Source organism: Bacteroides luti, from assembly GCF_900128905.1.
Classification (GTDB): Bacteria; Bacteroidota; Bacteroidia; order Bacteroidales; family Bacteroidaceae; genus Bacteroides; species Bacteroides luti.
The window spans coordinates 230,686-288,356 of sequence record NZ_FQTV01000003.1 but is presented as its reverse complement, the minus strand read 5'-3'; the positions used below and the strand labels follow the sequence as shown (position 1 = coordinate 288,356).

The following is a 57,671-nucleotide window of genomic DNA, read 5'->3' as shown; positions in this document are numbered from 1 at the left end:
AGCGAGCTGTTGCTGCTGTTAAATATGCTAAGAAGTATGTAGAAGATGTAGAATTCTATGCAGAAGATGCCGGTAGAACAGATAATGAATATCTTGCAAGAGTAATTGAAGCTGTTGTAAAAGCTGGTGCCACTGTGGTGAATATACCTGATACAACAGGTTATTGTTTGCCTTCTGAATATGAAGCTAAAATCAGATTCTTGAAAGAAAATGTAAACGGCATAGATAATGCAATAATTTCTACACACTGCCACAACGACCTTGGTATGGCTACTGCAAACACTATTGCAGGTATCATTGGTGGAGCTCGTCAGGTAGAGGTTACCATGAATGGAATTGGCGAACGTGCCGGTAATACTGCTTTGGAAGAAGTGGCTATGATTTTGAAAAGTCATCATGAGTTTAATATTCAGACTAATATTAATACTCAAAAGATATATCCTACATCACGTATGGTTTCAAGTTTGATGAATATGCCAATTCAACCGAATAAGGCGATTGTTGGCCGGAATGCTTTTGCTCATTCATCTGGAATTCATCAGGATGGTGTATTGAAGAACCTTCAGACTTATGAAATTATTAATCCGCATGATGTTGGTATTGACGATAGTTCAATTGTATTGACTGCTCGTAGTGGAAGAGCTGCATTGAAGCATCGTTTATCTTCTCTTGGTATAGATTTGGAAAAAGAAAAGCTTGATAAAGTTTATGATGAATTCCTTAAGCTGGCCGATCGCAAAAAAGATATTAATGATGATGATGTTCTTATGCTTGCTGGAGCAGAAAGAAGTACCAACAAACGTATAAAGGTTGATTACCTTCAGGTTACAAGTGGTGTTGGTGTTCGTTCTGTGGCAAGTTTAGGCTTGGATATTGCAGGTGAGAAATTTGAAGCTGCTGCAAGTGGTAACGGACCGGTTGATGCTGCAATTAAAGCTTTGAAGAATATAATTCACCGTAATATGACATTGAAAGAATTTACAATTCAGGCTATCAGCAAAGGTAGTGATGATGTTGGTAAAGTACACATGCAGGTTGAATATAACAAACACGTTTATTACGGTTTTGGTGCCAATACAGATATTGTTGCAGCATCTGTAGAAGCTTATATTGACTGTATTAATAAGTTTATAAAATAAGATTTTGTTTCAATAGGTAATATATATAATAATTAGACAATAGAGAATATGAAAACATTATTCGACAAGATTTGGGACGCGCACGTTGTAAGTACGGTAGAAGATGGTCCTACTCAATTATATATTGACAGACTTTACTGTCATGAGGTAACAAGTCCGCAGGCTTTCTCGGGAATGAGAGATCGTGGGTTAAAATGTTTCCGCCCGGAAAAGATTTTTTGCATGCCCGATCATAACATTCCTACATTAAATCAGGATAAAGAAATTGTTGATCCTATTTCACGCAATCAGGTTGCTGCGTTAGATAAGAACGCAAAAGATTTTGGCCTGAACTATTTTGGAATGGGACACAAGAAAAATGGTATTATCCATGTGGTAGGTCCGGAAAATGGTTTGACTCTTCCAGGTATGACTATTGTTTGTGGTGATTCTCACACCTCAACTCACGGAGCCATGGGTGCTATTGCATTCGGAATCGGTACATCGGAAGTTGAAATGGTAATGGCATCACAATGTGTTCTTCAGTCTCGTCCGAAAACAATGCGTATTACTGTAGATGGTAAATTAAACAAAGGAGTAACAGCTAAGGATATTGCTCTTTATATCATTGCAAAGATGACAACTGGTGGAGCTACCGGATATTTTGTGGAATATGCCGGAGAAGCAGTGAAAGATCTAACAATGGAAGGACGTCTTACACTTTGCAATCTTTCTATTGAAATGGGTGCTCGTGGTGGAATGATTGCTCCAGATGAAAAAACAATTGAATATATTAAAGGTAGAGAATATGCTCCTAAAGGTGAAGCTTGGGATAAAGCTGTTGAATACTGGAAAACATTGAAGAGTGACTCGGATGCAGTATTCGATAAGGAAATAACTTTCAAAGCTGAAGATATTGAACCAATGATTACTTACGGAACAAATCCTGGTATGGGATTGGGCATTACTTCAAATATTCCAACTATTGAAAGTGTTCCCGAAGCCGGAAGAATTTCTTATGCTAAATCTTTAGAATATATGGGTTTCAAAGCCGGTGATTCAATGCTTGGCAAGAAGATTGATTATGTATTCCTAGGTAGCTGTACTAACGGACGTATTGAAGATTTTCGTGAATTCGCCTCTTTCGTTAAAGGAAAGAAAAAAGCTGCAAACGTGGTAGCTTGGTTGGTTCCGGGTTCATGGGCAGTAGATCAGCAGATTCGTGAAGAAGGTCTTGATAAAATTTTAAACGAAGCAGGTTTCGAACTTCGTCAACCAGGCTGTTCTGCTTGCTTGGCAATGAACGAAGATAAAGTTCCGGCCGGTAAATATTCAGTATCTACATCAAACCGTAATTTTGAAGGACGTCAGGGACCAGGTGCCCGTACCCTTTTGGCTAGTCCACTTGTTGCGGCAGCTGCAGCAATTACCGGAGAAATAACTGATCCACGAGTATTAATGGCTTAAAAGTTGAATAACAATGAAAGAAAAATTTAATATAACTACCAGCACTTGTGTTCCACTTCCTCTTGAAAATGTGGACACTGACCAAATTATTCCTGCACGTTTCTTAAAAGCTACAACCAAAGAAGGTTTCGGAGATAATCTTTTCCGCGACTGGAGATATGATAAGCAAGGAAATCCGATAGAGACATTTGTTCTTAACAATCCAACTTATTCTGGAAAGATATTGGTTGCCGGAAAGAACTTTGGTTCGGGTTCAAGTCGCGAACATGCTGCATGGGCTATTGCAGGATATGGTTTCCGTATTGTTGTCAGCAGTTTCTTTGCAGATATCTTTAAGAATAATGCACTGAACAACTTTGTTCTTCCGGTTGTTGTTTCTGATGAATTTTTGGCAGAACTATTTGCTTCTATCGAGGAAGATGCAAAAACAGAAGTTGAAGTTGATCTGCCAAACCAGACAATAACAAATAAAGCTACAGGTAAAAGCGAACAATTCCAGATCAATGCATACAAAAAACATTGTTTGATGAACGGCTTGGATGATATTGATTACCTGCTAAGCAATAAAGATAAAATAGAAGCCTGGGAAAGCAAATGAGAATAGAGATATTAGACACAACGCTTCGTGATGGCGAGCAAACGAGTGGAGTTTCTTTTGTATCGCAAGAGAAACTCATGATAGCTCGTTTGTTGCTTGAAGAGCTGAAAGTGGATCGTATCGAGGTTGCTTCTGCACGAGTCTCGGAAGGAGAACTCGAATCGGTGAAGATGATTTCTGCCTGGGCTGCCCGCCGAGGACTTCTCGATCGAGTGGAAGTGCTGGGATTTGTAGATGGAACGGATTCTTTGAACTGGATACGCGAAGCTGGGTGCCGGGTAATCAATCTTCTTTGCAAAGGTTCACTGAAGCATTGCGAACTACAACTCCGAAAATCTCCCGAAGAGCATATAGCCGATATCACAACTGTGGTAAACAATGCTCAGAAGATGGGTTTTGATGTGAATGTTTATCTGGAAGACTGGAGCAATGGTATGCAACATTCTCCCGATTATGTAATTCAGTTAATGAATGCATTAATTAAATTACCTATCAAACGCTTCATGTTACCAGATACCCTGGGTATTCTCAATCCTTTGCAGACATTGGAATATATGCGCAAAATGGTAAAACGTTATCCTAATGTGCATTTTGATTTTCATGCGCATAATGATTATGATCTTGCTGTTGCCAATGTATTGGCTGCGGTTATTTCAGGAGCAAAGGGACTTCATACCACGATAAACGGATTGGGAGAAAGAGCCGGTAATGCACCACTCTCTAGTGTACAGGCCATCTTGAAGGATCACTTCAATGCCGAAACTTCCATTGTGGAAGATCGGTTGAATGATATAAGCAGGATAGTTGAATCTTACTCTGGCATTGCCATTCCAGCTAATAAACCGATCATTGGTGAGAACGTATTTACTCAGGTGGCCGGCGTACATGCGGATGGCGATTCAAAGAGTAATCTCTATTATAATGATCTTTTGCCCGAACGTTTTGGACGTGTTCGTGAATATGCTTTGGGAAAAACTTCAGGAAAGGCTAATATTCGTAAGAATCTGGAATCGTTGGGATTGGAACTCGATGAAGAATCCATGAAGAAAGTAATGGAACGGATTATTGAACTGGGAGACCGAAAGGAATTGGTTACGCAGGAAGATTTACCTTACATTATTTCTGATGTATTGAAACACAGCTCGGCAAACAGCAAAGTGAAGTTGCTCGACTATTTCCTTACTCTGACCAGCGGGCTTAAACCGGTAGCAACCTTGAAAATATCCGTAAATGGAAAGGAATATGAGGAAACATCATCGGGCGATGGTCAGTATGATGCATTTATGAGGGCTTTGCGTAAAGTTTATAAAAATACGTTGGGCAGAAAATTCCCAATGTTGATAAACTATGCCGTGAGTATTCCTCCGGGTGGACGTACAGATGCGTTTGTGCAAACCATAATTACCTGGAAAAATAATGATCGGGTGTTCCGTACAAAAGGACTGGATGCCGACCAGACTGAGGCTGCTATTAAAGCCACAGTGAAAATGCTGAATATTATAGAAGAAGAATATTAATAATAAACCATATAAAAAAATGAAATTAAATATTGCAGTCCTTCCCGGAGACGGAATTGGTCCCGAGGTTGTAGAACAAGCGTTGAACGCAACAATTGCCGTTTGCGAAAAGTTTAATCACGAATTAAATTACAAACATGCTTTGGTAGGAGCATGTGCCATTGATGAAACAGGTAATCCTTATCCTGATGCTACTCATGAGCTTTGTATGCAGAGCGATGCTGTATTGTTCGGAGCTATTGGCGCACCCAAATACGATAATGATCCAAGCGCAACCGTACGTCCTGAACAAGGTTTGCTTGCTATGCGTAAAAAATTGGGATTGTTTGCCAATATTCGTCCGGTAACTACTTTCCCTTCACTTGTTCATAAGTCACCACTTCGTGCAGACCTTATTGAAGGTGCCGATTTTATGTGCATCCGCGAATTAACTGGTGGACTTTATTTCGGTCGTCCTCAGGGAAGAAGCGAAGATGGTAACACTGCTTATGATACATGTGTTTACAGTCGTTACGAAATAGAACGTATTGTTCGTCTGGCTTTTGAATATGCAATGCAACGCCGTAAGAAACTTACTGTTGTTGACAAAGCTAATATTCTAGCAACTTCTCGTTTGTGGCGCGAAGTTGCCCGTGAAATCTCTAAAGATTTCCCTGAAGTAGAGACAGAATACTTGTTTGTAGACAATGCAGCAATGCGTATGATTCAGTGGCCAAAGAGCTTCGACGTAATGGTAACCGAGAATATGTTTGGAGATATCCTTACCGACGAAGGTTCTGTAATTACAGGTTCAATGGGATTACTTCCTTCTGCTTCAATTGGCGCTCACACTTCTGTGTTCGAGCCTATTCACGGTTCTTATCCACAGGCAGCAGGTAAGAATATTGCTAATCCGCTTGCTACAATTCTTTCGGCAGCAATGATGTTGGAATATGCATTTGGTTTGAAAGAAGAAGCTGAATTAATCACCAAAGCCGTTGCAGCTTCAATGGATGCAAATGTTGTAACTGAAGATATTGCTAGCGAAGGTGTAAAACCGTCATCAACTTCTGAAGTTGGACAGTGGATTGTAAATTATATCAAGGCTAATTAATAAAACTCCTTGAATAGATAATAAATCCTTGTACAAAAGATTGTTTTCTTTTGTACAGAACAATTAAATCTTTTGTACAGAAGAATGCATTCTTTTGTACAAGGATGCAAAAACATCTCGAGTAGAAATTAATAATCTCCCACAAAGAATCTGTAAAATTCTTGTGGGAGATTTATTTTTACACTACTTTTGTCGCGAATTTTCCCTGTGAATAAAACAAACGACAAATGAAATTTAAATTCTTATCTTTTTTCCTTGCTGTATGCATGGTTAATGTTTCTGCTCAAGAGAAATCTGAATCTTCAAATATGGCGGTGTCTCACTGTAAGATATCTTATAATGTAAGTGCGGATAACGAATCGCAAACCACCAATCTTCTGGACATTCTTCAAAAATACCCGATGATAGCTGTAGATGGCTTAGGACAAATGACATTAAATGGTGTACCTGATTTTGGATTGAGCATTGACGGTAAATTCTTCTCTATACAATCATCTTTAACTGCAGATATTCTTAAAAGCATTCCAGCCAAAACGGTAGATAAGGTTGAAATATTAACCAATCCTTCATCAGCTCTGATAGCGGAATGTTCGGGAGGGGTAATTAATATTGTAACAAAGAAGCAGACAATAAACGGAACAGATGTTTCCTTAGGTCTTAACGCTACAACCCTAGGCCTTTTAGGTGGCGATGCTTCCTTTAATACGAAGTATAAAGGGCTGACCTTGAATGGAACATATTCTTATGGCTTTGATAACTATAGCAAAAGTGCATTATCCACTGTAACATATAATGGATTACAAACTAATGAAACAAAAATCCATCCAGAAAAGCTGCATCGTGCAAATGTGAATGCTTTTTATCAGCTAACCAAAAGTGATGGGATGGGAGTAGCTTTTAATTTGTTTAGTAACCCAGTAACGTTTCCTCTTGAATCAGTCTTGACGTATCCCCAGTCTGATTTTTATAGAAAGGATAGTTCTACTGAAGATATAACTCCTTCTTATTATAATATATCGGCATACTATGCACATTTATTCTCCCCAAATGGAACAAAACTTTCATTAACTTATTCTTATAATAGCCAGCCTATAACAGATGATTATGTTAGTGAAGATGTAATGAATAGCAATGGTCAGGTAACTAACTTGTCTTCATATTACAATGAAAAGTATAATCAAAAAAGACAGGATGCTATACTAGATTTCGTTTTGCCTTTTGCCCTACATCATGAAATAAGTATTGGAGGAAAGTATAGTTGGCTAAAAAGAAATGATACTTATAACTCTTCAGCTAGATATGACCCGATCCAACCATCATATAGTTATAGGATGTTTAAAGTAAACTTTGAAAGGTGGTATACTTATCTTCAGTATCAGTTCCATAGTAAGAATTTTCAGCTTACTGCGGCAGTGAGCACAGAACAAGATCCGCCTTTATCATGGATAATCTATGATGATGATATCATAAATATCCTTCCTTCCTTGAATTTATCGTATGCCTTTAATAAGAATTCTATTATAAGAGCCGATTATCATTCTCACTTAGCTTCTTCTTTGTGGATGAGTAATTCAAGTCTTATATTTCCTATGTATGATCAAACAAATGTTTCTACATATAATGACGGCAGATCTCACTTCTTCCACTTAGGCTATAGTAAAATAACTTCAAAATTTAGTTTCTTACTGGATGCTAATTACATTTATGGAGGGGACAGAACCGGGAAAATAAAAGAAATTATTCTTTCATCAACAAATACTACTGAAACTCGCGTTGCTGTGTGTGATCCGTTATGCTTTCAAAAAACAATAGTATCGGCAACGGCTTCTTGTCAATTTTCAAAAGCAATGAAACTTCAGCTGGTTGCTACTGGTGGTTATTCCGATGAGGGTTACATGGATTTTAACAAGAAACTAACAAAAACGGGCTTTGATGGTAGCCTGGTGGCGAGTAGCTGGTTCAGCTTGCCTGATGGTTATTTGCTGAATGTAAATGGAGGGTATTATTCCCCACGGAAGTCGGTAGCACTAGATAGTTATAATAACTACTTTTACCGGGTACGGGCATCAAAGAATTTTTTGAAAGATAAACTAACAGTGGCAATCTTTGCCAATAATTTTATAGCTAAAAATAAGGAAGTAAAACAACATGATATTTATGAAGATGATATAAAACTAAAAACTACCGGAAGGGAATTCGGCCTGTCAATGGTCTATCATTTTTCTCTTCGGTAGAATTATATGCAATAATTGCTTTCACAAGATACTTGTTCGGTTTCAAACTCCAAAGTAACGTGGCAAATTCCCGCGTCTTTGAGTCTCTCTTTTATTTGCAGCTTAAGTTCTTCCATCATATCAAGATTGGATACAACAATATGGGCAGTCATAGCATTTTCTGTAGTGCTAAGTGCCCATATGTGCATATGATGGATGCTTTTAACTTCTGCAATATCCGAAATTAGTTCCTTTATATCTTTGCTGCTGATATTAACAGGAACACCATCCAATGAAAGACGAACACTTTCGTGAAGCAGGTTCCATGTAGAAATTAGTATCACAATGGCCACAGTTATACCAATGATAGGGTCTATAATGTACCATCCGGTACCAGAAATTATCATTCCCGATGCTAATACCCCAACAGAAACCAACGCATCGGCAGCCATGTGCAGGTAAGCTCCTTTTATATTCAGATCTTTTTCTTTGTTTTTCATAAAGAGCATAGCTGTAAAGGCATTGATAAACACACCGATGCCTGCAACCCAGGCAATAGCACTACCTTCTACCGGACGAGGATTTTTAATCTTTTCAAGACTTTCAATAAGGATAGCTCCAACGGCAATGAGCAAAATAACCGCATTCAGCAATGAAACAAGTACAGTACTTTTCTTATAACCATAAGTATATTTGGGACTTGCTTTTACTCTGGCTAAACGGAATGCAAGCAAGGCTAGAAATAAACTGGCAACATCGCCCAGATTATGACCGGCATCAGAGAGCAAACCTAATGAGTCATAGTAAAATCCGGCTCCAAATTCAATTAATACAAAAGAGAGATTCAATACTATGCCAATTATAAATGCTTTATTTAAAGATTCAATAGCATGGCTATGCTGATGTTCGTGATTATGAGCCATTTTATTATTCTTTTATATACAGGTTTAATAATTCAAAAATATGGATTATTTGTGTAACAACTATGCTTTGTGATAAGTTTTCTTACGTATATTTGCAGAAAATACCCATAAATAGGTACGGATATGACTAAGATAGCGAACAAACTCACAGACTTGATAGGCAATACTCCCCTGTTGAAACTGTCTGCTTATATGGAAAAATACAATTCCAGAGCGAATGTTCTTGGAAAACTGGAGTATTTTAATCCTGCGGGAAGTGTGAAAGATCGTACTGCTCTTTCAATGATTGAAGATGCAGAAGCACGTGGGTTGCTTAAACCGGGTGCAACAATTATAGAACCAACCAGTGGTAACACCGGAGTTGGTCTTGCAATGGTTGCTTCAGTGAAGAAGTACAAACTAATTCTTACTATGCCCGAAACAATGAGCATTGAACGCCGTAACTTATTGAAGGCTTACGGTGCAAAAATAGAATTAACACCGGGTATTGAAGGAATGAAAGGGGCTATCTGTAAGGCTGAAGAGTTGAAAGCTAGTATTCCGGGTTCTTTTATTCCGCAACAATTTGAGAATCCATCCAATACGGAAGTGCATAAACGTACAACTGCCGAAGAAATTTGGAGAGATACCGATGGACAAGTGGCAGTATTTGTTGCCGGAGTGGGTACAGGCGGTACGGTGTGCGGCGTTGGCGAAACACTTAAGAAGTATAATCCTGATGTATATGTCGTAGCTGTTCAGCCGGCATCGGCTCCTATGCTCACAGAAGGAGAATGGAATCCTCATCGCATTCAGGGAATTGGTGCAAACTTTGTTCCAAAGATTTATAATCCTGAAAATGTTGACGAGGTATTCTCGGTTCCCGATAATGAAGCTATCCGTGCAGGTCGTGAATTAGCCCAGACAGAAGGATTGCTGGTTGGAATATCTTCCGGAGCTGCCGCTTATGCTGCCAGAATGGTTGCTCAGCGCCCTGAATTTGCTGGAAAAATGGTTGTTGCTTTATTGCCCGATACTGGCGAACGTTACTTGTCTACAGAAGAGTTTGCTTTCGAAACTTATCCACTGGATTAATTAATAGATATATATTTAATGAAGAAAATTGTATTGTTGCTGTTAATGTGTTCATTATTCCCTGGTATACATGCGCAGAATTATAAAGAACTTTTTGATAAGGCTACCCAATGTGAAAAAATGGATAGTCTTGTGCAGGCAGAAAAGTATTACCGGGAAGCACTGAAACTTGAGCCTACCAATGCACATAACTGCATGATTTTTGCAAATCTCGGACGGCTTCAATATAGAATGCATAAGATCGATGATGCTCTGGATTCTTATAACTTTGCATTAAATATGGCTCCTCTTACGGTTCCTATTCTGATGGACAGGGCATCTCTTTTATTTGAGATGGGACTTACCGACAGAGCTTATGTAGATTGCTGCACAGTGTTGGATGTTAATAAAAACAATGCGAAGGCTTTGTTTCTCCGTGCTTATCTGCAGGCTGGCAGACATAATTATAAGGAAGCGAAAGAAGATTATAAACGATTGCTGGAACTTGAACCGGAAAGCGTTTCCGGAAGATTAGGTCTGGCTATTCTTTATCAACAGGAGCAAGATTTTAAGAATTCTCTTGAATTACTGAATAAATTAATTGTAGAATATCCAAACGATGCAGAGTTATACGTTATCCGTGCAGGTGTGGAAAAAGAAATATTCCAGTTGGATGTTGCTCTGATTGATCTTGATAAGGCAATCAGTCTGTCTCCTACATCGGCAAATGCATATATGTTGCGTGGCGAAATATTATTGGCACAGAAGAAAAAGGAAATGGCACGGTCGAGCTTTGAAAAAGCAATCGATCTTGGAATTCCTCGTTCAGAACTGATGCAACAGCTAAAAGAATCTAAATGAGCCTGAGCTCATTTAGATTCTTTTGTTAGTTTTTTAATCAGACCAACAAAATCTTTCCCGTATTTTTCTTTTTTAAATTCCCCGATTCCACTAATATTCCCAAACTCTTCTATTGTAGTGGGGCGTGAACTGCTTAATAGATGAAGTACTTTATCAGAAAGTACAATATATGCAGGAATAGCTTGTTCGTCTGCTAGTTTCTTTCTCAGCACGCGTAGCTCTTCAAATATAAATTCATCTTCATTGCTGTAGTCAGGTTTTTCTGGCTTAAAATCTTTGATAACTTTCTTTTTGCGACTCTTGGCTACAAACTCTTCACGTTTAATGATAACCAAGGTTGCTTTTTCTTTTCCAAAAAGAATATTACGTCCCAATTCAGTAATTCGGAGGTGATTATTCTCGTTGTATGCAATTTCAAAATATCCAAGTTGCAGCATTTGTAAAAGGTAGTCATGCCAATCTCTTGGAGGAATATCTCTGCCTGCACCAAAAGTTTTTAATTTATCGTATCCTTTTTCAAGAACCTCTGCATTGTTGAATCCTTTTAAGATATCTACCAGGAGTGTTGTTCCTATCTGTTCATTGGTACGGGCAATGGCACTCAATGCTTTTTGAACAATAATTGTTCCGTCAAAACGTTCCGGCGGATTCTTGCACACATCGCAGTTGCCGCAATCTTTATCAGTAGTTTCGCCAAAGTAGCTTAGCAATATGCGGCGACGACAAATATTTGCTTCAGCGTATTGCTGCATGCGGTTCAGCTTTTCAAGGTTTATACTTTGTTGCTTGCTGTCATTGGCGAACTTACTCAATAAGATCAAATCACTCAGAGAATAAAAAAGCATCGTGTCACTTTCCAAGCCGTCTCTTCCCGCACGACCAATTTCCTGGTAGTAATTCTCAATGCTTTTAGGCATATTATAATGTATAACCCATCTTACATTCGATTTATCAATACCCATCCCAAAAGCAATTGTGGCACAAACTACCTGTACCCTGTCGTTTATAAAGTCGTTTTGTGCTTTGTCTCTTTGTTCCGACGAAAGTCCCGCATGGTAAACAGCAGTATCAATACCATTCTTCTGTAAGTTTAAAGCGACTTTTTCAGTAGTTTTTCTACTCAGGCAATAAACAATTCCACATTGATTTGGCCTTTTATCAATGAAATCAAGTATTGTCTTGTTCTTTTCTTTTTCCTGGTAACCTCTTTTCACTGTAAGACTAAGATTCGGGCGATCAAAAGAAGATATGAAAACTTTAGGATTCTTAAGCCTTAGCTGATGAAGAATATCTGTTCTTGTAATTTTATCTGCTGTAGCAGTAAGCGCAATGATAGGAATTTTAGGGAACTTCTCTCTTAGAATACCCATTTGAGTATATTCTGGCCTGAAATCATGTCCCCATTGAGAAATACAATGTGCTTCATCTATTGCAAACAAAGAAATATTAATATCACGAAGCAGATAATCTACTTCCGACAATAATTTCTCAGGAGAAACATATAATAACTTAATTTTGCCCATCAGGCACTCACGGCGCAGATTTGCGTTTTCCGATTCACTGTTATTGCTGTTCAAAGCTCCCGCGGTTACTCCATTAGCCTGAAGAGCTTCAACCTGGTCTTTCATTAATGATATTAAGGGAGAAACAACAATAGCAGTTCCTTCCATTAATAATGCAGGAAGTTGGTAACAGATAGATTTACCTCCTCCTGTAGGCATTAAAACCAGAGAATCGTTTTTGGTAAGTATATGATTTATAATATTTTCTTGTAATGGACGAAAAGAATCATAACCAAAATAGGTTTTAAGTGTATGAAGCATAGTTATTTAGTTCTCTTATTAAATTCATTCATGAGACAAAGGTAAGCTAAAAAGAATATATATAAGCTTTCGCTCTTAATTTATTACTAAGCAGACTTTGTTTTTTATAATAGTAGTCTTTATACTAAAGTTTCATTTTTCTGTCACAGAATGAACTCTTATTTTTTTTAATTACAAAAGAATAGAACTGAGATATACATAGAAATATCAGATCTATTCTAAAATATCCCGAATATCCTAATAAAGACAGCTGTTTATTTATAAGACGTCTCAGAAAACTTTAATTATCCTTTTTTTAAAAGTTTTTATCTGTTTTTTGCCATTAAAGTCGTGTCTGTTCCATATTTTAAGTCCGAATTAATAAGATTAATTAATAATGTTATTTTTCCAATATTGGCTCTTTTATTATTTTCCTCTTTGCTCGATGAAAAACAGAGGTATTTTATGTTAAAAGTTCTTCAATACTTAAACGCGCTAATTAAATTACCTATAAATGGACAATGTTTTATGAAAAAAAAATACGAATTAGTTGCGTATATGAAATATTTGTCTGAAATTTGTAACAGAAATGTAAAGGATATAGATTATTTCTTTTATAAATAAAACCTAACCAGTTAATTCAATGAGTGATTTAAAAAACCAAGAGAGCGGAAGCCAGGCTACTGCTCCTGAAAATGCGCCTCGCAAGAAGCCTTACAATCTTAGAGAGAAAAAGGACAAGAAAGCAGCTTACAGATCTTTAATCAGACCTGAACTTGCTGATGAATTGTACGACAAGATTCTGAATATTGTAGTTGTTCAGAAGAAGTACAGAGACCCTGATTATTCTGCTAAAGATTTGGCAAAAGAACTGAAAACCAATACTCGTTATCTTTCAGCTGTTGTCAACTCTCGTTTCGGAATGAATTATTCTTGCTTACTTAATGAGTACAGAGTGAAAGATGCTTTGCATATCTTAACAGACAAGAGATATGCTGACATGAATGTAGAAGAGATTAGTGCAATGGTAGGTTTTGCTAACCGCCAATCTTTCTATGCCGCTTTCTATAAGAATGTTGGTGAAACACCAAACGGATTCCGTAAGAAAAATTCAGAAAAGAAATAATTCTTTTAAGAATTGATTGTTTTTCTGTAGAAAAGGGATTACTCCAATTTTATTGGAGTATTCCCCTTTTCTTGTTTTTAAGACATTCATTAATTGAAACAACATAATATGAAAAGACAACTAATATTGATAACTATGATTGTATCATTCCTTTCGTCTTGTGGAAATCTAAAGAAGGCCACAGAGACTGATAAATTTGATTATACTGTAGAGAAATTTGCTGATTTGCAGATTCTTAGATATAAAGTTCACGGTTTTGATGAGCTTCCCTTAAAGCAGAAAGAGTTAATCTATTATCTTTCTCAGGCTGCTCTTGAAGGACGTGATATCTTGTTTGATCAGAATGGAAAATACAACGTGATTATCAGAAGACTTTTGGAAGCTGCATATACAAATTATTCAGGTGATAAAAAGGATACCAATTATGTAAATATGGAAACTTATCTGAAAAGGGTATGGTTCTCTAATGGTATTCATCATCATTATGGTTATGAAAAGTTTGTTCCAGGTTTTACTCCCGAATTCTTTAAAGGGGTTATCGAAAAAATAGATCCATCTAAATTACCTTTAGAAAAAGGACAAACGGTTGCTCAGCTTTGCGATGAAATATTCCCCGTGATTTTTGATCCGAAAGTGATGCCAAAGCGCGTTAATCAGGCTGATGGAGAGGATTTGATCTTGACTTCTGCCAGCAACTATTATGAAGGAGTAACTCAAGCTGAGGCAGAAGATTTTTATAATAAATTGAAAGATCCGAAAGATACTACACCTATTTCTTATGGACTTAACAGTCGCTTGGTAAAAGAAAACGGGAAAGTCTTTGAGAAAGTGTGGAAAGTTGGTGGATTGTATTCACCTGCATTGGAAAAGATTGTTTATTGGCTGAAGAAGGCAGAGAGTGTGACCGAAAATGATACTCAAAAAGCTGTGATATCTAAACTTATAGAATACTATAATACTGGTGACCTGAAGAAATTTGATGAGTATTGCATTCAATGGGTGAAAGATTTGAATTCACATGTTGACTTTGTAAATGGTTTCACTGAAAATTATGGAGATCCGCTTGGAATGAAAGCTAGCTGGGAATCTCTTGTTAATTTCAAGGATGTGGAAGCTACCAAGAGAACAGAAACAATCAGTGCCAATGCGCAGTGGTTCGAAGATCACTCTCCTGTAGATAAGAAATTTAAGAAAGAAGAAGTGAAAGGTGTTTCTGCTAAAGTAATTACAGCAGCAATACTTGCGGGAGATTTATATCCGGCTACAGCAATTGGAATAAATCTTCCTAATGCAAACTGGATTCGTACTCAGCACGGTTCTAAGTCGGTGACTATTGGTAACCTGACTGATGCGTATAATAAGGCTGCTCATGGAAATGGATTCTTCGAAGAATTTGCATATAGCAAAGCAGAAATTGAAATGAATGATAAGTATGCTGATATTACAAACGATCTTCATACTGATTTGCACGAATGTTTAGGCCATGGTTCAGGTAAGTTGCTTCCGGGAACTGATCCAAATGCATTGAAAGCTTATGATTCAACAATAGAAGAGGCGCGTGCCGATTTATTTGGCTTGTATTATCTGCCAGATCAAAAAATGGTAGATTTGGGTATTATTCCTAGTGCAGATGCTTTCAAAGCAGAATACTATTCATTTATGATGAATGGTTTAATGACACAATTGGTGCGTATTCAACCGGGAAACAACGTGGAAGAGGCTCATATGCGTAACCGTCAGCTGATAGCTCGTTGGGTTTTGGAAAAAGGTGCACCGGAAAAAGTGGTTGAGTTGGTAAAGAAAGATGGTGAGACTTTTGTTCGCATCAATGATTATCAGAAGCTTCGCAACTTGTTTGGCCAGCTATTGGCTGAGATCCAAAGAATAAAATCTGAAGGTGACTATGCCGCTGCCCGCAATCTGGTAGAAGCTTATGCAGTAAAAGTTGATCCTGAGCTTCATAAAGAGATCTTATCACGCTACGAAAAGTTGAATCTGGCTCCTTATAAAGGATTCTTGAATCCTGTTTATGATGTAACTACTGATAAAGGTGGTAAGATTACCGACGTAAAGGTTTCTTATAATGAAGGTTATGCAGAACAAATGCTTCGTTATGGAAGAGAATATTCTTCATTACCAAATAGAAATGAATAATCATTTATGGATACTAAAGAAATAATAAAAGAAATAAAGACGCAGCTCCGTTTATCAATGAACGGAGTTGCATCTCAAAGTATGCGTGAAAAAGGGCTTGCTTATAAAGTCAACTTCGGAGTTGAACTTCCTCGCCTGAAAGAAATAGCTAAGCAATATGATCAGAATCATGATCTGGCGCAGACTCTCTGGAAAGAGAATGTTCGTGAATCGAAGATTCTTGCCGGAATGTTACAGCCCATTGATACTTTCTTCCCTGAGATAGCAGATATTTGGGTAGAAGATATTCATAATTCCGAGATTGCCGAACTGACTTGTATGAACCTGTTTCAGTATTTGCCTTATGCTCCAGCTAAATCTTTCCAATGGATGGCCGATGAAAGGGAATATGTGCAGGCGTGCGGCTTTCTTCTTGTGGCACGTTTAGTTGGTAAAGGCGGTGAGATGAATGAAAGGGCAGAGGAGGAATTCTTCGATCAGGCTTTTGCTGCTTTATTCTCTTCGGCTTATTTTTCAAGAAAATCAGCAACGTTGGCATTGGTTAAGTATGGCCAACAAAGTAAGGCACATGCTGAAAAAGTTTTGCAACTACTTGCAAAAGAAGAAAATCCGAAAGACGAAAATGTGAAATTACTTCTCGAAAATATAAAGTTGGAGATAGAATATTTGCTTTAATCTTTTCTCTTTCCGCAAAAAAGGCTAACTTTGTTCGCGGTAAAAATTGCCCCATCATGGATAAACAAAACGTGAAAGAAACAGTAAAACAGATATTCACTGAATATCTTAATGCAAACGGACATCGGAAAACTCCCGAACGTTATGCAATACTCGACACAATCTATTCCATCGAGGGGCATTTTGGTATCGACATGCTGTATAGCAAAATGATGAATCAGGAAAACTTCCGTGTCAGTCGTGCCACTCTTTATAATACCATTATACTTCTGATTGATGCGAAACTGATTATTAAACATCAATTTGGAAATTCTTCCCAGTACGAAAAATCATTTAATATTGAAACGCATCACCATCTTATCTGTACGGAATGTGGTAAGGTGACCGAGTTTCAGAATGATACGCTCAAGAATGCAATTGCAAATACAAAGCTAACCAAGTTTCAAATGTCACATTATTCTTTATATATATATGGCATTTGCAGTCGGTGTGCCTGGGCGAAGAAGAGAAAAAAGCAAATAAATAATAAACTATAGAATAAATAAAATGAAAGTAGACGTTTTATTAGGATTGCAGTGGGGTGATGAAGGTAAAGGTAAGGTTGTTGATGTATTAACACCTAACTATGACGTGGTAGCTCGTTTTCAGGGCGGACCAAATGCTGGTCACACACTCGAATTCGAAGGACAGAAATATGTGCTTCGTTCTATTCCTTCCGGTATTTTTCAGGGAGATAAAGTAAATATCATTGGTAATGGTGTTGTATTAGATCCAGCTTTGTTTAAGGCTGAGGCTGAATCTTTGGAAGCTTCCGGTCATAACCTGAAAGAAAGACTTCACATTTCTAAAAAGGCACACCTTATTCTCCCTACTCACCGTATTCTGGATGCAGCCTATGAAGCAGCAAAAGGTGATGCTAAGGTAGGAACTACCGGTAAAGGTATCGGCCCTACTTATACTGATAAAATTAGTCGTAACGGTGTTCGCGTAGGTGATATACTTCATAATTTTGATGCTATTTATTCTCAGGCTAAAGCTCGCCACGAAGCGATTCTTAAGAGCCTTAACTTTGAATATGATTTAACTCAGCTTGAAAAAGAGTGGTTTGAAGGTATTGAATATCTGAAACAATTCCATTTTGTTGATAGCGAACACGAGATAAACAATTTGCTACGCGACGGAAAGAGTGTTCTTTGCGAAGGAGCACAGGGAACGATGCTTGATATTGACTTTGGTTCTTATCCTTTCGTTACTTCATCTAATACCGTTTGTGCAGGAGCTTGCACAGGACTAGGTGTTGCGCCGAATAGAATAGGAGAGGTTTTCGGTATTTTCAAAGCATACTGCACACGTGTAGGTAGCGGTCCTTTCCCAACTGAATTGTTTGACGAAACAGGCGAAACTATTTGCCAGATTGGTCATGAGTATGGTGCTGTAACTGGTCGTAAACGCCGTTGCGGATGGATTGACCTGGTTGCTTTAAAGTATTCTGTAATGATCAATGGTGTTACTAAGCTTATTATGATGAAGAGCGATGTACTCGATACATTTGAAACAATCAAAGCTTGCGTGGCATATAAAGTGAATGGTGAGGAAATAGATTACTTCCCATACGATATTAACGAGAATGTAGAACCTGTATATGTTGAACTTCCTGCATGGCAGGTTGATATGACAAAGATGCAGAGCGAAGACGAATTCCCTGAAGAATTCAATGCTTATGTATCATTCCTGGAAGAACAACTGGAAGTGCCTATTAAGATTGTATCTGTAGGTCCAGACAGAGACCAGACTATTATTAGATATACTGAAGAATAGGAAATAACTATCTGATAAAATAAGAAAGGCTGAAAGCAATTTGATATTGTTCTCAGCCTTTTTCTTTTTTATCTTCTATGGGGTATTGAAATATTTACTTGTAAATTCTGCTTTTAGATTGATTTGCTTAGTTATATATGCAAAAAACTTCCTTTATCTTACGCAATGCATTTCCACGCCTGCGCAGTCAATATCAGCTCCCATGGGAGGATTCAGCTTGGATAGTTTCAGATCAATGGCTTCCACTGTAGGGAACTCACGAAATAAGTGCGTAATAATTCTTTGGCCGACATGTTCCAATAGGAGAGAAGGTGTTTTCATTTCCGCCTTTACAACTTTGAATACTTCTGCATAGCTAACTGTATAGTTCAGATCATCGGTTTCTGCCGCCTTGCTGAAATCCAGCTTCAATCTCAGATCTACAATAAAAGTGTTGCCAACCAATCTTTCCTGAGCGCCAACTCCATGCCTGGCATAGAATTTTACGTTGCTGAGGAAGATGTACATATCATTCGATTTCATTTTTTTATTCTGTTTCGTGATGTTATTCTATTCTTGTACAAAACAATGCATTCTTTTGTACAAAAGATTGTAATGTTCTGTACAAAAGAATTAATTCTTCTGTACAAGGAAATAATAATCTCCCGCCTTTAGTTGATGAATGATTAACCATGCTTTAAAAAGAGCTCCTTTTATCTTCTTAATAATCCATCAATTACAAAAGTAAGAGAATCTGTGAACATGACAATCGTTTTAATTGAAATAAAAAAAGAGTGCCGCGTTCTGGACGGCACTCTGCATCTAACTAACTCTCAAAACTTTTATTTTTTAGGATTTCTCCCTGTCAGAACTATCAATTCACGAATCTTTGTATTAATACTTTCGGCCTGCATCAAATCCTCAAGTGTGATGTGCATGCGGTATCGCCAGTAATGTCTCGGATTTGCCGGAATATTGATGCGTTCGGCTTCAATATTTGGGTTTCTCCACTCTTCACTCATCGACAACCAATCTTGGAAAGAAAGGATGCACAATATTGAGTTGGAGTAAAGATGCTGTTTGATTACCTCTTCACAGATATTGCCCGATGCTTTTTCGGGTGCAGCACCATAATGTCCCAGTATATTGTTGTAATACCGTTGCGTTTGCTGGAAATCTTCTTTCCACCAACCGCGCAGGGTCGACATATCGTGTGTAGAGATTGTGCAAACCGAACGGTAAGGATATTCACCCACCAGTCCAAATTCCAAGGATCTGCTCTTAGGCATTCGTTGTATTTCCAGACTTAGAATCTGCAGCTCGTTCATTACCCATGGCACGCAATCGGGTATCATACCCAAATCTTCTCCGCATACAAGCATCCTTGTGCTTTGTGTAAGCTGAGGCAGTTTCTTCATTGCCTGTTCCTGCCAGAAATGGTTATGGCGTTTGTAATAGTAATTATCGTACAGATTATTAAATGCGGCTTTATCTAGCTCGCTTAATGTCTGATAGATAAAATCGAACTGCACTCCAATGCGCGGATGATACATGTTCTTTATCTTTCTGTCGCGAATAAAGAGTACATCACTGATAAGAGCATATAAACCATCGCGGATCCAGATACTGTCTGCATCTGTTTTATCTTTGAAGAATGCTTCTACTTTCTTTTGTGTATCGAATTCAGGACGCATCTCGTAGATTTCCCACTGGTTGGTGGAACGAATAAATGTATCCTTTACATAATCAGTATGTGGACCGAATACTTGTTGAAGGAAACCTTCGTGTATATAAGGTTTCAGGAACAAATCTTCGTTAAAATACAAGCCATAACTTTCAATCTCTTCGCGAGACATTGGCAGAGAAGGAACAAACTGTCCCAATAAGCCATGTACGGCATCTAATGGAATTTCCCAAATGCGAAAGAATCCCAGAATATGGTCAATGCGGTAAGCATCGAAGTATTCAGACATTTTCTGGAATCTCTTCATCCACCAGCTATAACCGTCTTCTTCCATAACCTCCCAGTCGTAAGTTGGGAATCCCCAGTTCTGACCATTGGCCGAAAAGTCATCGGGTGGAGCACCAGCCTGACCGTTCAGATTGAAATAATGCGCATCCTTCCATGCTTCTACGCTATTTCTGCTAATGCCGATAGGAATATCTCCTTTAAGTACCACTCCCTTTTCTCGTGCATAAGTGGAAGCTTCCAATAACTGCAGATGCAGATGGTATTGTATATAGTAATAAATAGCAATCTCTTCGTATTCTTCTGAATCGGGCTTGCAGATAGCAGCAATATCTTCCTGATTAAAGGTAGAACATTTGGGCCATTCGCGGAAGTTTGGAGTCTTGTACTGGTCGCGCAGATAACTGAACACAGCATAAGGTTGCAGCCATTCCTGATTGTCTGATAAGAATTGTTTAAAAGCTTTCGATCTTAATACCTTTTTGCCTTCCTGTGCAAATATCAAACGGAAGTATTCCCATTTCCCCTGATTAACCGCTTCGTAATCTATTGTGGTTTTTGCATTCAGCTTATTTTGCTTTTCAGTGAAATATGTCATCTTATCGGCATCTTTCAACTTGCCCATCTTAAACAAATCTACATACATTGGATGAAAAGCATAAATGGAGATACTGTTGTAGGGATAAGAATCTGTCCAGGTATGCGTCATTGTAGTATCATTGATAGGCAAAATCTGAACAACTCTCTGATTTGTACTGGCAGCCCAGTCGATCATCATTTTCAGATCGCTGAAATCTCCCACCCCGAAGCTATGCTTTGATTTCAAAGAGAAAACCGGAATAGCTACGCCGGTACTTTTAAAAGCCGGTAAATCGAAATAGACATATCTGTCCGGCACAAAAAGAACTTCTCCAGTTCTTATTACAGGATCAGCCAGGTATCGGTTCGGATTATTTTCCCAGGACTCTATCTTGTTCTCTTTTAAATTATATAAAACGAACTTATATTCCAGAGGGAAAGTAATTTGGCTGGCATCAATCGTTACTTGCCACTCAGGGAAGTCCACATCATTCATTATGCACACTTTATTAGCATCCCAATTCCCCAGCACTGGTTGATTACCCGAAATAGCTAATGCGAAATTACTGCTTATTCTTGGAGCGAAAGCTTTTATTACCAAGGCTTTCTGGAAACTCTTCTTAGGAGCCTCATTTTTCTTCCTGGCAAGCAGGCATTCCGTAAAAGCTGAGCTGTAAAAGGCTTGTTTTTCCGGTATGTTTCTCCATGAATCCAAACTGCGAAATACAATATTCCCGTTTGAATTAATATGGATTTTTCTAGGGAAAGAATCCCATTCTTTACGAACCGGCTTTCCGTCTTTATAGATGTAATATGTGTATTTAACAACCTCGTTGGCCGGATGCTGAATTTCTTTAGATAGACTCCAGCTAATTCCATCCACTGTTTGAAGAGGAACAGCTTGTTCTTCTTCCCAGCTTCCCAGTTCCGGGACAGAACCCAGTATCCTGACTTCTTCACCCCAGTTTGTTCGGTATTCTATATGAAAAGATAAAATCATACTATTAGATTTATTATTATTCCAAAGCGTTGCAATTTTAATGAATTATTAAATATCCTAAATGTGCTTATGTCCGTTTGTAACTCAAAATCTTATGCAAACGTTTGAATTATTATATTGCAAAGCCATGGATTCATCTTTTTTCTTAAGAATGAAGGTTCATTTATATTCTCTTTTAATCAGACTCGATATTATGCTATAATGTTTTGCCTAAACAACAAAACTGCCTAAAGATAACTCTTCAATCTATTGTGAAAGAAGAATTTTCTTTAAGCAGTTTTGTTACTTTTTTATGGCATTAACCCATAAAAAGATATTCTTTTAATTCATTATCCGCAACGAGAGCTTCCGCAAGATGTACAGATAAGGCATCCTTCCTGATAAATCAATGTCTCGTTTCCACAGTTTGGACATTTTTTTCCTCTTGCTTCTGTTCCGTCCTGAATGTATTTCTTAAGAGCACGTTCTACACCGTTTTTCCAAGTGTTAATGCTTTCGTTGTCCAGCTGTAACTGACCAACAAGTTTAATAACCTGTACAATCGGCATTCTGTAGCGAAGCACTCCGGATATTAATTTTGCATAGTTCCAGTACTCTTTATTGAATTTTTCATTCAAACCTTCAATAGTAGTTTTGTATCCACGTTTGTTCTGGAATTGGAAGTCGTATCTCTTTATTCCGTTCTCGTCTACAGTTTTGATGATTCTTCCCATAGTAACTGTTTTAGGAAGTAGAATGCCTTCTTCATCATCTTGCAAACCGGTAAAGATTTCATAAGGTCTTCCTTCGAGCAAGCCTACAAAAGCAACCCATTTCTCTTTATTGTTCTGGAATCTAACAACATCTGCTTCCAACACTTTAGGACGAACTTCAACTACTGTAGGTGGCTGACATGGAGGAAGCTCATCTTTCTTATCAGACTTGGTAGAAAGTAGTACTCCTGAACGTGAACCGTCACGGTATACTGTACAGCCTTTACATCCTGATTTCCATGCTTCAACATATAATCTGTTAACCAATTCCTCGTCAACGTCATTCGGCAAGTTGATGGTAACGCTTATTGAGTGGTCTACCCATTTTTGGATTCTTCCCTGCATCTTAACCTTCATCAGCCAGTCTACATCGTTTGACGTAGCTTTGTAATAAGGAGATTGTTTAACCAACTCGTCAATTTCTTCCTGAGTATAACGCTTTGCAGCATTATAACCATTAGCTTCCATCCAATCTACAAACTTGTGGTGGAAAACAATATATTCTTCAAATGCATCTCCAGTCTCGTCAATAAAATCAACATGCGACTGTGCATCGTTCGGATTAACTTTTCTTCTTCTTTTATATACAGGTAAGAATACTGGTTCAATACCGGAAGTTGTTTGAGTCATAAGACTGGTTGTTCCGGTAGGTGCAATAGTTAAGCAGGCAATATTTCTACGTCCATACTTCTTCATGTCTTCGTAAAGTGCAGGATCAGCCTCTTTCAATCGGTTGATAAACGGATTGTTTTGTTCTCTTTCCCAATCATAAATTTCAAATGCTCCACGTTCTTTAGCCATTTGAACAGAAGAACTGTAAGCGTTGATGGCAATAGTTTTATGTACTTCTTCAGAGAAAGTAGTAGCTTCTTCTGTTCCATATATTAAACCTAGTGCAGCCAACATATCTCCTTCGGCAGTAATACCTACACCGGTACGTCTACCTTGTCCGCTCTTCTTATAGATTTTTTCCCATAATAGCTTTTCTGCATGTTTCACTTCTTCATATTCCGGATCAGAATCTATCTTTTCCATGATACGTTCGATCTTTTCAAGTTCAAGATCAATAATATCATCCATAATGCGTTGAGCAAGTGCTACATGCTTTTTGAATAAGTCGAAATCAAAATATGCATCCTTAGTGAATGGATTAACTACATAAGAATAAAGATTGATAGCCAATAAACGGCATGAGTCGTAAGGACACAATGGAATTTCTCCACATGGGTTTGTAGATGTGGTCTTATATCCAAGGTCTGCATAACAATCAGGAACAGATTCTTTGATAATAGTATCCCAAAATAAAACTCCCGGTTCGGCAGATTTCCATGCATTGTGCACAATCTTCTTCCAAAGAGAAGATGCATCAATCTCTTTTACAGTAGTAGGATTTTCTGAATCGATAGGATATTGTTGTTTGTAAATACCACCTTCGCTGGCAGCCTTCATAAAGTCATCATCCAGTTTTACCGAAACGTTTGCACCAGTAACTCTTCCTTCAGTCATCTTTGCATCTATAAACGCTTCCGAATCCGGATGTTTTATAGATACGCTCAACATCAACGCACCACGACGGCCATCCTGAGCAACTTCGCGAGTAGAATTTGAATAACGCTCCATGAAAGGAACAATACCGGTTGAAGTCAATGCAGAATTCTTAACTGGCGATCCTTTTGGACGTATATGTGAAAGATCGTGACCTACACCACCTCTTCTTTTCATTAATTGAACCTGCTCTTCGTCAATCTTAATAATTGCTCCATAAGAGTCAGCTGCTCCATCAACTCCAATTACAAAACAATTGGATAAAGAAGCGACCTGGTAGTTGTTACCAATACCCGTCATTGGACTTCCTTGAGGAACAATATATTTAAAATGGTCTAACAGATTGAAAAGCTCCTGCGAACTAAGCGCATTAGGATACTTAGCTTCAACTCTGGCAATCTCATTAGCGATACGCCAATGCATATCGTCTGGCGACTTTTCATAAATATTTCCGAAAGAGTCTTTTACTGCATATTTGTTAATCCAAACCCTTGCAGCAAGCTCGTCGCCTTTGAAGTATTGTAAAGATGATTCAAAAGCTTCTTCATAAGAATAAGTGTTCTTCTCCACGATGTTTTCGAATTATATTGTTATTAATAAAAAAGTTAGTAGAGGTTTCTTATTAATAAAATAAATAGTATTAAATAGGTTCTGCAAATCTATGAATGTTTTTTGTTATATCAAAATAAAATGCAAAATAAAATATAAATTTAATATGCATGTTTTTGAAAGTTATCCGTTTGGTTTGATTAAAATGATGATATACAATTAATTGTATTTTTAGTTTCTTGAAAAAGTTATCCAAAAAATATATTTTTATTCTTTTTATATGCATGGCGGCTTTTCAAAAATGGAAATTGCTTAATAATATAACTCTAATAAAACGGATAACAATATAGATTCTTTTATTATATTTGCAGAAAAAAGATATGATAGAGTCAGTAAAAAACAGAAGATCAATAAGAAAATATAAACAACAAGATATTGATCCTAATTTGTTAAATGATTTGCTTTCTACAGCTTCACGTGTTTCTACTATCGGAAATATGCAGGTTTATAGCGTTGTGGTTACTCGCGATGCAGAAATGAAAGCAAAATTAGCTCCGGCTCATTTTAATCAGCCAATGGTAAAAGGGGCACCTGTAGTATTAACTTTCTGTGCAGATTTTAATAGATTTACTAAATGGTGCGAATTGCGCAATGCCAAACCTGGGTATGCAAACTTCCTTTCTTTTATGAATGCTGCAACAGATGCATTACTTTATACACAGAACTTTTGTACACTTGCAGAGGAAGCTGGACTGGGCATCTGTTATTTGGGAACAGTAATTTATAATCCTCAGCAAGTTATTGAAACTCTTCATTTGCCAAATTTGGTTTTTCCGATTGCAACAATAACTCTTGGATATCCTGATGAGTGTCCTGCTCAACCAGATCGTCTGCCTATAGAGGCAATTGTACACGAAGAACGCTACTGCGATTATACAAGTGAGATGATTGATAAGCTATATGCTTATAAAGAATCATTGCCTGAAAATAAGCAATTTATTGCAGAAAATAATAAAGAAACATTAGCTCAGGTATTTACTGATGTAAGATATAAAAAGAGTGATAATGAGTTTATGTCTGATAATTTCTTTAAGGCTCTAAAACAACAAGGCTTTATTGAGTAACTGAACTTGTGCTGACAGAAAAACGATGAGATAAATAGAAATAAAATGCATTTATTGTATTTTATGTGTGCGAAATGGTGACTGATGGCTCGTTTTGTGAGAGATAAAGTGATGGGTTATACAAAAAAAGAAAGTTGGACGCATTCTTTTTATCAAAAAGGCGAGGATAAGCCTTAATAATAAACTTGCATGAGAAGGCAGAGAATCTGCGTTAGTCAATCAAAAATAGGATAGATAATCTTAAATAATAAAACAATCCCCGAAAAAACTTATTAATACTTTTTCGGGGATTGTTCTTTATCGCTAGCTACTCCAAATTGTATAAAAGACAAAAAAGAAGCCTTTGAGAATTTAATATTTGAAAACACTCTCAGATAGAAACTTGGGGAAAGAGTATAAAAAATGGGATTAATCCGATTTGGATAACCCCATATATTGCTTAATTATTTGTTATTTTCTTCTTAGTAAAGTCTCTATTTCTTCCACTTCTGCACGGAAGGATTTGTCCACCTCGAACTGCCCCTGAACAATCTTGCATGCGTGTAATACTGTTGCATGATCTCTGTTTCCAATCAATTGGCCAATTTTAGATGAAGATGAATCGGTATGTTTTTTAGCTAAAAACATTGCTAACTGGCGTACTTGTACAACTTCTCTTTTTCTCGATTTAGAATGAAGAGCTGAAGACTCCACTTCAAAGTGTTTGCATACCTTCTCGATAATATCTTCAACAGTAATAACCTTAGTTTCACATTTCACGGCTTTACGTACAATCCTTTCTGCCAAATCAAGATCAATTTCTTTATTGTAGATTGTAGAGTGAGCCATGATAGAGATGACAATACCTTCCAAATCGCGCACGCTTTCGTTTACGTTTTCAGCTATATATGTAATAACCTCTTCCGGAAACTTTAAGCCATCTCGGTGAATCTTATTTTTTAAGATATTCTTTCGCAGTTCTACGTTAGGTTTTTCCAGTTCAGCTGTTAATCCCCACTTGAAACGTGTTAGCAATCTATCTTCCATTCCTTGCAAAAGAACAGGAGAACGGTCGGAAGTAAGTATTAACTGTTTTCCATTTTGATGCAAATGGTTGAATATATGGAAGAATGTATTCTGGGTTTTTGTAAGACTGGCAAATTCCTGAATATCATCGATGATTAACACATCAATACTTTGGTAGAAGTTAATGAAATCATTAATAGTATTGCTACGTACAGAATCCGTGTATTGTACCTGGAATAAGTGTGCAGATACATATAGAACTCTTTTATCGGGAAATAGCTCTTTAATCCGTGTTCCTATTGCATTGATAAGGTGAGTTTTACCTACACCTGATGGGCCGTAAACAAACAATGGATTGAATACAGTTTTTGCAGGGCTTACGGCAACTGCTTCTCCGGCTGTTCTTGATAATTTATTGCTATAGCCTTCAATAAAGTTCTCAAAATTGTAGTTCGGATTCAGTTGCGGATCAAGATCCAGAGGTGAAGGGGCTTTTAAAGTATTAGGCGCCTTGTTCCCATTGCGTATAATACTTCGCTGTGGAATTGCAGTAGAACGGTTCGTAGCTTCTAAATCTACCGAAGCTTTCGAACTGTTATCTACAATTACACGATACATCAGTTTAGTTCCTTCGCCAATCTCCTTGTATAAGGTAGCACGAAGTAACTCTACAAACTTATCTTCCAGAAATTCATAAAAGAATTGAGAAGGTACTTGTACAGTCAGTGCATTATCCTCATACTTTAAGGGGACAATAGGGACAAACCAAGTGTTATATGTAGTTTCAGGAACATTGTCTCGAATCACACGGAGACAGCGGTTCCATAGACTTACATGATTGGATTCAATCATAAGGCTATTTATACAATTTATTAATTATAAGAAACTTCTACTATTGCAAATTTGGGAATCTTATTTGAGAAAAACAAATGTTATTTTATTCTTGTTTTTTTTATAAAATTAATAACTCGTTTAATTTCAGCAGTTTATGGAGTTTACCTATCTAAAAGTCTGAAATTTATACTTTTGCATATTTGCAATGCATTGACAATTAGATAATTATAGATAAAAACCTATGAAATCTTATTTTGAATTATTTATTTTATCAAAATGTTTATACCTATCTATTAATGGAGCTGTTAATAGCTTTTCTTTTATATAAATAATTAGAGCACTATTTAGACAAAATCTATTTTATGCTTTTTGAAAAGTTTATTTTTTGCCAAAAATTGAGAAGTGTACATAACGTTTAGGATTACTTTTCAAGTCTTCTAATAATAGCGATGCATTGGCGCCTGTATTAGATAAATTATTATATAGTGAAGCATCATTAAGTAGCAACCCTAGTGAATTATCTTTCCTGTTGAGCTTATCTGTTACCATCTTAACATTAGCCATAGTAGAGTCTATCTTGTTGAATGTTGAAGCATAATTAATACTTCTGAGATCTCCGCTGATTGCTACAAAATTATCACCAATAGTATTTATCTTCTTCGTCATCTGTGGTACATCCTTCTTCATAATTGAGCGAAGTTCTGTTGTGGCATCTGCAAGGTTGTCGGCCGTTTTTCTGACAGACTTAAGAGTAGCCGGAATATTTGGGTCGGCTGCTATTTTATTGAGTGATGTCATGATAGAATCCAGCTTAGGGAGCATTCTTTCAAACTGAGGCATAATAGTTTTGGTTACAGCTTCCATCAGACCATTATTAACGGTTCCCGGAATAGTATCACCAATTGCGTAAGCTTCGTTTGGATTAACAGCCAGAATCAGATTCATTTTTACTGTACCGAGCATCTCTGTAACAAGTTCTGCATGAGTTCCTTTTGGTATTCTCATATCTTTATCCAATTCTACTTCTACGGTAACATTACCGGGGCGATTGTAATCATAATAGATCTCTCTTACGGTTCCGATACGGAAACCATCAGCAAATACAGGACTTGATTTCGCTAATCCCTGAATATCTTTGTATTTAACATAAAAGTAACTTGTGGGTTTGAACATATCAATGCCTTTGAGGTAATTAATGCCATATACAAGCATGCATAGACTGATAATTCCAGCAATTCCTATTTTAACCTCTTTAGTAAAGTATCTCATCTTGATTTATTTTTATTCTTGATTATTTTCTATTCTTCTTAAATTCTGCTATAGCAGTATTTATATTCATTTTCTCGCCATCCTTGAATGCGATGATAAATGCGTCTTTAAATTGACCGGCTATTTCTCTTTTCGTTTTAAGAACTTCGTTGTAGTTTTCTGAAGCCCCGTATGTGTATTTATATATTCCACTTTCACAGAAATAGTCTACCGGAGTTAAATCTTTGAACCGTTTATCGGTTATTTTAAGTTTTTGGTTCGAAGTTAGTATTTGTATTTTAAATACAATTCCGTTTTCTGTTGAATGATTGTTCTTTTTTTCTTCTTTTTTAGTAGTGATATTCTCTTTTTTTCTTTTTACAGCAGGAACCTCTTTTACTTTTTCATTTGTTGAATCGGATTTCTCAGCGAGAGTTTGAGGTGCAGAATTCTTTTCTTCTGTTTTAACTTCGTTGTCTACCTGATATGTAACTCTTCCTTTAGACTTGCGGATGTCATGCTTTTGCTTGTATTGAAGAAAAGCATTGAATATTGATCTGGCTAATGCATTTGCTCCTTCTTCGGTATTTAAATATTGCTCTTCTTCAGGATTCGAAATAAAACCTACTTCAGTAAGTACGCTAGGCATGGCACTGGTTTTCAAAACAAGAAAGATATCCTGGTGAACTCCGCGGTCTGGTCGGCCGATACTAGATTTATATTGTTTCTGGATTAATGTAGCCAAACCAACACTTTGCTCCATGTGTTTATCCTGAATAAACTCGAACATGATATATGATTCCGATGAATTGGGATCAAATCCGGCATATCTTTGCTTATAGTCATCTTCCAGAAGAATTACGGAGTTTTCGCGTTTAGCAACTTCAAGATTTGCACTTGAACGGGAAAGTCCTAAAGAAAAGGTTTCGGTACCTCTGGCTGATTTTGCCGGTGCAGAATTTGTATGAACGGAAATAAATAAATCGGCACCAGCATTATTAGCAATCTCTGTTCGCTGATTTAAGGGGATAAATACATCCGTTTTCCGGGTATAGATAACTTTTACGTCATTACAGTTTTGCTGCACTAGCTGACCGACTTTTAAAACGATGTTCAGATTAATATCTTTTTCGCGGGAAATATCACCAATTGCTCCGGGATCATGACCTCCGTGACCAGCATCAAGAACTAATACAAAATCCTTCCCGAGTGCCGGTAAACATCCAATTGTTGCAAACCAGATGCAAGTGATTGTAGTAAGGGTATAAATGATACTTTTTTTCATTTCTGCACAATAAAATACAAATGTAATGCATTTTTTCTGAAAACTCATTATTTACATTCAAGTTTTGTCTTTTTTAAGCAGTTAGCTCCCCTCGGTATTAGTTAACCAGGAAATGAAGTTTTGGTAATGTTTAAAACAGAATAAATGATGCGAACGGCTAGATTAATATATATAATAAGGTATACTAGTTAATTTCCCGTATTGTTATTTATTTAAGATCTATACTTAAATGAGATAAGGTGTAGACTTTATATTTTTTAAGTCTACACCTTATATATTTATACCCTACCTCTTTTAAAGAAGTATTCGGGTTTCATTATCTTAGTAATAGTGAATTATCTGAAGTTTATCCGGTAACTTACACCTACCTTTCCCCAGAAACCGGGTTGAGGTATATTCCCCAAATCATAATATTCACGATTCAACAGATTGTTTGCTTCGGCAAAAAGGGAATAGTTTTTTGCATTCCATGACAGCTTCAGGTCGAGTAGGCAAAACGACGGATAAGGTATTTCGGCTGTAGGTTTCAGATCTACATACTTTGTATAACTTCCCTCGCGACTTTGCCAGCGGAATGCCCAGCTTGCGTCTAATTTCTGCCAAATACGATGGTCTAGTCTTACCACAAATTTATGTTTCAGATAATCTAAAGCATAATTTGATTTATACACTTCGCCAATTTCTTTGGTTTGATTTATATATGAATAGCTAATTGTTGCTTTCTTTAAATAACTCGTATTACCAAATAACTCGTAAAAATTAAGATTTGCAGAGGCCTCAATTCCCATATTATCTAGTTTGGTATGATTAACCGTATGCCATTTATCTTCGGCAGAATACTTCACCCAATCTATCATGTTCTTTCCTTTTCGGTAATAACCGCAAACGGATGCCTGCAATACAGGTGACGAATATTTTGATCCAACTTCGAATGCCTGAGTTTCTTCCGGCTTCAGGTTCGGATTTCCCTGATTCGTTTTACTTTCATAATAGAGATCGGTAAAGGTAGGCATGCGCAATGCCATGTTCCATGAGGTGTAAAACTTCACCTTATCGGTTAAACGATAAGATGCATCTACACCAGGATAATAACGAAACTTATTATCAAGTCCGGTATTCATGGTTGCCATTAACCCAATAGACAAGGTGAAACGTGGTAATAGAACATCATGTTCTAAATAGTAACTGATGCTTGTCCGGTTATCCTTTTTGGTGAAATAATGATTACCTTCTCCCGGAACCTTTATTGGTTCGTCCATCAGTTTACCCAGAACATTACTTAGCACACCTTCGTTGCGAAACTCAGTGCCGAAGGCTGTTTTTCCTATTACGGAATTAAAGTAAGCATTCAGATTAGTACCATAAACATCCGTCTGATGATAATTATGTCCGGTGTACCACGAAGCAGGGTTATCCCGGAACAATTCAAAGCGGTCGTGTCCACGATTCCAGTAAATAATAGGAGTGAAGTGAAGTTTTCCTTTCGTTTCGGCCTGAACGGAGACAAAATACTTGCGCATGTGCTCGTACTGATTAGGATAAGCAGCAGAGTAGAATGTGTTTGCCCCGTACCTTTTGTCGCTTATTCCCGTTTGCCAACGTACATTGACTTCTTCACCGGAATACTCTCCCTGATAGAAAGCGCGCGAAGCACTGAAGTCGCTGTTGGCTATATATCCGTCGGAGCGACTGTATCCGGTAGAAAGCTGATTGCTTAATTTTCCTTTCGAGTAGTTTCCACGAACACCTCCATTAAATAAGCCATACTGACCAGTTGATAAGTTGATAGCTGCATGGCTTTGCTTGTCACTTCTGGTCACAATATTGATAGCTCCGGTAAAAGCGGAAGTTCCGTATACTCTTGCGGCCGGGCCTTCAAGAATTTCTATACGTTCAATATCGTTCATGTCTACAGGAAAGTCGGCTGTGTTGTGGCCGGTTTGGGGACTATTGATATTTGCCCCGTTGAGAAGAATGGTGATTTGGTCGAAAGTACCTCCTCGGATGCTGATGTCACTCTGGATACCCAGATCTCCCCGCTGGCGGACATCTACGCCTGCGGCATACTCTAACAGATCATTAATACTTTGTACCGCCGCCGCTTGAATATCCTCGCGCGAAAGTACAGTAACAATTCTCGCCGCTTCGCCTAAGGTGAGCGGTACACGGCTGCCAGTCACTTCAACCTCGTCGAGCTTGTATTCTTTAATTTGTTTGGAAGTCTCAGATTGAGCCGAAACACAATCTATATTGGCAAAGGCAAGTGTTGTTACTGCCAGAACACCAATATTGACTTCTTTCTTCAAACTACAGAATACAGCATACGACTTGTGATTGAACTGCTTCCATCGTGCAGCATGTCGTGTCGTTAACTTGTTTTCTTTCATTTAAAATAAAATTAAAATAAAAAATCGCGGCAAAGGTAGCATATTTATTTATTTAGCCGTTACTTTGCATCTCGAATTATAAAGAAGATGATCATGTTGAAGTTCCTAAAGAATTGGGCATTGCCTATAGCCATGCTTGTTGGTGCGCTTGGATATCAGTTCTTTTCCTTATTGGCTCCACTCTCTCCTGCGCTTATTTTTGTAATGCTCCTTTTTACATTTATTAAGGTTTCGCCTCATGAGCTAAGATTTGAACGACTTCATTTCTGGCTTATTCTGATTCAATTAATAGGAAGTATATTAATCTATGTATCTATAGCAGCTTTCAACCCAATTGTTGGCGAAGGAGCTATGATTTGTATGCTTGCCCCCTCGGCAACTTCTGCAGCTGTTATAACCGGTATGCTGGGAGGAAGTGTTTCCAGCCTCACTGCCTACACATTATTATCCAATGTTGTTGTTGCAATGGCGGCTCCGGTAATATTCTCGTTAATGGGAACCAATAGTTCACTTCCATTTTTCACATCCTTTTTCTATATATGTAAACAAGTGATGCCATTGCTCATTTTTCCATTTATTCTAGCCTGGATTATTCAGTCAAAGCTTCCCGGAATATATAGCAAAATGCTAAGTATGCCTATGGCTTCCTTTTATCTTTGGACTGTTGCCCTGGCAGTAGCCGTAGGAAAGACTGTTGCATTTCTGGTTAATCAGGAAAATCCTAATTTTACAAACGAAATATTGATTGCAGTATCCGCGCTTGTTGTTTGTTGTTTGCAGTTCTTTATTGGAAAGAATATTGGCGGCCATTATAAAAACCGTATTTCTGGTGGGCAGGCTCTTGGACAGAAAAATACAATCCTTGCAATTTGGATGGCACAAGTATACCTTGGTCCGGTGGCTTCAGTAGGTCCGGCCTCATATATTTTGTGGCAAAACACAATTAATTCATGGCAGCTTTGGAAAAAGAGAAAAAAAGATGAAGCGGCTTTGAAAAGTAAATAATAAAGCCGCTTTTCGAGGTTAATACCCTATGGTAAAACGTTCAAAGTGATGTTTCGGATTCTCTAGTTCATCAATCATTGCTAAAGCATAGTCTTCTACAGAAATGTAACTTTCACCCTTATTGTCAGTAATCAAATCATCTTTTCCAAGATGGAATTTACCGGTCCGTTTTCCGGGAGCGATATTTGCAGCAGGAGAGAAGAATACCCAGTCTATCTCTTTTTCATTTTCCTGAAGCGTGTACAGAACCTGAGCCAATGCCTTTACTCCCGGCAATATTGTTTCTTCAATAACACCCATATCTAAAAGACGTACACCCTTAATAAATAAACTTCCAGCTCCACCCACTATTTGTAATCTTTTTATTCCTGCTTTCTTGCAACCTTCAAGAATGGCCGAATATGCTTTTAAAGTGTCTGAGTGTAGTTCTGGATTTGTCCATCCCGGATTATAAGCGCTAATTACAGCATCCATACCTTTTACCAGTTCTTCCACTGTGGCGGCATCTCTTACATCTCCTCCTATTATGGAAAGATTAGGATGAGTCAAAGTTATTTTCTCCGGATTACGAACAATTGCTGTTACTTTGTGTCCTCTGTTTAAAGCCTCTTTTAGTAAGGCAGAACCTACAAATCCACTAGCTCCAATTAATGCTATATTTTTCATATTCATAAAGCTTTTAATGTACATTACTTTATAGATAACAATATTAGCGAAAAACTGTTTACTCTTGTGAAGTCTAATTCTTTATGAATAAAAAAACAGTGATGAAAAGACTCTCATCACTGTTCCAGTATTACTATTTCCGCTAATCGATATTATTCTGTATAAAGCAAATACTTAGCACGCATCTTTTTGTATTTGGCTAACCCTTGTTGCCATCCGGCTCTTATTTCAGTTTCGCTTTTCCCTTCAATAATTTCTTTCCTTACAGATGAATCTCCTATTAACTGGTCAAACCAACGAGGACGGGTAAAAAAGTCAGCACCTTGACCTGATAGTTTATAAAACTGTAATATATACTTAAGTGAAAAACCTTTTGGAACTTGAGCTTTTCTAAGATCTAAACCATAGCAAAGCTGATCTTTGTGCATTGGATTCTTTTCAAAACCAGGAAGGCTTTTTGGGGTAAAAGTAAATTCGCCATATTTTTTATCCGGTGCACCTAGTACTTCAAATGGAAAATAGGTTCCACGTCCCACACTTATATCAGTAGCCTCGAAAAGACAAAGAGAAGGATATAAGCTGATAGCATGATCGTTTGCAAGATTAGGAGAAGGCTTTACCGGTAATGAGTATGGTTGTCCGTGTTTCCAGTTTTTAATCTTTATAACTGTTAGCAAACATTTCTTTTTACCCCCCAGCCATCCTTCACCATTGATCATTTGTGCAAGTTCTCCAACCGTACATCCGTGAAGCAGTGGAATAAGGTGCATGCCCACAAAAGATTGTAAGCCCGATTTCATTATTGGTCCGTCTATATAATCGCAGGGATTAGGACGGTCGGTAATAATTAATTTCTTTCCGTTTTCAGCACATGCTTCCATTACATAGTGCATGGTGCTAATGTAAGTATAGAATCGTGCTCCTACATCTTGTATATCAAAAAGCACAACGTCTACATCGGCCATCTGTTCGGAGGTTGGTTTTCTGTTTTTTCCATACAGAGAAATAATCTGTATTCCTGTCTTACTATCTTTTCCATCCTTTACTTTTTCTCCGGCATCAGCATTTCCGCGAAAACCATGCTCTGGAGCAAAGACTTTTTTGATATTAATTCCGCAAGCAATCAAGGTATCCAAAAGGTGAGTTCCTTTTTTGTTTACTATTGAAGTATGATTAACTACCAATGCTACCCGTTTGTTTTTAAGTATTGGTAATATTTTATCCATCTGCTCTGCCCCAACCTTAACCTCCTTTGAGGAAGTTGAAACCGATTCAGCTGGTTTTAAAGAACTTCTCTCACTAGATGCATTTATGCAGTTTGCCATGCAAAGAAGCAACAGCACTGCCAGGCTCTTAAATTGTCTTTGTTTTATCATAATATTAGGGTTTATTCATAGAAAAAGAGTTATTTCTTAACTATGACATTGTTATATGGATAAGGTATTTCGATGTTTTCTTTGTCAAAACGTTCTTTAATTGATTTTAGTAAGTCACATTTTAAAACGAAAGCATTTCCTGCATTTGCCGCCCAAGCCCATGCTTTTAGTGTGATGGCCGAATCGCCAAGTGCAATTACACGAATAACAACTTGCGGCGTGTTGCCCTGTTTTTCCTCTGGAGTGCGGCGGTCAATCAACAATGGATGATGCATTATTTCATCTCTCATTACATTGATCGCCTTGTCAAGGTTTGTATCATAAGAGACTCCTACTTCAATAAAACTGCATGTGTCTTGTTCTCCGATAGTAGAATTAACAATTGTACTGGAGTTGATTTTACTGTTTGGAATAATAATCATTCTATTGTCTAGACTCTTTATAATAGTATGGCGAAGAGTGATTTCGGCTACTGTTCCGTTTACTACACTGTCAATCATAATTGAATCACCAATTCGGAAAGGCTTTCCAAAGACAATAAACAATCCACTGACAAAATTTGATAAAGCTTCTTGTGAAGCAAAACCAACAGCCATTGCCATGATTCCGGCACCGGCAAGAATAGAGCTACTAACTTTCTCCATCCCTGGAATCAAAGAGAGGAAGATTGCCATACCTATGATATAAAGAGTATAAACAATCAGTCGTTGAATAAAGCTTGAAGTAGTTTGATCCAGGATTGCAAGTTTTTTCCTTTTCTGTGAACGTCTGAACAAATATTTGGTAAAAGAAACGGCAACTTGTGTCACCCCGTAGATCAGCAAAGCTTTAATAAAAAAAGAAATCAATTTCTCAATGCTGATATTTAAAATAGTATTGCTTAAAAACTCGTGTACATTCATGTTTGTTACGCTTAAATTTAGTAATATTGCACAAAATTATTTATTTCAATCGAATAAACAAGTATTAAGATGATAATGAATCCAATAGAAATTATTAATAAATATTATACTCCTGGAAGGCAGCTTGATATTTTACTAACTCATAGCCGATCGGTTGCTGATAAGGCTTTACAGATTGCAACCCGTCATCCCGAACTTAATCTTGATAAGACGTTCTTAGAGGAGGCTGCAATGATACATGATATTGGAATCTTTCTGACAAATGCTCATGGCATAGACTGTGTTGGTAAAGAGCCTTATATTTGTCATGGTTATCTGGGTGCAGATTTAATTAGAAAAGAAGGATACCCTCGTCATGCCCTCGTATGTGAACGCCATACCGGAGCTGGAATTACAGTTCTTGATATAGTGAAAAATGAGTTACCACTTCCACATCGTGATTTATTGCCGGTATCTATGGAAGAACAAGTTATTTGTTTCGCCGATAAGTTTTTTTCAAAAACTCATTTAGAGCAAGAAAAAAGTGTGGAGGCTGCCCGAAAAACAATAGCCAAATTTGGAACCGAAGGACTAAAACGCTTTGATGAATGGTGCGATCTTTTTCTTTAATCCCAAAAAAAAAATTAAATAAACTGAAAGCTGTTAATATTTGGTAGAGAATGCTTACTTTTGCCCATTAAAGCGTAAATGCATAATTGATGACGTCATTAAAAGCTAAAACATATATAATTCCGCTCTTGTTTGTTGCTGTTACTCTTTCACTTTCTGATGGAGTACATGCTCAGAAAGGAAAGAAGAAAGAGTTGTCTTCTGATACAATTAAAGCAGATTCTTTGGCTCAGGATACTTTAAAGTCAAAAAAGAGAAAGCAGGAATTAAATGCTCCTGTTACTTATGAAGCTTCCGATTCCATTGTTTTTACACAAGGAGGTTTTGCTCACCTTTATGGAAAAGGAAAGGTAAATTATGAAAAGATAGAGCTTGAGTCTGAGATAATTACCATGAATATGGATAGTAGTACTGTCTATGCCAGAGGTAAAGTAGACTCTTTAGGAGCAGTAACTGGTGCACCGGTCTTTAAAGATGGAGAAACACCATACGAATCAAAATCTATCAATTATAACTTTAAAAGTAAACGTGGTTATATAAAAAATGTGGTAACACAACAAGGAGAGGGATATGTAACCAGCTACAATGCAAAGAAAAGTTCCGGTGATGATCTTTTTATGGAAGATGGTAAATATACAACTTGTGATAACCATGAACATCCACACTTCTATTTACAACTAACACGCGCAAAAGTAAAACCTAAAAAGAATGTAGTCTTCGGACCGGCGTATATGGTTGTAGAAGATGTTCCTTTGCCTATAGCGATTCCTTTTGGTTTCTTCCCATTTAGTAGCAGTTATTCTTCAGGTTTTATTATGCCTACTTACGGAGACGAGCTGAATCGAGGTTTTTATCTTCGTGATGGTGGGTATTACTTTGCTATCAGTGATTATATGGACTTGAAACTTACAGGTGAGATATTCACTAAAGGTTCATGGGGGCTTGGTACTGCAACAAACTACAATAAAAGATATAAATATTCAGGTTCTTTAAGTGCCAATTATCAGGTAACCAAAACCGGAGAGAAGAATGTCGATTATGCTGTATCAAAGGACTTTAAATTAAACTGGACTCATAGACAAGATGCTAAGGCAAGTCCTAATAGTTCTTTCTCGGCAAGCGTTAACTTTGCGACAAGTAGTTATGAGAAGACTAATTTAGGAAGTTATTATGATCCTTCTTTGTATTCTCAGAACACGAAGACTTCCAGTGTTAGTTATACACGTAACTTCCCGGATCAGAATCTAACAATGTCGAGTACATTTAATATTGCACAGCGCACAAAGGACTCAACATTGGCTGTAACGTTACCGGATTTAAATATCTCTTTAAGCCGAATTTTTCCTTTTAAACGTAAAAAGGCTGTTGGCGCAGAACGTTGGTACGAAAAAATATCAATGAGTTATACCGGTCAGTTAAAGAATAGCATTACTACAAAAGAAGATAAATTCTTTAAATCAAGTTTAGTGAAAGATTGGGAAAATGCAGTGAATCACTCTATTCCAATCAGTGCAACATTTACTTTGTTTAAATATTTAAATGTAACTCCTTCTTTTAATTATACCGAACGCTGGTATACTAATAAGATAAAGCAATCCTGGGATGACAATAGTCAGGCTGTTAAAAAGGATACCACTTACGGCTTTAATCGTGTCTATAATTATAATATGAGCCTTGGTATAAGTACTAAACTCTATGGTTTCTATACACCAATGAAGGCTATCTTTGGTGATAAGATTCAAACTATCCGTCACGTGATAACTCCAACTGTTAGTCTTAGTGCTCAACCTGATTTTGGAGCAAAAAGATATGGATACTGGGATTCTTATACATATATTGATGCTTACGGTGATGAGAAAACAGTAGATTACTCTCCTTATGCAACCGGATTATTTGGGGTTCCGGGTAAAGGGAAGCAAGGAAATGTTAGCTTTGATGTCTCCAATAATGTGGAAATGAAAATTAAATCGGCTAATGACTCAGTAAAGAAGGTTAGTTTGATTGATGAATTAGGCGGTAGTATCTCATATAATATGGCTGCAAAGACAAAACCCTGGAGTGATTTATCCATGCGTTTGCGTTTGAAATTAACTAAGAGCTATACATTTAATTTCAATACTTCGTTTGCTACTTATGCATATCAGTTTGATAAAAACGGTAATGTTTATGTAGGAGATAAAACAGAATGGTCTTATGGTCGTTTCGGACGATTCCAGGGCTCGGGTTCATCTTTCTCATATACTTTTGATAATAGCACCTGGAAAAAGTGGTTTGGGAAAAAAGAGGAAAAGAAAGAAGGAACGAATAATCCTGAAGGAGAAAAACCAAAGAAAGAAGCTAAAACAGATGGAGAGACAGAAAAGAAAGAGAAAAAAGCTGAAGTAAATCAAGATGGATATCTTCCATTTAAAATGCCTTGGTCATTCTCTCTTGCATATTCATTTAATTTCAGAGAAAATACAGCTGCTAAGATTAATGAAAAAACAATGCGTTATCCGTTTAAGCTGACTCATACTTTAAGTGGTTCTGGAAATATTAAGATCTCTGATAAATGGAATTTCTCTTTCCAAGGTTCATATGACTTTGATGCAAAACAGATAGCACAGACAACTTGTAATATATCTCGTGACTTGCACTGTTGGAGCATGACTTGTAGCTTATCTCCTTTTGGTAAATATCGTTCTTACAATTTCTCAATACGTGCTAATTCAAGCATGCTGCAAGATTTGAAATGGGAACAACGAAGCAGTGCCTCTTCAAATATTAAGTGGTATTAATACTGATATAAATAAAAAGAAGACCAACAATTTATAACACAAATTGTTGGTCTTCTTTTTATCTATATATTGGTTCAATAGTAAGACTATTACCAATTTATTGGTTCAATTCCATGTTCTAGCAGATATTTGTTAGTCTTGCTAAAATGTCCATTCCCGAAGAATCCACGATAAGCAGATAGGGGAGAAGGATGAGCTGACGAAAGAATAAGATGTTTATTCCTGTCAATCATAGCACCTTTTTTTTGTGCATAAGAACCCCAAAGAATAAATACCAGATGTTCTCGCTCTTCAGCTAGATGACGAATCGCAGCATCGGTAAATGTTTCCCATCCTTTGTTTTGATGCGAACCCGCCTGATGCGCTCTAACTGTAAGAGTTGCGTTCATTAGCAGTACTCCTTGTTCGGTCCATCGGGTAAGGTTACCGCTTTTAGGAGCAGGAGTTCCTAAATCACTTGCTATTTCCTTAAAAATATTCTGCAATGAGGGAGGAAAAGGAACCCCATCGTTTACAGAAAAGCACAAACCATGAGCCTGACCTGGTTCATGATATGGATCCTGTCCGATAATCACTACTTTAACTTTATCAAACGGGCAGCTATTAAATGCATTGAAAATTAGTTTACCCGGAGGATAAACAGTATACTGTGCATACTCGTCGCGTACAAAATTAGTAAGCCGACTAAAATAGTCGGCTTCAAATTCTGGTGCAAGATGTTTCTTCCAGCTATCTTCAATCTGTACGTTCATTCGTAATTAGATTAAAGGCATATTCAATTCTTCACATTCCTTTCTCATATCTGCAGGCCAGATACTTGCCTGGATTTCTCCGATATGAGCTTTACGTAAGTAGAACATACAAAGACGTGATTGTCCTATGCCACCGCCAATACTTAATGGAAGAGTTCCTTCTAACAATCTTTTGTGGAAATAAAGATCTTTACGTCCTTCATTGCCACTCTCTTTTAATTGTCTAAGCAGAGCCTCTTTATCAACACGGATTCCCATAGAAGATATTTCAACTGCACGGTCTAAAGTATAGTTCCATACCAAAAGGTCACCATTTAATCCTGGTAAACCGTTAATACCTGGAGTTGAATAATCATCATAATCCGGTGCACGTAGATCGTGTTCTTTTCCATCACCAAGTTTACAGCCAATACCAAAGATAAATACTGCACCATGTTCTTTGGTGATAGCATTTTCGCGGCCTTTAGGATCTAAATTCGGATAAAGTTGGCGTAGTTCTTCAGAGTGGATAAAGAATAACTTTTCAGGTAAACATGGTCTGATTTGTGGATACATTTCAAAAACCATATATTCTGTGCGAATCATGGCAGCATAAATACGTCCCACAATTTCCTTTAAGAAATCAATATTACGATCTTCACGGTTAATAACTCGTTCCCAATCCCATTGATCTACATATAATGAATGTAAATTGCCAAGTTCTTCGTCAGAGCGAATTGCATTCATGTCTGTATAAATACCATATCCAGGTTCTATACTGTAATCAGCAAGTGTCATTCTTTTCCATTTAGCAAGAGAATGCACAACTTCGGCTTCTTTATCTCCTAATTCTTTGATAGGGAAGGATACAGGACGTTCTACTCCGTTTAAGTCATCGTTAATTCCCATTCCTTTCAATACAAATAAAGGGGCTGTTACACGACGAAGACGTAATTCTGACGATAAGTTTTGTTGGAAGAACTCTTTAATCTGTTTTATTCCAAGCTCGGTTTGTTGTAAATCGAGTAATGGTTGGTAGTTTTCTGGTTTTATAAGATAGCTCATAGGTTGTTTATTTCTAAATTATAGTCGGCAAATATACATAATATTTATATATTTGCTATTATTTATTGATATAATATTAGCAAAATGTATGTTTAATTAGCGATACTTATTTCAAAATAATAGTTGTTATTAATGTTTTCCATTGTATTGTTTTTCAATAGTTTGATAAACTCAACTTATATATAGATCTTTCTTATATTCTCTAAATTAGCAAATTAACTGAAAAATTGATAGATAATGTATTTTCCTGGAATAAGTAGTGCTATCATTTAAGTAGGTTTTGAAAGGATTTTAGAAAAAATATTAGGAAACACACAACTATTTTTGTACTTTTGCCCGCACAATAAGGTTCCGTAGCTTAGTGAATAGAGCGTCAGATTCCGGTTCTGAAGGTCGTGGGTTTGAGTCCCACCGGGATCACTTATCAAATAGATGGGGGTTGTCCAATTTTGGATAACCCCCATCTATTTTTTATTCTTTGAATTATTTCGGCTCAATATAAAAACTTGTGTGATAACTGTTCATTCTTCAGCTTTGAACAATGAATATTTATTTGTGTATCCGGGTGGATGTCTCCGTTAGTAATCTTTCTAAAGTCATCCCTCACTCCCTCACCAGGTCCATTCAATAGGTTATAAATCAGTCATGTATTTAGTGATGGTAGCATTTTGAACCCTCACTTTACCCTCACAAAAAGTGCCTACCCTCACTTTTTCGATACCTTTTAGAGCATTATCGGGATAATAAAATATTCTTTTGAACACTCTCTATTATTTATAGACTTACCTAATTAGATGTATTCACTTTACGCTTCACTGAATTCCTTTAACAGATTTTCCCATGAATCGCAGAGTGCCTGCATAGATGGGAAAAGAACATTAGCTCCGGCATCAAGAAGTATATTATCATCTAAAGGACCAGTGTTCACAGCTACAGTAAATATGCCTGCTGCAGCAGCAGCTTGTACTCCAAGAGGCGCATTTTCAACAACAATGGCTTCATTGGCTTTCAGGTTTCCTTTATTTAATGCCATAAGATATGGTTCCGGATTTGGTTTTCCATATTTTACGTCGAAAGCGGTAACCATTAGTTCAGGCTTAAAAACTCCAGGAAAGTTTTTATTCAGGCGACCTAATAATGATGCCTGTCCAGAACCGGTTACTATCATGGGAAATAAACCATCGCGTTTAACCTTTGTCAGTACATCGGTAGCCCCTTCCATAGGTAATGCCAGAGGATAACTGTTGAATACTTCAGTTTTTGCTTTATAAATCTCTTTAATCTCCTTTTCTGTTGCATTTCTACCAAACTGACGCTGGCATACTATATTGATAGTTCCTGACCCTGTACGTCCTTCGTGAAGATAGGCTTCTTCTTTAGAAAGATGCAATCCGCGTTCTTCCATAATCTTGTGCCATGATTCGGCATGATAAGGCATTGAATTGTATAATACTCCGTCCATATCAAATAGAACGGCTTTAAGTGTAAGTGATGGATGTTTATGGGTCTCTAAATAGCGACTAATTGCAGTTTGAAACATAGTTAGTAAGTTCATTTATTCGATTGCAAAGATACGAAGAAGTTCTTAATTAACATTCAAATGTTTGGTTATTCAGATTATTCGTGTATTTTTGCAGCACTGATTTTGAATGATTTATAAATGAAAAACATATTTTTACCATTTATTCTTGGACTTTTTTTACTATCCTCTTGTGCCTCTGAAACGACTGTGTCGCCGGAGATAAAAGTTATTAGCTGTTCTGTAAATGATACGATTGTTGCTGAAACCCCTAAAGTTAAGGTAGGTGATGTTGTAGAGTTATCTCTCAATCTTATCGGTAATGGGTCTGATTTATTTAGTTTCCATGCAAAATCAAATGATGAAGAAGTTAAGATTTCTTTAGCTGAATATGATCAGAAGAAAGTATCTGAAGAAATAAACTTCACAGATGCAGAAGCTTGCCGACTGACATTTATTGATGGTGTATCTACTTCCAATGTGAAAGTTAAGGCAACAGTGCAAGCTGTTAAGGAAGATGTGATGACATTGAAGTTTTATCTGTCGGCCAAAACGGAATGTGAAGGCAGTGAACTCGACGTTGATCTTCAAAAGAAATGATTTAATAAAGAAGATTTTTAAAGATTAGATATAAAAGAAAAGCCTCAGACCTGTAATGGTGCTGAGGCTTTTCTTTGTTTATTGTATAGCTTACAGGCGTGCCTGAATAGCTTTTGATTCTTCTTCGTAACCTGGTTTGTTTAGCAAAGCAAACATGTTCTTTTTGTAAGCTTCAACACCTGGTTGGTTAAATGGATTAACTCCAAGAATATAACCGCTGATTCCGCATGCTTTTTCAAAGAAAAAGAATAACTGACCGATATAATATTCGTTCAGTTGTGGCATGCTGATGTGAAGATTAGGAACACCGCCGTCTACGTGGGCAATCTGTGTACCAAGTTCGGCCATCTTGTTTACTTCGTCAACGCGTTTTCCTGCAAGGAAATTAAGTCCGTCAAGGTTTGCTTCGTCAGATGGTACAGTAAGATTCTTGTTTGGAGTCTCAATAGAGATCACAGTTTCGAAAATGCTGCGTTCACCTTCCTGAATCCATTGACCCATTGAGTGTAAATCTGTAGAGAAATCTACAGCAGCAGGGAAAATACCTTTGTTTTCTTTACCTTCTGATTCTCCGTAAAGTTGTTTCCACCATTCCATTACATAATGAAGTTTTGGGTGGTAGTTTACAAGAATTTCAATTTTCTTTCCGTTCTTGTAAAGTTCGTTACGTGTTGCAGCATAGATTGCAGCAGGATTTTCACTGAAAGGAACATTCAATCCACATACTTCTTCCATTTTTGCAGCGCCGGCAATTAGCTGTTCAATGTCGAAACCTGCCACAGCGATTGGAAGCAAACCTACTGGAGTAAGAACAGAAAAACGTCCGCCCACATTATCAGGAATTACATAAGTTTTGTATCCTTCTTTGTCGGCAGTAACTTTTGCAGCACCTTTTTTTGCATCGGTAATTGCAACGATACATTTCTGAGCTGTTTCTTTACCTCTCTGGTCTTCGCATTGTTTTTTCAATAAACGGAAAGCCAAAGCTGTTTCAGTTGTTGTTCCTGATTTAGATATGTTGATTACTCCAAACTTCTTACCTTTTAAATAATCAGTAAGTTCAGAAAGGTAATCTTCACTGATATTATGTCCTGCATAGATAATAACAGGGCTATCTTTCTTTTCTTTAAGTAATTCAAAGCTATCTGATAAAGCTTCGATTACAGCACGCGAGCCAAGATAACTACCACCAATACCGGCCATAACAACCACTTCGCAATTGTCACGAAGGATTTGTGCTGTAGCCTTAATGTCGGCAATAAATTCTTTGCTGGTAGATGATGGAAGGTTTAACCAACCTAGGAAATCATTACCTTTACCTGTACCGTTGTGTAATGCTTCGCTGCAAGCCTTAGCCTGAGCTTCATAGGCATATACAGCATCTTTAGAAATAAATCCTAAAGTCTTTTCGATGTTTAAACTAATATTTTTCATGATTTGTAAGTGTGTTATCTGAATGAATCAGTTAATAATTTTATTTCTATAGCAGGAGAGATTCTTTCGTATAGAATATTATAAACAGCATCAAGAATAGGCATATTTACGTGATAATGTTTGTTTATCTCTTTTATGCATTTTGTGCCATAATATCCTTCGGCAATCATCTCCATCTCTATCTGTGCACTTTTCACAGAATAACCTCTACCAATCATTGTTCCGAATGTGCGGTTACGGCTAAAGTTTGAATATGCAGTAACGAGAAGGTCTCCCAGATAAGCAGAGTCGTCAATACTTCTGTTTATAGGATATACCGTGTTAAGGAAGCGATTCATTTCCTGAACTGCATTTGATATGAGCACCGCCTGAAAGTTGTCGCCATACTTCAGTCCGCTACAAATACCTGCTGCAATGGCATATACATTTTTAAGTACAGAGCCATATTCAATACCTGCCACGTCATCACTTACAGATGTTTTTATATACTGGCTGGCCAGCTTACGGGCAAGAATACGTGCTTTATCTTTATCCGGACAAGCTATAGTTAAATAAGAAAGACGTTCCAATGCAACTTCTTCAGCATGACACGGACCTCCAAGAGCTGCAATGTTCTCTTCGGGCACTCCGTATTCTTGAGCCAAATATTCAGATACAATCAGATTTTCATCCGGTACAATCCCCTTGATGGCTGTTATGATGAATTTATCCTTTAGCTTAGTTTTCAACTTTTTCAGATGAACTTTAAGATAAGGAGAAGGAGTTACAAAAATTAATGTATCAGAATCTTTTACGATATCATTAATGTTGGAACTGAAATTTATCCGTTTAACATCAAATTTTACTCCGGTAAGATATGCCGGATTATGACCTAAACGTTTAAAATCTGCAATACGGTCGTCGCGACGCATATACCAGTTTATGCTGTCATCCTGAGCTAAAACTATTTTTGCAATAGCTGTAGCCCAGCTTCCTCCGCCCATGATTGCTATTTTTCCAGGTAATTTCATGATTCCTTATGATAGCTTATTAATCCATTCTGTAACAGTGTTGACAGAAGGATTGCTCAATTCCAGCTTATATTTCTTATTAATACCACAGATATCCATTTGGAATTTCTGAGGGTTTACGCCTTTCATATCTTCTACCAGATTGTATCCGGCTTTCTGAATTACAGGTACCCAATCTTCTGGCACACCTAATTCCATATATTTAGTAGCGGGATCTTTCTTAATTGTTTTTTCAGGACGCATCTGAGGGAAGAACAAAACTTCCTGAATAGTGGTTTGTCCGGTCATCAACATAACTAAACGGTCCATACCTATACCCATACCAGAAGTAGGAGGCATACCATATTCCAAAGAGCGTACAAAGTCGTTATCAATAAACATTGCTTCGTCATCTCCCTTTTCGCTTAGTTTAAGCTGATCCTGGAAACGCTCAAGCTGATCAATTGGATCGTTAAGCTCAGAGTATGCGTTACACAACTCTTTACCGTTAACCATCAATTCAAAACGTTCTGTAAGTTCAGGATTGTTACGGTGGCGCTTGCAAAGAGGTGACATCTCAATAGGATAATCAGTGATGAATGTAGGCTGAATATAGTTGCCTTCACATTTTTCGCCGAATATTTCATCGATGAGCTTTCCTTTACCCATTGTTTCATCTACTTCCACACCAATCTTAGCACATACTTCACGAAGTTCGTCTTCGCCCATGCCGTTAATATCAATACCTGTAAACTCTTTAATAGAGTCTATCATGGTAATACGCTTGAATGGAGCTTTGAAACTAATTATGTTATCACCAACTTTCACTTCATGAGTACCGTTTACATCGAAACAGATCTTATCAAGCATCTTTTCAGTGAAATCCATCATCCAGTTATAATCCTTGTAAGAAACGTATATTTCCATACAGGTAAACTCAGGATTGTGGGTGCGGTCCATACCTTCGTTACGGAAGTTCTTTGAGAACTCGTAAACTCCTTCGAAACCTCCTACGATAAGACGTTTCAAATAAAGTTCGTCAGCGATACGAAGATATAAAGGTATATCGAGTGCATTGTGGTGAGTAATGAACGGACGTGCAGAAGCACCTCCTGGAATGGATTGCAGAATAGGAGTTTCTACTTCCATATAGTCTTTAGCGTTAAAGTATTCACGCATAGATGAATATACTTTATTACGCTTGATAAATATGTCTTTTACGCCTTCGTTAACAACAAGGTCAACATAGCGTTGGCGATAGCGAAGTTCAGGATCTTCAAAAGCATCATAAGCTACACCATCTTTGTATTTTACGATTGGAAGTGGCTTAATTGACTTGGAAAGAACTGTAAGTTTCTGAGCGTGAATACTTACTTCGCCCATTTGAGTTCTGAAAACAAATCCTTCAATACCGATGAAGTCACCTAAATCGAGCAAGCGTTTAAAAACAGTGGTGTACAATTCTTTATCCTCTCCCGGACAAATGTCATCACGGGTGATATAAACCTGGATTCTTCCTTTGGAATCTTGTAACTCAATAAAGGAAGCTTTTCCCATTACACGACGGCTCATTATACGACCGGCCACAGATACTTTTCGTGGTTCAGCGTTTTCGTCATCTACGAATTCCTGTTTTATATCGGTTGAGAATGCATTGGTTACGTACTCGGCTGCAGGGTATGGTTCAATGCCCATAGCACGCAGTTCATTCAGACTGTTTCGTCTGATTATTTCCTGTTCGCTTAGTTCTAATAGGTTCATTTTACTACGTATTAACTCAAATTTGTGGCAAAAGTACGAAACATTTCTCAGATAACGTAATGAAATCCCATCTAAATGATTGATTGTTGGGAGGTATAAGGCAGGCAATCTTAATTATTTGGTGAATGAATTGAGAATTCTTGTACAGAAGATTGCATTCTTTTGTACAGAAGATCTAATTGTTCTGTACAAAAGAATTAAATCTTCTGTACAGAACTTTAAGATTGTTAGATGTTAGAAGAAACAGTGAGTGCTCATTGACTGAACACAACTTGATAATGTATATATCTCTTATTTCATAAACAAGAGGCTCTATTTTGAATATTCCATGTGGAACTCGGCAACAGCTTCAATTCCCTTGCGGAATATATCCAGAGAGAAACTTTCATTTGGAGAATGTATCGCATTGTCTTCAACTCCAAAACCCATTAATATAGTTTTGATACCCAGAACTTCTTCAAAAGTAGAGATGATAGGGATGCTTCCTCCGCGACGAACGGCAAGCGGTTTCTTACCAAATGCTAATTCAAAACCTTTCTCGGCTGCACGATATGCGGGGTGGGAGATAGGGCATACATAACCCTGACCACCATGCATCGGAGTAACTTTAACTTTTACTGTTTCCGGAGCAGTTTGCTCTATATAATTCTTAAATAACTCACTGATTGTATGATGATCCTGATGAGGAACCAGTCTGCAAGATACTTTTGCATAGGCTTTTGATGGCAGAACTGTTTTTGATCCTTCACCGGTATATCCGCCCCAGATACCGCATACATCGAATGACGGACGACAGCTGTTGCGTTCCAGGGTGGAATAGCCGGCTTCTCCGGCCAACTGCTCTACTCCAATGGACTTCTTGTATTTTTCTTCATCGAAAGGTATCTGTGCAATCATGGTTCTTTCAGCATCGGGTACGGCTTCCACATCGTCATAGAAATGAGGAATAGTGATTCTTCCGTTCTCGTCTATAATCTTGCTCAATATGCCGCAAAGAACATTGATTGGATTAGCAACGGCACCGCCAAAGTGTCCTGAGTGAAGGTCGCGGTTTGGACCGGTTACCTCTATCTCCCAGTAAGCAAGTCCTCTCAGGCCGGTAGTTAGCGATGGAAGATCGGCTCCCAACATACTTGTGTCTGATACCAGAATTACATCGGCTTTCAATAATTCTTTGTGATCTTTGCAAAATTGTTCCAAACTTGGAGAGCCAATCTCTTCTTCTCCTTCAAAGATAAATTTCACATTATTCTTCAGAAGCTGATGACTTAATAAATATTCAAATGCTTTTACTTGTATAAAAGCTTGCCCTTTATCATCATCTGCACCTCTTGCCCAGATTTTGCCGTCACGTATTTCAGGCTCAAATGGATCGCTAGTCCACAGTTCCAGAGGTTCTGCAGGCATAACATCATAATGAGCATAAACTAATACCGTTTTAACGTCAGGGCTCACAATCTTTTCTCCGTAAACAATTGGATTACCGGAAGAAGCCATCACTTGTGCTCTGTCAGCTCCCGCTTCCAGTAATAGCTCTTTCCATCTTTGTGCACATGCCAGCATATCATCTTTATGTTCCGGCAAAGCGCTGACAGAAGAAATTCGTATTAAGCTGAAAAGCTCATTCATCATCCTTGTTTCGTGTAGGGTGATGTAAGATTGTATATGTTTCATTATTAAGCTATACCTTTCTATAGATTATAATTGAGTCGTTTTATCAATCAGGTAATAGTCAAGGATTGTCATGGCTGCCATTGCTTCTACAATAGGAACTGCTCTAGGTAGAACGCATGGATCGTGTCTTCCTTTTGCTTTCATTGTAGTGTCAACTCCATTAATGTTCACCGTGTGCTGTTCCATAAGAATAGTAGCAACCGGTTTAAATGCAACACGGAAATAGATATCTTCCCCGTTACTTATTCCTCCTTGTACGCCTCCGGAATGATTTGTTTTGGTTTCTATTACACCATCGTGGTTATAGAAAACATCGTTTTGTTCAGAACCTTTTTGTTTCAGCCCTTTAAAACCGTCTCCATACTCAAATGCTTTTGCTGCATTAATGCTCATCATTGCATTCCCAAGCGCTGCATGAAGCTTTCCAAAAACTGGCTGTCCAAGGCCAATAGGACATCCTTTTATAACGCAGGTTACTACTCCGCCTATAGTATCTCCCTCTTCTTTTATCTGAGCGATATAGTCAACCATCTCTTTCCCTTTTTCCAGATCTGGACAACGGGCTGGTGTATCTTCTATTTTTGAAAAATCATACTTGCTATAATCTTCATCCAGACGAATATGTCCTACTTGTGATGTGTAAGCAGTAATGTTTATTCCAATCTGATGTAAAGCCATCTTGGCTAATGCACCAGCCACCACACGGGATATTGTTTCACGGGCAGAAGAACGGCCGCCGCCACGATAGTCGCGAATTCCGTATTTTAGCTGATAAGTATAGTCAGCATGTGACGGACGAAATATGTTTTTTATGTTTTCGTAATCTTTGGATTGCTGGTTTTTATTCCAAACAATAAAGCCGATAGGACTCCCTGTGGATTTTCCTTGAAAGATACCCGATAGAAACTCAACTTTATCTGATTCGTCACGGTCGGTTGTAATCTTTGATTGTCCGGGTCTACGTCTGTCTAGTTCTTTTTGAACAAAGTCCAGATCAATTTTAATTCCTGACGGAAAGCCGTCAATAACTCCGCCAATTCCTTTACCATGAGATTCGCCGAAGCTGCTTAATCTGAAAATATTGCCGAATGAGTTGAACATAGCTTAATATATTTAGTTTGTTATGGCAAATATAATTAATATTTCTTTAATATTACTATAAAAACACCTATTAATCCGAAAGGTTTTACAATAAATTGCATTATTTTTTCTCTTTCTTATTCTTTTATAATTCAGGTTTTATCTGATTAAATATTAGATGCTTTTAGTTGTTCTTTGTCCTTTATGAAGTCAAAAATATGAATATGGCTTGAAAATCAATAATATAACTGTATCTCTATTAACAATGTAAAACCATTAACGCACTTGTAGCTTATAAATTTCTGGTTTTGCTGACTAATTTAATAAATATGAAACAAATTATCCCCTTTTTCAAAACATTATATATATAAGTATTAAAAATATATCCCATACTTTTGTTTCTCTTTGATTAACTTAAAATATTAACAATGAAAAAATACATGTCGGTAGGGTTGATAGCCCTGTTTTTTATGCTTCTATCTTCACCGGTTTCGGTTGCCCAACTTCATATAAATGGCGGTTCCTCTTACCTGATGAATCAGGCGAAGGATGTAAGTACAGATTTCGGCGATTTTACAAACATATTCTTTTTCGCAGATAAGCTTTCAAATTTTGATCCGGTATCGGCATCTGGAAAAATTGAATGGAAACGTAACACGTTGTATACCCGTCAGGCATTTAATACAAATGCTGTTTTACCGCAAAATCTTCGGATGCTCGATTTTCCTGAAACAGCTTACGATAATAATCCGCAGTTAAAGTTTTCTGTTGAATTTGTAACTCCACGCACATTGCGTATACGCATGCTTACTACTCCGGTTGAACAGAAAGAAGCGGAGTCTGTAATGTTGGTTAAAACTCCTGGAAAGGATAATAGCTGGAAGTATTCGGCCGTAAAAGGAGGACACCTTTATAAAAGTATTTATGGTTCTATATTAATTGAAGAGAATCCTTGGCGAATAATTTTAAAAGATGCAGCCGGCAAACAATTAACAGATACCTGGCGCTGGAAAGACAATGACTCTACTCAGGTGAAAAATCTGCCTTTCAATTTTATAAAACGAGGAAGTGATAACTCACGGAGCATAAATCCTGTGTTTACACTTTCTCCCGGAGAAAAGATTGTGGGCTGTGGCGAATCGTTTACCTCTCTGAATAAAGTTGGGCAGAAGGTCAATCTTTTTGTGACAGATCCTCAAGGTCCGGAAACAGATCAGATGTACAAACCTATACCATTCTTTATGAGTAACCGTGGCTACGGAATGTTTATGCATACTTCCGCTCCGGTAACCTGCGACTTTGGAGCTACTTATACCGGTATAAACAAATTGTTTATGGCCGATGAGGCTTTAGATTTATTTGTGTTCTTTGGTGAACCGAAAGATATTCTTGACGAATATACCAGTCTGACAGGAAAATCGCCGATGCCTCCACTGTGGAGCTTTGGAACATGGATGAGCCGCATTACTTATTTCAGTGAAGCAGAAGGATATGATGTTGCAAAGAATCTGAGAAAATATAAAATTCCTGCTGATGTAATCCATTTCGATACGGGATGGTTTGAAACCGATTGGCAATGCGATTATCAGTTTGCTCCCAGTCGTTTCAGTAATCCTGAAAAAATGATTAAAGATCTCAGGGAGGATGGGTTTCACATATCACTTTGGCAGCTGACTTACTTCACACCTAAAAATAAATATTTCAGTGAAATTGTTGATAAAGGAATGAACGTAAAGAATGCTAATGGCGGAATGCCGTATGAAGATGCGGTGCTCGACTTTTCCAACCCGCAGACTGTTGCCTGGTATCAAGATAAGTTGGCAGGATTACTGAAGATGGGTGTTGGTGCGATTAAAGTGGATTTTGGAGAAGCGGCACCGTTAAATGGTTTTTATGCATCGGGCAAAGGAGGGCTTTATGAACATAATCTTTATCCTCTCAGATATAATAAGACGGTGGCCGATGTAACCTCTAAAGTAAACAATGAACATATAATCTGGGCACGTAGTGCATGGGCGGGTTCTCAACGTTATCCTATCCATTGGGGCGGCGATGCTGCAAATACGGATATTGGTATGCAAGGAACACTTCGCGGCGGACTTTCTTTGGGACTAAGCGGATTTTCTTTCTGGAGTCATGATATTGGTGGGTTCGTACAAAAATCGCCGGAAGAACTTTATCGCCGATGGTTGCCATTTGGATTCCTTACTTCGCACAGTCGTGCTCATGGTGCACCTCCTAAAGAACCTTGGTTATACAATGAATCCTTTACTAAAGCTTTCCGTGAATCGGCCGAGATGAAATACATACTAATGCCTTATGTTTATGCTCAGGCAAAGAATTGTACAGAGAAAGGCTTACCAATGGTACGTGCTTTGTTTGTGGAATTCCCCGATGACCCAGGCGCATGGCTGGTAGAAGATCAATATATGTTTGGGAATGATATAATGGTAGCTCCGTTGATGGAAAATGGTTCTCAAAGAAACGTTTATCTTCCTTCAGGGAAATGGATAGATTATCAATCGGGAAAGATTTATCAGAGTGGATGGAATAAAATTTCAGTCGGGCATATCCCTGCTGTAATTCTGGTTCGTGATGGTTCGGTAATTCCGCACATTGCTCTTGCGCAATCTACTGATAAAATGGACTGGTCAAAGCTTGAATTATCAGTTTATTCGTCTGATGCAAAACAAGCTAAAGGCTTACTATGTATTCCTGCCGATAATCTACTTAAAGAGGTAATACTCACAAACGAAGGAAGTAAATGGTTGGTGAAAGATAACCCTTATCAAGGGAAAATAAAATTGACTGTTAATAGTATAATAAAATAATTGATTCAGTAGAACAGGTCTGTTTGGTTAGGTTTTTCAGATTAAAGGGTGGTTGGCTTACTTGTAGTTGACCATCCTTTTTTATAGCGCGCCGTGCATGATTATATTGAAGGGGTTTAAGATGGTTCGTTTGTTTACAATGACGATGGTTCTAAGATTAAGATGGTACTAAAAAAGAATAGCACAAGTGAGTTACGTTGTTATTATTGGGTGGGATAATAGTAATTGGATGAAGAAGTTGCAGGGACAAAAGAAAAACTGTATATTGGTAACAATTATTACTTTTCCAATTAATAACACTTCAACAAAAGTTGCACCTTTAATAATAATTTTATGAGCATACCAATAAGTATCAAGAAGAAAGTTTCACAAGATTGGCTAGAAGCTTATCCCGAACTTTCGCCTTACAAGGTTAACAAACTATATAAAGTTGTAGGACCTTTTGTTTTGGGGATTGAGTTGATTACCTTACCTTACCAAGGTAAGGAATATAGACCATATTTTGTTGGTTATTCTCTGTGGGGTAACAATGAGGAAGAGTGTATGCTTGGTCCTTTATTCTTACAACAAATAAAGGATAAAAAGGGGTGGCAATTTAATATTCCTTTTTCAGACTATGATTCTAAAAATGCAGAAGCGATTGAATGTACAAAGAATAAAATAAAAACATCTTTTGATAAGATTGTTCTAATAAAGGATTTATTGCAAGTAATCAATAATTTATTTTCAACTTCATATAGTATTATAGACCATATGAGTGTATATAAAACAAAATTTTATTTTGCTTTATATATTGGAGACTTAAATTTGATAAATGAAACGTTGAAAGAAATAATAAATGTGAGTTCGGATTGGGGTCCTAATATTTTTAAATTCAGATATGGAACTCGGGAACATTTTATTGAAAAACTGCAAAATGATATCATTAATCGTGAATCTTTTTTGAATCTAATAAAATTGAATCAAGGTAGTAATAAGTTTAAAAACCTAAAAATTAGTGATTTGGAAGATTAATGGTTGATATTCAGAATTTCCGGTGCAATATTTAAGTTGCACCGTTTTTTTATATGGCATCAAATGTTTTGTTAGCTGACGCCTTGGTTTACTTTTAACTAGCCATCCTTTTTTGTCATTAATCAAACTCTAACGAAAAAATGAAATTCTATCTGCCACCTGCCACTAAATAAGGTTTAATGTGCTGAAAAATAATAGACTAAGTTAGTGGAAGATAAACTTTATATACAATTCATCTGCCACTAGAATCTGCTATCTGCTACTAGTTTGCGGCTGTATGGACTAATCTCTTATAACTATCGTGAAAGAATAGTTTTTTTTGAATCAATAAAAATGTGTAACTCTTTTGTCTCTTTTAGAGCTCTTTTCCTCTTTAAAATCACAGATTTCTGTTATCACCTCTTAATTAATAAGTTATCTATTTTTTCCATTATAATTTAGTAAGCCCGCGGCCGTGAACCCATAAGCCCTCGAACGAGTGCCCACCAGTCTTTAGCCAAGAACCCATGAGTCTTCATTCGAGGGCTTACTTATGTCTTTTTTAAAAATTGATTATCTTGTAAGGCAAAATTTATTATATATAAGCTATAAAAGGGAAAGCAATAAAGCATTTGGTAAAAGTTTACAAGAGGGGCTTAAATCATTCATTTCGGGTGCAATTTTTAGAAGTTGAAATTTCCTCACCAAAGAATTTGCGACAACATACATCATGATGTTCTGGAGTGCTCAATTTAGTGGCAGATAAGCGTGGTTTAGTGGCAGATGATTAGTTCGATATTTTTATCTACTACCACCTGAAAGCCCTTTTGTGAAGTAGTTTTAGACGTTTTAGTGGTAGATAGTGCAGATGATTCAATGTAATTCACTATTAGTTTTAAATGCAGTGTGGCTTACATAAGTCTGATATTTCCAACTCCCGCATTTGGTAGGTTTATATTCCGTAGTTTGACCTATTTTTATTCCCTGATATGGCTAAATATTTTGCCCTGATTTGCCTAAAATCTGTATCTTTATGAATATATTCTGTATTTTTCTGTGCAACATTTGCAATCCATTGACTCAATTTATACCTTTGTGGAGTGATTCATTTTCAACTAACTAGATACTGATGTGGATTGCTAAATGTTAATTTGATTTTTTTGATGAAGAAGTTTTTTTGTGCACTAATAGTTTTTTGTAGTGTTTCTGCTGCATATTGTATTCAGACGAATAATGATCTTTCAGTATCTGAGGTGAATGGCGAACTGAAGGAATCCAAAGCTAAGCAAAAGGCCGATGATAAAGCTCTGCAAGAGAAACTTTGTGATAAGCCTTGCCCTGAATTTACATTAACTGATACCAAGGGTAAACTCTGGACGGATCAGAATATAAAGGGGAAAGTTACAATGATAAATATCTGGCATGTATATTGTGAACCTTGCATAAAAGAGATTCCGCAGCTAAACGAGCTGACCAAAAAATATGCTGGCGTTAATTTCCTTTCAATGACTTTTAATAATTCAGATCAAATAGAAAAGATAGTAGCTAAGAATCATCCCTTGTTTCACCAAATACCGGATGCTATTAATTTTATAAGTAAAACTGGGATTTCTTTTACTCCAACGAGTATATTAATTGATAAGTCGGGTGTTATAAGATGTGTTGTTCGTGGTGGAGATGAAAAGCAATTCAAACTTTTGAATAAAAGATTGAAAGAACTCTCGAAAGAGAATTAGTAAGATAAGGAATATATAAAATAAAAACAGCACACAGAAAGTTTGCTATATAAGCAACATCTGTGTGCTGTTTTTTATTATAATATATGATTAGTGACATCCGCAACCGCTACCGCAGCTACCTTCATGTCCTTCTTCATCACATCCGCAATCGTCACCGCAGCTGTCGCATCCACAACCACAACCACCTTCACCACTCATCACGTTGATCATTCCCTGAATTTCTTCATTCGTTGCAGTACGTGATTCAAGAACTTCTCCTACGAAAGTTAAATCTTCGCCAGCTAATGGGTGGTTCATATCAACCTTTACATTGCTGTTGCCTACTTCAACTACAGTAGCATTCATTCTGTTTCCGTCAGCGTCCATTAAAGGAACAACGTTTCCTGCAAAAATGCGTTCTGCGTCGAATCTTCCGTCAATTTCAAATATATTTTTAGGGAGATCAATTACATGTTCTTCGTTGTAATCTCCATATGCTTCAGTGCTAGAAATAGTAAATTCAAACTTATCGCCTACAGCTAAACCTGTAAGTTGACTCTCGAAGGCATCTAATGTAGTGCCTAGACCAGAGATAAACTGGAAAGGTTGTTCTGGGGTTGCTTTTTCTACTAAATCTCTTTCTCCATCTTCAGTTACATACAGTTCGTAAGAAACTACTATGAGTTTGTTTGGTGCTGTTTCCATCTATACTTTTGTTATTAATAAATTCTGTACTATTTTAATAAGGTGCAAATATACGAAATATTTATTCGATACCTGCGTGCCGCAATTTATTTTCAGATTATTAAGTCCTTTTTTGTAAATTATGACTTATATTTAAAAATGCTGTATTCTCTTTTCTTTTTAATCCTGAAGCTATAACAACAGAATCGTAATATATAATCGAAATTACTATTTCATATTATATATGTATCTTAATCTTTCTCTTTTCAATCTAAAAAGTGGTTGAAAGTTATAAAATAGGATAATTATGAGCTAATTTCTTACGATTGCAAATATTTAAGCGTTTTTTTTATTCAATTTGTTTGGCGGTTTAAAAAAAGAGCGTACCTTTGCATCGTCTTTAAAAAAGAAATAAAAAGCAGTATGAATATTATTACATCAATTAATTTGTCTCTAGTGCATATTATTCGCCTCGTGGTGGTCCAATCAAGAGCGTGAGAAAGGTGTATAGTTAATCGTACTATAAAAATATTATTTAGAGCCTTTCTCAGTCATGAGAAAGGCTTTTTTAATTTAAGAAACA

General features: G+C 37.2%; 42 protein-coding genes and 1 tRNA gene (1 of these 43 running past the window's edge). 22 read left to right on the top strand and 21 right to left on the bottom strand.

The features are described 5' to 3' along the window. From BUC21_RS04455 to BUC21_RS04430, 6 genes are all read left to right on the top strand, one after another. Nucleotides 1-1,139, top strand: partial view of a 2-isopropylmalate synthase gene (locus BUC21_RS04455; protein WP_073399605.1) — the 3' portion only. Its footprint begins 358 nt before the window's first position; only the last 1,139 of its 1,497 coding nucleotides appear in the window; its start codon lies off the left edge, out of view; the stop codon is at nucleotides 1,137-1,139. Between the two features lie 48 nt (nucleotides 1,140-1,187). Continuing rightward, nucleotides 1,188-2,585 carry a 3-isopropylmalate dehydratase large subunit gene (gene leuC / locus BUC21_RS04450; RefSeq protein WP_073399603.1) on the top strand — a complete coding sequence of 466 codons (1,398 nt, stop codon included), beginning with the start codon at nucleotides 1,188-1,190 and terminating at the stop codon, nucleotides 2,583-2,585. Between the two features lie 13 nt (nucleotides 2,586-2,598). Further along, a complete protein-coding gene (gene leuD / locus BUC21_RS04445; RefSeq protein WP_073399600.1) occupies nucleotides 2,599-3,183 on the top strand; it encodes a 3-isopropylmalate dehydratase small subunit in 585 nt (194 codons plus the stop codon). Then, entirely contained in the window at nucleotides 3,168-4,700 is a 1,533-nt protein-coding gene (locus tag BUC21_RS04440) for an alpha-isopropylmalate synthase regulatory domain-containing protein (protein ID WP_073399598.1), read from the top strand. Before leuD ends, BUC21_RS04440 begins: the two co-directional genes overlap by 16 nt. A gap of 19 nt (nucleotides 4,701-4,719) precedes the next feature. Next, on the top strand, nucleotides 4,720-5,793 hold the full coding sequence (leuB, locus tag BUC21_RS04435) for a 3-isopropylmalate dehydrogenase (RefSeq protein ID WP_073399596.1): 1,074 nt from the start codon (nucleotides 4,720-4,722) through the stop codon (nucleotides 5,791-5,793). Between the two features lie 227 nt (nucleotides 5,794-6,020). Continuing rightward, the gene (locus tag BUC21_RS04430; protein WP_073399594.1) at nucleotides 6,021-8,027 is read left to right on the top strand and encodes a TonB-dependent receptor plug domain-containing protein; all 2,007 of its coding nucleotides are present in this window, start codon (nucleotides 6,021-6,023) and stop codon (nucleotides 8,025-8,027) included. Between the two features lie 2 nt (nucleotides 8,028-8,029). Here BUC21_RS04430 and BUC21_RS04425 read toward each other — a convergent pair whose 3' ends face one another. Then, nucleotides 8,030-8,929, bottom strand: coding sequence for a cation diffusion facilitator family transporter (locus BUC21_RS04425; RefSeq protein ID WP_073399591.1), 900 nt, complete (start codon nucleotides 8,927-8,929; stop codon nucleotides 8,030-8,032). Between the two features lie 123 nt (nucleotides 8,930-9,052). Between BUC21_RS04425 and cysK the strand changes: the two genes are divergently transcribed. Together cysK and BUC21_RS04415 are read left to right on the top strand one after the other, a co-directional pair. After that, on the top strand, nucleotides 9,053-10,003 hold the full coding sequence (cysK, locus tag BUC21_RS04420) for a cysteine synthase A (protein WP_073399589.1): 951 nt from the start codon (nucleotides 9,053-9,055) through the stop codon (nucleotides 10,001-10,003). Nucleotides 10,004-10,021: 18 nt separating this feature from the next. Further along, nucleotides 10,022-10,843, top strand: a complete 822-nt coding sequence (locus BUC21_RS04415; protein WP_073399587.1) for a tetratricopeptide repeat protein — start codon at nucleotides 10,022-10,024, stop codon at nucleotides 10,841-10,843. An 8-nt stretch (nucleotides 10,844-10,851) separates the two neighbouring features. On the opposite strand, the gene recQ is transcribed toward BUC21_RS04415, so the two are convergent. Then, nucleotides 10,852-12,666: a DNA helicase RecQ gene (gene recQ / locus BUC21_RS04410; RefSeq protein WP_073399585.1), complete on the bottom strand. Its 1,815-nt coding sequence runs from the start codon at nucleotides 12,664-12,666 to the stop codon at nucleotides 10,852-10,854. Between the two features lie 622 nt (nucleotides 12,667-13,288). Here recQ and BUC21_RS04405 point away from each other — a divergent pair. The 5 genes from BUC21_RS04405 (at nucleotide 13,289) to BUC21_RS04385 (ending at nucleotide 18,418) form a co-directional block, all read left to right on the top strand. Further along, nucleotides 13,289-13,771, top strand: coding sequence for a helix-turn-helix domain-containing protein (locus BUC21_RS04405; RefSeq protein WP_073399583.1), 483 nt, complete (start codon nucleotides 13,289-13,291; stop codon nucleotides 13,769-13,771). A 108-nt stretch (nucleotides 13,772-13,879) separates the two neighbouring features. After that, nucleotides 13,880-15,925 carry a dipeptidyl-peptidase 3 family protein gene (locus tag BUC21_RS04400; protein ID WP_073399581.1) on the top strand — a complete coding sequence of 682 codons (2,046 nt, stop codon included), beginning with the start codon at nucleotides 13,880-13,882 and terminating at the stop codon, nucleotides 15,923-15,925. 6 nt (nucleotides 15,926-15,931) lie between these two features. After that, on the top strand, nucleotides 15,932-16,600 hold the full coding sequence (locus tag BUC21_RS04395) for a DNA alkylation repair protein (protein ID WP_073399578.1): 669 nt from the start codon (nucleotides 15,932-15,934) through the stop codon (nucleotides 16,598-16,600). Nucleotides 16,601-16,656: 56 nt separating this feature from the next. Continuing rightward, nucleotides 16,657-17,136, top strand: a complete 480-nt coding sequence (locus BUC21_RS04390; protein ID WP_073399576.1) for a Fur family transcriptional regulator — start codon at nucleotides 16,657-16,659, stop codon at nucleotides 17,134-17,136. A gap of 10 nt (nucleotides 17,137-17,146) precedes the next feature. After that, nucleotides 17,147-18,418: an adenylosuccinate synthase gene (locus BUC21_RS04385; protein WP_073399574.1), complete on the top strand. Its 1,272-nt coding sequence runs from the start codon at nucleotides 17,147-17,149 to the stop codon at nucleotides 18,416-18,418. Nucleotides 18,419-18,571: 153 nt separating this feature from the next. Here BUC21_RS04385 and folB read toward each other — a convergent pair whose 3' ends face one another. The 3 genes from folB to BUC21_RS04370 form a co-directional block, all read right to left on the bottom strand. Next, nucleotides 18,572-18,940 (bottom strand): dihydroneopterin aldolase, encoded by a 369-nt coding sequence (gene folB, locus BUC21_RS04380; protein WP_073399572.1) that lies wholly within the window; start codon nucleotides 18,938-18,940, stop codon nucleotides 18,572-18,574. Nucleotides 18,941-19,239: 299 nt separating this feature from the next. Further along, a complete protein-coding gene (locus BUC21_RS04375; RefSeq protein ID WP_073399570.1) occupies nucleotides 19,240-21,945 on the bottom strand; it encodes a 4-alpha-glucanotransferase in 2,706 nt (901 codons plus the stop codon). Between the two features lie 329 nt (nucleotides 21,946-22,274). Beyond that, nucleotides 22,275-24,812 (bottom strand): adenosylcobalamin-dependent ribonucleoside-diphosphate reductase, encoded by a 2,538-nt coding sequence (locus tag BUC21_RS04370; RefSeq protein ID WP_073399568.1) that lies wholly within the window; start codon nucleotides 24,810-24,812, stop codon nucleotides 22,275-22,277. A 359-nt stretch (nucleotides 24,813-25,171) separates the two neighbouring features. On the opposite strand from BUC21_RS04370, the gene BUC21_RS04365 reads away from it, so the two are divergent. After that, nucleotides 25,172-25,915, top strand: a complete 744-nt coding sequence (locus tag BUC21_RS04365; RefSeq protein WP_073399565.1) for an NADPH-dependent oxidoreductase — start codon at nucleotides 25,172-25,174, stop codon at nucleotides 25,913-25,915. A 450-nt stretch (nucleotides 25,916-26,365) separates the two neighbouring features. Here the strand turns inward: BUC21_RS04365 and dnaA are convergent, their stop codons facing one another. The 4 genes from dnaA to BUC21_RS04345 all read right to left on the bottom strand — a co-directional run bounded on the left by dnaA (nucleotide 26,366) and on the right by BUC21_RS04345 (nucleotide 32,674). Beyond that, nucleotides 26,366-27,772 carry a chromosomal replication initiator protein DnaA gene (gene dnaA / locus BUC21_RS04360; protein ID WP_073399563.1) on the bottom strand — a complete coding sequence of 469 codons (1,407 nt, stop codon included), beginning with the start codon at nucleotides 27,770-27,772 and terminating at the stop codon, nucleotides 26,366-26,368. Between the two features lie 360 nt (nucleotides 27,773-28,132). Continuing rightward, the gene (locus BUC21_RS04355) at nucleotides 28,133-29,023 is read right to left on the bottom strand and encodes an MlaD family protein (RefSeq protein ID WP_073399561.1); all 891 of its coding nucleotides are present in this window, start codon (nucleotides 29,021-29,023) and stop codon (nucleotides 28,133-28,135) included. A gap of 22 nt (nucleotides 29,024-29,045) precedes the next feature. Beyond that, nucleotides 29,046-30,335: an N-acetylmuramoyl-L-alanine amidase family protein gene (locus BUC21_RS04350; protein ID WP_073399558.1), complete on the bottom strand. Its 1,290-nt coding sequence runs from the start codon at nucleotides 30,333-30,335 to the stop codon at nucleotides 29,046-29,048. A gap of 287 nt (nucleotides 30,336-30,622) precedes the next feature. Further along, nucleotides 30,623-32,674 (bottom strand): TonB-dependent receptor plug domain-containing protein, encoded by a 2,052-nt coding sequence (locus tag BUC21_RS04345; RefSeq protein ID WP_073399556.1) that lies wholly within the window; start codon nucleotides 32,672-32,674, stop codon nucleotides 30,623-30,625. A 93-nt stretch (nucleotides 32,675-32,767) separates the two neighbouring features. On the opposite strand from BUC21_RS04345, the gene BUC21_RS04340 reads away from it, so the two are divergent. After that, nucleotides 32,768-33,679 carry a bile acid:sodium symporter family protein gene (locus tag BUC21_RS04340; protein ID WP_073399554.1) on the top strand — a complete coding sequence of 304 codons (912 nt, stop codon included), beginning with the start codon at nucleotides 32,768-32,770 and terminating at the stop codon, nucleotides 33,677-33,679. An 18-nt stretch (nucleotides 33,680-33,697) separates the two neighbouring features. On the opposite strand, the gene BUC21_RS04335 is transcribed toward BUC21_RS04340, so the two are convergent. The 3 genes from BUC21_RS04335 to BUC21_RS04325 all read right to left on the bottom strand — a co-directional run bounded on the left by BUC21_RS04335 (nucleotide 33,698) and on the right by BUC21_RS04325 (nucleotide 36,623). Then, entirely contained in the window at nucleotides 33,698-34,345 is a 648-nt protein-coding gene (locus BUC21_RS04335; protein WP_073399653.1) for an NAD(P)-dependent oxidoreductase, read from the bottom strand. Between the two features lie 152 nt (nucleotides 34,346-34,497). Further along, a complete protein-coding gene (locus BUC21_RS04330; RefSeq protein WP_083547593.1) occupies nucleotides 34,498-35,670 on the bottom strand; it encodes an exo-beta-N-acetylmuramidase NamZ family protein in 1,173 nt (390 codons plus the stop codon). 80 nt (nucleotides 35,671-35,750) lie between these two features. Beyond that, the gene (locus BUC21_RS04325; protein WP_073399552.1) at nucleotides 35,751-36,623 is read right to left on the bottom strand and encodes a mechanosensitive ion channel family protein; all 873 of its coding nucleotides are present in this window, start codon (nucleotides 36,621-36,623) and stop codon (nucleotides 35,751-35,753) included. 75 nt (nucleotides 36,624-36,698) lie between these two features. Between BUC21_RS04325 and BUC21_RS04320 the strand changes: the two genes are divergently transcribed. Further along, the gene (locus BUC21_RS04320; RefSeq protein WP_073399649.1) at nucleotides 36,699-37,232 is read left to right on the top strand and encodes an HD domain-containing protein; all 534 of its coding nucleotides are present in this window, start codon (nucleotides 36,699-36,701) and stop codon (nucleotides 37,230-37,232) included. Between the two features lie 89 nt (nucleotides 37,233-37,321). Beyond that, on the top strand, nucleotides 37,322-40,009 hold the full coding sequence (locus BUC21_RS04315; protein WP_073399550.1) for a putative LPS assembly protein LptD: 2,688 nt from the start codon (nucleotides 37,322-37,324) through the stop codon (nucleotides 40,007-40,009). 89 nt (nucleotides 40,010-40,098) lie between these two features. Here BUC21_RS04315 and ung read toward each other — a convergent pair whose 3' ends face one another. Together ung and asnA are read right to left on the bottom strand one after the other, a co-directional pair. Then, nucleotides 40,099-40,761 carry a uracil-DNA glycosylase gene (gene ung, locus BUC21_RS04310; RefSeq protein ID WP_073399548.1) on the bottom strand — a complete coding sequence of 221 codons (663 nt, stop codon included), beginning with the start codon at nucleotides 40,759-40,761 and terminating at the stop codon, nucleotides 40,099-40,101. Nucleotides 40,762-40,767: 6 nt separating this feature from the next. Then, nucleotides 40,768-41,805, bottom strand: coding sequence for an aspartate--ammonia ligase (asnA, locus tag BUC21_RS04305; RefSeq protein ID WP_073399546.1), 1,038 nt, complete (start codon nucleotides 41,803-41,805; stop codon nucleotides 40,768-40,770). 347 nt (nucleotides 41,806-42,152) lie between these two features. Between asnA and BUC21_RS04300 the strand changes: the two genes are divergently transcribed. Next, nucleotides 42,153-42,225, top strand: a tRNA-Arg gene (locus tag BUC21_RS04300). Between the two features lie 385 nt (nucleotides 42,226-42,610). On the opposite strand, the gene BUC21_RS04295 is transcribed toward BUC21_RS04300, so the two are convergent. Next, nucleotides 42,611-43,345 (bottom strand): inorganic diphosphatase, encoded by a 735-nt coding sequence (locus BUC21_RS04295; protein WP_073399544.1) that lies wholly within the window; start codon nucleotides 43,343-43,345, stop codon nucleotides 42,611-42,613. Nucleotides 43,346-43,465: 120 nt separating this feature from the next. Here BUC21_RS04295 and BUC21_RS04290 point away from each other — a divergent pair, with 120 nt between their 5' ends. Next, nucleotides 43,466-43,924, top strand: a complete 459-nt coding sequence (locus tag BUC21_RS04290; RefSeq protein WP_073399541.1) for a DUF5035 family protein — start codon at nucleotides 43,466-43,468, stop codon at nucleotides 43,922-43,924. Between the two features lie 90 nt (nucleotides 43,925-44,014). Here BUC21_RS04290 and BUC21_RS04285 read toward each other — a convergent pair whose 3' ends face one another. From BUC21_RS04285 to aroC, 5 genes are all read right to left on the bottom strand, one after another. Beyond that, a complete protein-coding gene (locus tag BUC21_RS04285; RefSeq protein WP_073399539.1) occupies nucleotides 44,015-45,358 on the bottom strand; it encodes a glucose-6-phosphate isomerase in 1,344 nt (447 codons plus the stop codon). Nucleotides 45,359-45,372: 14 nt separating this feature from the next. Continuing rightward, nucleotides 45,373-46,368: an NAD(P)H-dependent glycerol-3-phosphate dehydrogenase gene (locus tag BUC21_RS04280; RefSeq protein ID WP_073399536.1), complete on the bottom strand. Its 996-nt coding sequence runs from the start codon at nucleotides 46,366-46,368 to the stop codon at nucleotides 45,373-45,375. Nucleotides 46,369-46,374: 6 nt separating this feature from the next. Then, entirely contained in the window at nucleotides 46,375-48,108 is a 1,734-nt protein-coding gene (gene lysS, locus BUC21_RS04275; protein ID WP_073399534.1) for a lysine--tRNA ligase, read from the bottom strand. Nucleotides 48,109-48,420: 312 nt separating this feature from the next. After that, nucleotides 48,421-49,782 carry a dipeptidase gene (locus BUC21_RS04270; RefSeq protein WP_073399532.1) on the bottom strand — a complete coding sequence of 454 codons (1,362 nt, stop codon included), beginning with the start codon at nucleotides 49,780-49,782 and terminating at the stop codon, nucleotides 48,421-48,423. Nucleotides 49,783-49,806: 24 nt separating this feature from the next. Next, nucleotides 49,807-50,883, bottom strand: coding sequence for a chorismate synthase (gene aroC / locus BUC21_RS04265; RefSeq protein WP_073399530.1), 1,077 nt, complete (start codon nucleotides 50,881-50,883; stop codon nucleotides 49,807-49,809). A 407-nt stretch (nucleotides 50,884-51,290) separates the two neighbouring features. On the opposite strand from aroC, the gene BUC21_RS04260 reads away from it, so the two are divergent. The 3 genes from BUC21_RS04260 (at nucleotide 51,291) to BUC21_RS04250 (ending at nucleotide 56,422) form a co-directional block, all read left to right on the top strand. Next, nucleotides 51,291-53,693, top strand: a complete 2,403-nt coding sequence (locus BUC21_RS04260) for a glycoside hydrolase family 31 protein (RefSeq protein WP_394332748.1) — start codon at nucleotides 51,291-51,293, stop codon at nucleotides 53,691-53,693. Between the two features lie 333 nt (nucleotides 53,694-54,026). Next, complete coding sequence (locus tag BUC21_RS04255; protein WP_073399528.1) at nucleotides 54,027-54,707, top strand: hypothetical protein; 681 nt, start codon at nucleotides 54,027-54,029, stop codon at nucleotides 54,705-54,707. A gap of 1,142 nt (nucleotides 54,708-55,849) precedes the next feature. Beyond that, on the top strand, nucleotides 55,850-56,422 hold the full coding sequence (locus BUC21_RS04250) for a TlpA family protein disulfide reductase (RefSeq protein ID WP_073399527.1): 573 nt from the start codon (nucleotides 55,850-55,852) through the stop codon (nucleotides 56,420-56,422). 90 nt (nucleotides 56,423-56,512) lie between these two features. On the opposite strand, the gene BUC21_RS04245 is transcribed toward BUC21_RS04250, so the two are convergent. Then, nucleotides 56,513-57,109, bottom strand: a complete 597-nt coding sequence (locus BUC21_RS04245; protein WP_073399525.1) for an FKBP-type peptidyl-prolyl cis-trans isomerase — start codon at nucleotides 57,107-57,109, stop codon at nucleotides 56,513-56,515. Between the last annotated feature and the right edge of the window lie 562 nt (nucleotides 57,110-57,671).

Coding starts and splice junctions, on each gene's coding strand:
- leuC (WP_073399603.1), top strand. CDS start 1,188: ATGAAAACATTATTCGACAAGATTTGGGACGCGCACGTTGTAAGTACG.
- leuD (WP_073399600.1), top strand. CDS start 2,599: ATGAAAGAAAAATTTAATATAACTACCAGCACTTGTGTTCCACTTCCT.
- leuB (WP_073399596.1), top strand. CDS start 4,720: ATGAAATTAAATATTGCAGTCCTTCCCGGAGACGGAATTGGTCCCGAG.
- BUC21_RS04430 (WP_073399594.1), top strand. CDS start 6,021: ATGAAATTTAAATTCTTATCTTTTTTCCTTGCTGTATGCATGGTTAAT.
- BUC21_RS04425 (WP_073399591.1), bottom strand. CDS start 8,929: ATGGCTCATAATCACGAACATCAGCATAGCCATGCTATTGAATCTTTA.
- cysK (WP_073399589.1), top strand. CDS start 9,053: ATGACTAAGATAGCGAACAAACTCACAGACTTGATAGGCAATACTCCC.
- BUC21_RS04415 (WP_073399587.1), top strand. CDS start 10,022: ATGAAGAAAATTGTATTGTTGCTGTTAATGTGTTCATTATTCCCTGGT.
- recQ (WP_073399585.1), bottom strand. CDS start 12,666: ATGCTTCATACACTTAAAACCTATTTTGGTTATGATTCTTTTCGTCCA.
- BUC21_RS04405 (WP_073399583.1), top strand. CDS start 13,289: ATGAGTGATTTAAAAAACCAAGAGAGCGGAAGCCAGGCTACTGCTCCT.
- BUC21_RS04400 (WP_073399581.1), top strand. CDS start 13,880: ATGAAAAGACAACTAATATTGATAACTATGATTGTATCATTCCTTTCG.
- BUC21_RS04395 (WP_073399578.1), top strand. CDS start 15,932: ATGGATACTAAAGAAATAATAAAAGAAATAAAGACGCAGCTCCGTTTA.
- BUC21_RS04390 (WP_073399576.1), top strand. CDS start 16,657: ATGGATAAACAAAACGTGAAAGAAACAGTAAAACAGATATTCACTGAA.
- BUC21_RS04385 (WP_073399574.1), top strand. CDS start 17,147: ATGAAAGTAGACGTTTTATTAGGATTGCAGTGGGGTGATGAAGGTAAA.
- folB (WP_073399572.1), bottom strand. CDS start 18,940: ATGAAATCGAATGATATGTACATCTTCCTCAGCAACGTAAAATTCTAT.
- BUC21_RS04375 (WP_073399570.1), bottom strand. CDS start 21,945: ATGATTTTATCTTTTCATATAGAATACCGAACAAACTGGGGTGAAGAA.
- BUC21_RS04365 (WP_073399565.1), top strand. CDS start 25,172: ATGATAGAGTCAGTAAAAAACAGAAGATCAATAAGAAAATATAAACAA.
- dnaA (WP_073399563.1), bottom strand. CDS start 27,772: ATGATTGAATCCAATCATGTAAGTCTATGGAACCGCTGTCTCCGTGTG.
- BUC21_RS04355 (WP_073399561.1), bottom strand. CDS start 29,023: ATGAGATACTTTACTAAAGAGGTTAAAATAGGAATTGCTGGAATTATC.
- BUC21_RS04350 (WP_073399558.1), bottom strand. CDS start 30,335: ATGAGTTTTCAGAAAAAATGCATTACATTTGTATTTTATTGTGCAGAA.
- BUC21_RS04345 (WP_073399556.1), bottom strand. CDS start 32,674: ATGAAAGAAAACAAGTTAACGACACGACATGCTGCACGATGGAAGCAG.
- BUC21_RS04340 (WP_073399554.1), top strand. CDS start 32,768: ATGTTGAAGTTCCTAAAGAATTGGGCATTGCCTATAGCCATGCTTGTT.
- BUC21_RS04335 (WP_073399653.1), bottom strand. CDS start 34,345: ATGAAAAATATAGCATTAATTGGAGCTAGTGGATTTGTAGGTTCTGCC.
- BUC21_RS04330 (WP_083547593.1), bottom strand. CDS start 35,670: ATGGCAAACTGCATAAATGCATCTAGTGAGAGAAGTTCTTTAAAACCA.
- BUC21_RS04325 (WP_073399552.1), bottom strand. CDS start 36,623: ATGAATGTACACGAGTTTTTAAGCAATACTATTTTAAATATCAGCATT.
- BUC21_RS04320 (WP_073399649.1), top strand. CDS start 36,699: ATGAATCCAATAGAAATTATTAATAAATATTATACTCCTGGAAGGCAG.
- BUC21_RS04315 (WP_073399550.1), top strand. CDS start 37,322: ATGACGTCATTAAAAGCTAAAACATATATAATTCCGCTCTTGTTTGTT.
- ung (WP_073399548.1), bottom strand. CDS start 40,761: ATGAACGTACAGATTGAAGATAGCTGGAAGAAACATCTTGCACCAGAA.
- asnA (WP_073399546.1), bottom strand. CDS start 41,805: ATGAGCTATCTTATAAAACCAGAAAACTACCAACCATTACTCGATTTA.
- BUC21_RS04295 (WP_073399544.1), bottom strand. CDS start 43,345: ATGTTTCAAACTGCAATTAGTCGCTATTTAGAGACCCATAAACATCCA.
- BUC21_RS04290 (WP_073399541.1), top strand. CDS start 43,466: ATGAAAAACATATTTTTACCATTTATTCTTGGACTTTTTTTACTATCC.
- BUC21_RS04285 (WP_073399539.1), bottom strand. CDS start 45,358: ATGAAAAATATTAGTTTAAACATCGAAAAGACTTTAGGATTTATTTCT.
- BUC21_RS04280 (WP_073399536.1), bottom strand. CDS start 46,368: ATGAAATTACCTGGAAAAATAGCAATCATGGGCGGAGGAAGCTGGGCT.
- lysS (WP_073399534.1), bottom strand. CDS start 48,108: ATGAACCTATTAGAACTAAGCGAACAGGAAATAATCAGACGAAACAGT.
- BUC21_RS04270 (WP_073399532.1), bottom strand. CDS start 49,782: ATGAAACATATACAATCTTACATCACCCTACACGAAACAAGGATGATG.
- aroC (WP_073399530.1), bottom strand. CDS start 50,883: ATGTTCAACTCATTCGGCAATATTTTCAGATTAAGCAGCTTCGGCGAA.
- BUC21_RS04260 (WP_394332748.1), top strand. CDS start 51,291: ATGAAAAAATACATGTCGGTAGGGTTGATAGCCCTGTTTTTTATGCTT.
- BUC21_RS04255 (WP_073399528.1), top strand. CDS start 54,027: ATGAGCATACCAATAAGTATCAAGAAGAAAGTTTCACAAGATTGGCTA.
- BUC21_RS04250 (WP_073399527.1), top strand. CDS start 55,850: ATGAAGAAGTTTTTTTGTGCACTAATAGTTTTTTGTAGTGTTTCTGCT.
- BUC21_RS04245 (WP_073399525.1), bottom strand. CDS start 57,109: ATGGAAACAGCACCAAACAAACTCATAGTAGTTTCTTACGAACTGTAT.